The sequence below is a fragment of the Turicibacter sanguinis genome, assembly GCF_013046825.1.
GTDB classification, from domain to species: domain Bacteria; phylum Bacillota_I; class Bacilli_A; order MOL361; family Turicibacteraceae; genus Turicibacter; species Turicibacter sanguinis.
Window position 1 is genome coordinate 115,343 of record NZ_CP053187.1, and the last position, 57,671, is coordinate 173,013.

The 57,671-nt window shown below is 34.4% G+C and carries 58 protein-coding genes and 4 other annotated features (1 of these 62 cut by a window edge); of the genes, 6 read left to right on the forward strand and 52 right to left on the reverse strand.

Annotation, left to right across the window (positions count from 1 at the left end):
• Positions 1-961, forward strand: partial view of an MFS transporter gene (locus tag HLK68_RS00750; protein WP_006785774.1) — the 3' portion only. The gene continues 221 nt to the left of window position 1, outside the view; only the last 961 of its 1,182 coding nucleotides appear in the window; its start codon lies off the left edge, out of view; the stop codon is at positions 959-961.
• Between the two features lie 16 nt (positions 962-977).
• On the opposite strand, the gene HLK68_RS00755 is transcribed toward HLK68_RS00750, so the two are convergent.
• On the reverse strand, positions 978-1,346 hold the full coding sequence (locus HLK68_RS00755; protein WP_006785775.1) for a hypothetical protein: 369 nt from the start codon (positions 1,344-1,346) through the stop codon (positions 978-980).
• Positions 1,347-1,426: 80 nt separating this feature from the next.
• Positions 1,427-1,903 carry a dual specificity protein phosphatase family protein gene (locus HLK68_RS00760; RefSeq protein WP_006785776.1) on the reverse strand — a complete coding sequence of 159 codons (477 nt, stop codon included), beginning with the start codon at positions 1,901-1,903 and terminating at the stop codon, positions 1,427-1,429.
• Positions 1,904-2,078: 175 nt separating this feature from the next.
• Here HLK68_RS00760 and HLK68_RS00765 point away from each other — a divergent pair, with 175 nt between their 5' ends.
• The gene (locus HLK68_RS00765) at positions 2,079-3,023 is read left to right on the forward strand and encodes a pectinesterase family protein (RefSeq protein WP_132943025.1); all 945 of its coding nucleotides are present in this window, start codon (positions 2,079-2,081) and stop codon (positions 3,021-3,023) included.
• Between the two features lie 1,277 nt (positions 3,024-4,300).
• A complete protein-coding gene (locus HLK68_RS14775) occupies positions 4,301-4,507 on the forward strand; it encodes a helix-turn-helix domain-containing protein (RefSeq protein WP_132943024.1) in 207 nt (68 codons plus the stop codon).
• A 55-nt stretch (positions 4,508-4,562) separates the two neighbouring features.
• Here the strand turns inward: HLK68_RS14775 and HLK68_RS00775 are convergent, their stop codons facing one another.
• The 3 genes from HLK68_RS00775 to HLK68_RS00785 form a co-directional block, all read right to left on the reverse strand.
• A complete protein-coding gene (locus HLK68_RS00775; protein ID WP_055164393.1) occupies positions 4,563-5,507 on the reverse strand; it encodes an IS30 family transposase in 945 nt (314 codons plus the stop codon).
• 503 nt (positions 5,508-6,010) lie between these two features.
• Positions 6,011-6,382: a PH domain-containing protein gene (locus tag HLK68_RS00780; protein ID WP_132942790.1), complete on the reverse strand. Its 372-nt coding sequence runs from the start codon at positions 6,380-6,382 to the stop codon at positions 6,011-6,013.
• A 12-nt stretch (positions 6,383-6,394) separates the two neighbouring features.
• Complete coding sequence (locus tag HLK68_RS00785) at positions 6,395-7,234, reverse strand: hypothetical protein (RefSeq protein WP_132942791.1); 840 nt, start codon at positions 7,232-7,234, stop codon at positions 6,395-6,397.
• 380 nt (positions 7,235-7,614) lie between these two features.
• Between HLK68_RS00785 and HLK68_RS00790 the strand changes: the two genes are divergently transcribed.
• On the forward strand, positions 7,615-8,067 hold the full coding sequence (locus tag HLK68_RS00790) for a YhcH/YjgK/YiaL family protein (RefSeq protein WP_006785780.1): 453 nt from the start codon (positions 7,615-7,617) through the stop codon (positions 8,065-8,067).
• A gap of 28 nt (positions 8,068-8,095) precedes the next feature.
• Here HLK68_RS00790 and HLK68_RS00795 read toward each other — a convergent pair whose 3' ends face one another.
• The 25 genes from HLK68_RS00795 to HLK68_RS00915 all read right to left on the reverse strand — a co-directional run bounded on the left by HLK68_RS00795 (position 8,096) and on the right by HLK68_RS00915 (position 30,193).
• Complete coding sequence (locus tag HLK68_RS00795; protein WP_132942792.1) at positions 8,096-8,740, reverse strand: peptidylprolyl isomerase; 645 nt, start codon at positions 8,738-8,740, stop codon at positions 8,096-8,098.
• A gap of 14 nt (positions 8,741-8,754) precedes the next feature.
• Complete coding sequence (locus HLK68_RS00800; RefSeq protein WP_006785782.1) at positions 8,755-9,471, reverse strand: GntR family transcriptional regulator; 717 nt, start codon at positions 9,469-9,471, stop codon at positions 8,755-8,757.
• Between the two features lie 98 nt (positions 9,472-9,569).
• Complete coding sequence (locus HLK68_RS00805) at positions 9,570-10,268, reverse strand: N-acetylmannosamine-6-phosphate 2-epimerase (protein WP_006785783.1); 699 nt, start codon at positions 10,266-10,268, stop codon at positions 9,570-9,572.
• Between the two features lie 34 nt (positions 10,269-10,302).
• Positions 10,303-11,337, reverse strand: coding sequence for an ABC transporter ATP-binding protein (locus HLK68_RS00810; RefSeq protein ID WP_132942793.1), 1,035 nt, complete (start codon positions 11,335-11,337; stop codon positions 10,303-10,305).
• Entirely contained in the window at positions 11,327-12,334 is a 1,008-nt protein-coding gene (locus HLK68_RS00815; protein ID WP_009606273.1) for an ABC transporter ATP-binding protein, read from the reverse strand. Before HLK68_RS00815 ends, HLK68_RS00810 begins: the two co-directional genes overlap by 11 nt.
• 108 nt (positions 12,335-12,442) lie before the next feature.
• The gene (locus tag HLK68_RS00820) at positions 12,443-13,276 is read right to left on the reverse strand and encodes an ABC transporter permease (RefSeq protein ID WP_238843612.1); all 834 of its coding nucleotides are present in this window, start codon (positions 13,274-13,276) and stop codon (positions 12,443-12,445) included.
• 9 nt (positions 13,277-13,285) lie between these two features.
• The gene (locus HLK68_RS00825) at positions 13,286-14,245 is read right to left on the reverse strand and encodes an ABC transporter permease (protein WP_006785787.1); all 960 of its coding nucleotides are present in this window, start codon (positions 14,243-14,245) and stop codon (positions 13,286-13,288) included.
• 75 nt (positions 14,246-14,320) lie between these two features.
• On the reverse strand, positions 14,321-16,006 hold the full coding sequence (locus HLK68_RS00830; protein ID WP_006785788.1) for an ABC transporter substrate-binding protein: 1,686 nt from the start codon (positions 16,004-16,006) through the stop codon (positions 14,321-14,323).
• A gap of 235 nt (positions 16,007-16,241) precedes the next feature.
• Positions 16,242-17,018: a glucosamine-6-phosphate deaminase gene (gene nagB / locus HLK68_RS00835; RefSeq protein ID WP_006785489.1), complete on the reverse strand. Its 777-nt coding sequence runs from the start codon at positions 17,016-17,018 to the stop codon at positions 16,242-16,244.
• 129 nt (positions 17,019-17,147) lie between these two features.
• Positions 17,148-18,086 (reverse strand): ROK family protein, encoded by a 939-nt coding sequence (locus HLK68_RS00840; RefSeq protein WP_006785488.1) that lies wholly within the window; start codon positions 18,084-18,086, stop codon positions 17,148-17,150.
• Positions 18,083-19,051, reverse strand: a complete 969-nt coding sequence (locus tag HLK68_RS00845) for an acetylxylan esterase (RefSeq protein WP_006785487.1) — start codon at positions 19,049-19,051, stop codon at positions 18,083-18,085. The genes HLK68_RS00840 and HLK68_RS00845 overlap by 4 nt, the downstream gene beginning before the upstream one ends.
• A gap of 1 nt (position 19,052) precedes the next feature.
• The gene (locus tag HLK68_RS00850) at positions 19,053-20,018 is read right to left on the reverse strand and encodes an acetylxylan esterase (RefSeq protein WP_055165623.1); all 966 of its coding nucleotides are present in this window, start codon (positions 20,016-20,018) and stop codon (positions 19,053-19,055) included.
• A 100-nt stretch (positions 20,019-20,118) separates the two neighbouring features.
• Positions 20,119-21,048, reverse strand: coding sequence for a dihydrodipicolinate synthase family protein (locus HLK68_RS00855; protein WP_006785485.1), 930 nt, complete (start codon positions 21,046-21,048; stop codon positions 20,119-20,121).
• A gap of 269 nt (positions 21,049-21,317) precedes the next feature.
• Positions 21,318-22,253, reverse strand: coding sequence for a LysM peptidoglycan-binding domain-containing protein (locus HLK68_RS00860; RefSeq protein ID WP_006785484.1), 936 nt, complete (start codon positions 22,251-22,253; stop codon positions 21,318-21,320).
• A gap of 538 nt (positions 22,254-22,791) precedes the next feature.
• Positions 22,792-24,075: a GTPase ObgE gene (gene obgE / locus HLK68_RS00865; RefSeq protein ID WP_006785483.1), complete on the reverse strand. Its 1,284-nt coding sequence runs from the start codon at positions 24,073-24,075 to the stop codon at positions 22,792-22,794.
• A gap of 148 nt (positions 24,076-24,223) precedes the next feature.
• Positions 24,224-24,508, reverse strand: coding sequence for a 50S ribosomal protein L27 (gene rpmA, locus HLK68_RS00870; protein WP_006785482.1), 285 nt, complete (start codon positions 24,506-24,508; stop codon positions 24,224-24,226).
• A gap of 11 nt (positions 24,509-24,519) precedes the next feature.
• The gene (locus HLK68_RS00875; RefSeq protein WP_006785481.1) at positions 24,520-24,831 is read right to left on the reverse strand and encodes a ribosomal-processing cysteine protease Prp; all 312 of its coding nucleotides are present in this window, start codon (positions 24,829-24,831) and stop codon (positions 24,520-24,522) included.
• An 11-nt stretch (positions 24,832-24,842) separates the two neighbouring features.
• Positions 24,843-25,151 (reverse strand): 50S ribosomal protein L21, encoded by a 309-nt coding sequence (rplU, locus tag HLK68_RS00880; protein ID WP_006785480.1) that lies wholly within the window; start codon positions 25,149-25,151, stop codon positions 24,843-24,845.
• 18 nt (positions 25,152-25,169) lie between these two features.
• Positions 25,170-25,245, reverse strand: a sequence feature (ribosomal protein L21 leader region).
• A 188-nt stretch (positions 25,246-25,433) separates the two neighbouring features.
• Positions 25,434-25,805, reverse strand: coding sequence for a response regulator (locus tag HLK68_RS00885; protein WP_132942794.1), 372 nt, complete (start codon positions 25,803-25,805; stop codon positions 25,434-25,436).
• 46 nt (positions 25,806-25,851) lie between these two features.
• Positions 25,852-26,670, reverse strand: a complete 819-nt coding sequence (locus tag HLK68_RS00890) for a site-2 protease family protein (protein WP_006785478.1) — start codon at positions 26,668-26,670, stop codon at positions 25,852-25,854.
• 20 nt (positions 26,671-26,690) lie between these two features.
• Positions 26,691-27,482: a M23 family metallopeptidase gene (locus HLK68_RS00895; protein WP_006785477.1), complete on the reverse strand. Its 792-nt coding sequence runs from the start codon at positions 27,480-27,482 to the stop codon at positions 26,691-26,693.
• Between the two features lie 201 nt (positions 27,483-27,683).
• Entirely contained in the window at positions 27,684-28,199 is a 516-nt protein-coding gene (gene mreD, locus HLK68_RS00900; RefSeq protein WP_006785476.1) for a rod shape-determining protein MreD, read from the reverse strand.
• Positions 28,192-29,043 (reverse strand): rod shape-determining protein MreC, encoded by an 852-nt coding sequence (gene mreC, locus HLK68_RS00905; protein WP_006785475.1) that lies wholly within the window; start codon positions 29,041-29,043, stop codon positions 28,192-28,194. The genes mreD and mreC overlap by 8 nt, the downstream gene beginning before the upstream one ends.
• 293 nt (positions 29,044-29,336) lie before the next feature.
• Complete coding sequence (locus tag HLK68_RS00910) at positions 29,337-29,939, reverse strand: GNAT family N-acetyltransferase (RefSeq protein ID WP_132942795.1); 603 nt, start codon at positions 29,937-29,939, stop codon at positions 29,337-29,339.
• 95 nt (positions 29,940-30,034) lie between these two features.
• Complete coding sequence (locus tag HLK68_RS00915) at positions 30,035-30,193, reverse strand: hypothetical protein (protein ID WP_170837655.1); 159 nt, start codon at positions 30,191-30,193, stop codon at positions 30,035-30,037.
• A 307-nt stretch (positions 30,194-30,500) separates the two neighbouring features.
• Between HLK68_RS00915 and HLK68_RS00920 the strand changes: the two genes are divergently transcribed.
• Positions 30,501-30,839, forward strand: coding sequence for a DUF1622 domain-containing protein (locus tag HLK68_RS00920; protein WP_006785472.1), 339 nt, complete (start codon positions 30,501-30,503; stop codon positions 30,837-30,839).
• A 31-nt stretch (positions 30,840-30,870) separates the two neighbouring features.
• On the opposite strand, the gene radC is transcribed toward HLK68_RS00920, so the two are convergent.
• The 19 genes from radC to HLK68_RS01015 form a co-directional block, all read right to left on the reverse strand.
• On the reverse strand, positions 30,871-31,542 hold the full coding sequence (gene radC / locus HLK68_RS00925) for a RadC family protein (protein WP_006785471.1): 672 nt from the start codon (positions 31,540-31,542) through the stop codon (positions 30,871-30,873).
• 34 nt (positions 31,543-31,576) lie between these two features.
• Positions 31,577-32,242, reverse strand: coding sequence for a sporulation protein (locus HLK68_RS00930; RefSeq protein WP_229059721.1), 666 nt, complete (start codon positions 32,240-32,242; stop codon positions 31,577-31,579).
• Between the two features lie 100 nt (positions 32,243-32,342).
• On the reverse strand, positions 32,343-33,623 hold the full coding sequence (locus HLK68_RS00935) for a bifunctional folylpolyglutamate synthase/dihydrofolate synthase (RefSeq protein ID WP_132942796.1): 1,281 nt from the start codon (positions 33,621-33,623) through the stop codon (positions 32,343-32,345).
• Between the two features lie 35 nt (positions 33,624-33,658).
• Positions 33,659-34,171, reverse strand: a complete 513-nt coding sequence (locus tag HLK68_RS00940) for a PASTA domain-containing protein (protein WP_132942797.1) — start codon at positions 34,169-34,171, stop codon at positions 33,659-33,661.
• Between the two features lie 270 nt (positions 34,172-34,441).
• On the reverse strand, positions 34,442-37,078 hold the full coding sequence (locus tag HLK68_RS00945; protein ID WP_006785467.1) for a valine--tRNA ligase: 2,637 nt from the start codon (positions 37,076-37,078) through the stop codon (positions 34,442-34,444).
• Between the two features lie 270 nt (positions 37,079-37,348).
• Positions 37,349-37,569 (reverse strand) — a binding site (T-box leader).
• 491 nt (positions 37,570-38,060) lie between these two features.
• Complete coding sequence (locus HLK68_RS00950; protein ID WP_006785466.1) at positions 38,061-39,044, reverse strand: hypothetical protein; 984 nt, start codon at positions 39,042-39,044, stop codon at positions 38,061-38,063.
• Positions 39,022-40,995, reverse strand: coding sequence for a hypothetical protein (locus HLK68_RS00955; RefSeq protein ID WP_006785465.1), 1,974 nt, complete (start codon positions 40,993-40,995; stop codon positions 39,022-39,024). The genes HLK68_RS00950 and HLK68_RS00955 overlap by 23 nt, the downstream gene beginning before the upstream one ends.
• 454 nt (positions 40,996-41,449) lie before the next feature.
• Positions 41,450-42,535, reverse strand: a complete 1,086-nt coding sequence (locus HLK68_RS00960; RefSeq protein WP_006785464.1) for a M42 family metallopeptidase — start codon at positions 42,533-42,535, stop codon at positions 41,450-41,452.
• Positions 42,536-42,677: 142 nt separating this feature from the next.
• On the reverse strand, positions 42,678-43,037 hold the full coding sequence (rplT, locus tag HLK68_RS00965) for a 50S ribosomal protein L20 (RefSeq protein ID WP_006785463.1): 360 nt from the start codon (positions 43,035-43,037) through the stop codon (positions 42,678-42,680).
• A 41-nt stretch (positions 43,038-43,078) separates the two neighbouring features.
• Entirely contained in the window at positions 43,079-43,276 is a 198-nt protein-coding gene (gene rpmI / locus HLK68_RS00970) for a 50S ribosomal protein L35 (protein ID WP_006785462.1), read from the reverse strand.
• A gap of 24 nt (positions 43,277-43,300) precedes the next feature.
• Entirely contained in the window at positions 43,301-43,837 is a 537-nt protein-coding gene (gene infC / locus HLK68_RS00975) for a translation initiation factor IF-3 (protein WP_170837685.1), read from the reverse strand.
• A 25-nt stretch (positions 43,838-43,862) separates the two neighbouring features.
• Positions 43,863-43,987 (reverse strand) — a sequence feature (ribosomal protein L20 leader region).
• Positions 43,988-44,030: 43 nt separating this feature from the next.
• Positions 44,031-45,047 (reverse strand): hypothetical protein, encoded by a 1,017-nt coding sequence (locus HLK68_RS00980; protein ID WP_132942798.1) that lies wholly within the window; start codon positions 45,045-45,047, stop codon positions 44,031-44,033.
• A gap of 163 nt (positions 45,048-45,210) precedes the next feature.
• Positions 45,211-47,148 carry a threonine--tRNA ligase gene (gene thrS, locus HLK68_RS00985; RefSeq protein WP_132942799.1) on the reverse strand — a complete coding sequence of 646 codons (1,938 nt, stop codon included), beginning with the start codon at positions 47,146-47,148 and terminating at the stop codon, positions 45,211-45,213.
• Positions 47,149-47,224: 76 nt separating this feature from the next.
• Positions 47,225-47,439, reverse strand: a binding site (T-box leader).
• A gap of 84 nt (positions 47,440-47,523) precedes the next feature.
• Positions 47,524-48,432, reverse strand: a complete 909-nt coding sequence (dnaI, locus tag HLK68_RS00990) for a primosomal protein DnaI (protein WP_006785458.1) — start codon at positions 48,430-48,432, stop codon at positions 47,524-47,526.
• Between the two features lie 5 nt (positions 48,433-48,437).
• A complete protein-coding gene (locus HLK68_RS00995; protein ID WP_006785457.1) occupies positions 48,438-49,805 on the reverse strand; it encodes a replication initiation and membrane attachment family protein in 1,368 nt (455 codons plus the stop codon).
• Positions 49,806-49,868: 63 nt separating this feature from the next.
• Positions 49,869-50,234: a hypothetical protein gene (locus HLK68_RS01000; RefSeq protein ID WP_006785456.1), complete on the reverse strand. Its 366-nt coding sequence runs from the start codon at positions 50,232-50,234 to the stop codon at positions 49,869-49,871.
• A gap of 39 nt (positions 50,235-50,273) precedes the next feature.
• Positions 50,274-50,888, reverse strand: coding sequence for a dephospho-CoA kinase (coaE, locus tag HLK68_RS01005; protein WP_006785455.1), 615 nt, complete (start codon positions 50,886-50,888; stop codon positions 50,274-50,276).
• Between the two features lie 14 nt (positions 50,889-50,902).
• Positions 50,903-51,736: a DNA-formamidopyrimidine glycosylase gene (gene mutM, locus HLK68_RS01010; protein ID WP_006785454.1), complete on the reverse strand. Its 834-nt coding sequence runs from the start codon at positions 51,734-51,736 to the stop codon at positions 50,903-50,905.
• Between the two features lie 40 nt (positions 51,737-51,776).
• Positions 51,777-53,207, reverse strand: a complete 1,431-nt coding sequence (locus HLK68_RS01015) for a hypothetical protein (protein WP_055165632.1) — start codon at positions 53,205-53,207, stop codon at positions 51,777-51,779.
• 245 nt (positions 53,208-53,452) lie between these two features.
• Between HLK68_RS01015 and HLK68_RS01020 the strand changes: the two genes are divergently transcribed.
• A complete protein-coding gene (locus HLK68_RS01020) occupies positions 53,453-53,923 on the forward strand; it encodes a GNAT family N-acetyltransferase (protein WP_055165635.1) in 471 nt (156 codons plus the stop codon).
• A gap of 43 nt (positions 53,924-53,966) precedes the next feature.
• On the opposite strand, the gene pepF is transcribed toward HLK68_RS01020, so the two are convergent.
• The 3 genes from pepF to srtB all read right to left on the reverse strand — a co-directional run bounded on the left by pepF (position 53,967) and on the right by srtB (position 57,660).
• Positions 53,967-55,766: an oligoendopeptidase F gene (gene pepF, locus HLK68_RS01025; RefSeq protein ID WP_132942800.1), complete on the reverse strand. Its 1,800-nt coding sequence runs from the start codon at positions 55,764-55,766 to the stop codon at positions 53,967-53,969.
• A 415-nt stretch (positions 55,767-56,181) separates the two neighbouring features.
• Entirely contained in the window at positions 56,182-56,706 is a 525-nt protein-coding gene (locus tag HLK68_RS01030; protein WP_006785450.1) for an NUDIX hydrolase, read from the reverse strand.
• A 183-nt stretch (positions 56,707-56,889) separates the two neighbouring features.
• Positions 56,890-57,660 (reverse strand): class B sortase, encoded by a 771-nt coding sequence (gene srtB / locus HLK68_RS01035; RefSeq protein WP_009606913.1) that lies wholly within the window; start codon positions 57,658-57,660, stop codon positions 56,890-56,892.
• Between the last annotated feature and the right edge of the window lie 11 nt (positions 57,661-57,671).

Genomic DNA, 57,671 nt, shown 5'->3' on the forward strand with positions numbered 1-57,671 from the left:
TGGTGTTTTAGGATATGGAACCGTACAACTTGGATTCGGACTTAGCCAAACAGCAGGTGTCATTTCAATCTTCAGGATTCTTGGGGGAATTTTAAGCGTTAGTTACGTCGCTGTTATAATGGCCTCTATTAGCGATCTTTCAACAAAAGAAAATCGTGCTAAATCACTGGCCTACTTAGCTGCCACAACAGCAATGGGAGCCGCTCTCGGGTCTAATATTGGAGGATGGATCGGAGCGTCAAATTATAAGTACACATTCATCGCCCAATTTATTGCCTGCATCTTATTAACGATTGCACTTGGTCTTTTCACAAAAGAAACCATTGAAACGAAAAAAGAAGGAAAAGCCTCTATTGCGACTAACCACTTAAAACTGAGCCAGAAATCGATTGATTTTAAATCAACACTTGGAAGCTTGATTATAACGGTTGCCTTTATGAACATTACCACAACGTCTTATAATTCAACAATCGGTTACTTTGTTGAATCAGATTTAAAACTTCCAACTCAATTAAATGGACTCGTTTTAAGTATCGCACCCATTTGTGCCATTTTAGTTAACTTCTTAATTAGTCCAAAACTGGCTGCTAAATACGATGAACTAAAAACATTAATGGTGGTCATCGCCTTAACTGCTTTCTCATTGTTTATGTGGGCCTTTAGTTCTAATCTGATAATTGTTGGATTATTCTTAATCATCTTCTTCATCGTCTTACCATTAGCACAACCGATTTATCAGAGTATGATTTCAAAACATGCAAAAGACAATGCTGGCGAAATCATGGGAATCCAGAATTCGGCCAGATCTCTTGGGATGATTGTCGGTTCTTTACTTGCTGGTTTCTTATATGACTATGGAAGTAAATTACCGTTTTTAGTCGGAAGTTTTACTGCATTTATTGCTTTAATCGTTCTGATTAAAGAATATAAAACAAAACAAAAAGACATCAGCAAATCATAGCTGATGTCTTTTTAGTTTAATACTTTTTAGGCTTAAATAATAACAAGGAACTAATGAGGCATAAAACGAACGATGGAATGCCATAAAAGGCACCAATTGCAAAAAATGAAAAAGTATGACCAATTGCTCCAATCACAGCTCCTTTCACTTTTTTTCCTTCTCGATTTAAGTAAGCCATTGTAATGAGGTTAAGAACAAGTAATCCTAGTGCGAAACAAGAGAACACTAATAGCATGAAACCAGAAAACCCTTTTGCTGGTTCCGATAGCCCACCTGTTAATTCAATTTGTGGAATTACGAGTTTTACTAACAAATAGACAACTCCTGCAATTAAGTTTAAAACAGCAGTCACAAGACTAAGGTTAAATCTTTTTTGCGCTTCCATAAACTCATCCCCATTCAGAAGTATTTCACCCTTATCTTAACATGTCACCCTATTTTTATCAACGCTTACAACAAATGGTTTTAGCTGACTTTTTCTAAGGTGATTAAGGCGTGCCGAGCATCAATTTCCTCTTCGGTTAAACCTAAGTTTAAAACCCGATTTAACTTTTCAACACAATACGAATTTGGTTTATAACAATTAGACGTCCAAATCCACATGTCATCCATTCCAAGTAAACGGCAAATAGCAAAAGCAATCGCAGCACCACGAGATACACCCGCTAAGCAATGAATGACGATACTTTCTACTTCTTCTGCATGATCTAAGACAAAATCTTTAATTTGATGACACTGCGCCTCAGACAGTAACGTTTGACTATCCGCTACCTCCGTAATATCATCAAAGGCTAATGATATTTTTTCAACAATTCTTGGGTTATGATAAAAGTTTGGGGGCTCTGTATTTGTTCCAACAATGGATACCAATAAAGCAACGCCCATCCATTGGTCATAGCTCCAATCCTGTGCTTCTTGTTGACTCATAATTTTGATTTCCATTTGATCACATCCTTTTCTTTAGCTCTTATACTATAGTTTATTGTAGATTTTTGAAATTTATCACCTTCTAATCAATGATTTTCTTTTTCCTTCCATCTAATGCTCATTTAACGATACATTTATAGAAAATTATTGATATAATTTTATTATAATTCTAATACCGGGGGGAAAAACGATGATACGTGTCGCATTAGATGGAACAGGAGATTTTTTTACGATTCAAGAAGCGGTTGATTCCATCTCAGATAGTAAACCTGAAACGATTTATATTAAAAAGGGAGTCTATGAAGAAAAATTGGTGATTGAAAAGCCCCATTTAACCTTTATTGGGGAAGAGGCAAAAGAAACAATCATTACCTTCTCTGATTATGCCAAAAAGCAATGGAATGAAGATGAAATTTATCAGACCTTTCGAACGTATACGGCTTTAATTGGAGCTAATCATTTATGCTTTTCTAACTTAACCTTTAAAAACGAAGCGGGAAAAGGAAGTGAGGTAGGACAAGCACTCGCATTATATGTAGATGGAGATTGTATTCAATTTCACGACTGCTATTTCCTGGCGCATCAAGATACGCTATTTACGGGACCTCTACCACCAGCACCTATTAAGCCTGGGTCTTTTGTCGGCCCAAGAGAACACGCTAAACGAGAAGTGGGACGCCAATACTTTAACAACTGCTACATTCAAGGAGATATTGATTTTATCTTTGGAAGCGCAACGGCTTACTTTGAAAAATGTACTCTTTTTTCAAATGCATTAAACGGACACAGTTATATTACAGCTGCCTCTACTCAAAAAGAAGAACCCTACGGCTACGTCTTTGAATCTTGCCAATTATTAAGTAATGCCACACCGCACACAGTTTTCCTTGGTCGTCCTTGGAGAGAATATGCACACGTTGCTTTTTTAAATTGTTATATGGGCCATCATATTCACCCTCTAGGATGGGATGATTGGGGAAAATTAAGCTCTCATGACACCGTACAATTTGTTGAATACAACAGTTATGGTCCCGGTGCAACACCCCATCAACGAGCTTCATATGCCAAAGTCATTGATCATCCAACTTATTATACTCGCGAACGTGTGTTAAAAGGTTGGAATCCGAAATGTTAAGGGAATACCGTAAAATTAAAATCAATATTTCATTGAAACAAATTAGTGATTAAACAAGATGAATAGTAATTTTCAAAATAACTAAAAATAATGATTTTATAAAATATTGAACCTACTATTTACTGTATTTATAGTTCATAATTATACTATAAATACAATTATAAATGCTTAAAAAGGTCTATGCTAAGCATAGACCTTTTGTAGTAATTAGAGCCTTTTTTTGAAGCTATCTCGTTATAGCTCTTTTTTATATAATATTCACAACACTTTTTTAATAGTATATAAAAATAAAATACAGGATTAATGATTTATCCTGACTATAAATAATCTCTATTAATAAAATAAAAAAGTTTACTATTCAAAATAAATATCAAGAAAAAAATTTATTTTCAACTATCGAAACTTCATCGCTTTTTTGTCGAAAAAAACGTTGTATATGTTGATATGATCCGCTATAATTGCGTATGTCTAGCAAAAAAAACGTCAAATATTGTCGAAAAATTAAAACATTAAAATTATTGTATATTTTGTCATTTGTTGTTATAATTCATGTGTCTAGTTATAAAATACTTTTTTTAACATTCTATTTCTCTAATATAAATCTTTACCACACAACTATATACCTTTTTTAAAAAAACTAAATCATTAGAACAATCTTCATCTTATTATAACTAGACTTGGATTGTTTTTTTAAACCATTAAGTAATTATATCTCACGAGTATGATTTTATTACTGTAAATACCTATCAATATTGAAGGGTCCTAGACCCGCTTTTTTATTTATTTTATGAATGAATAACTAATAACCTAATAAAGGAGGTTGAAAATGATCTCACCTAATCATTTAAACAATATCTTACTCATTATAGATGAAGTAAAGCTAATCCACTTCCATAAAACCTCTTTACTTCATCAATCCTTGATTTCTAATACCGAAAAAAATAAAACATATAGACTAATCACAGATATAACAAAGCTTGAATTACTAATTAACCAATTAGAAGTGGTTATAAAATCATTAGAAAAAATCTAATTTTCAAAAGCATCATCATAATAATTTGATAAATCTTCTAAATTTATTTTTTATCCCTTGAAACATAAATATACCACAAAAGTGTAGTATTGTCATTCAAAATATACTATAATTTCTCAAAAAATTCTTAAATTATAGAGAAAATAACAAAATATACCACAATAGTGTAGTATTGTCATTTAAAATACACCACAAACTTTAATAAATATCCATTACATCTAATCATACGAAAGGAGCATTCTATTTGTCCTTTAATTCCTTTTTATCGAAGTATAAAATAACTGGGTATGCACTATCAAGAATGACTGGTTTAAGCCAATCCACTATTGCAGCTTGGACTAGCGGTGTAAGAGATCCGATGGGAATGTCGTTAAAGAATGCGCTAAAAATTTGTAAAGCTCTAAATATTGACCTTAATACGCTTCACAAAGAATTGAATCAGAAAAATTAAAATTAATTATCATCAAACTTACTATAACTATCTAATTTTTATTTATGACGAATTGTCAATACAAATGCGACAGTTTCTCATGAAATAGCTCGAATGAAGTTTTCCACCCTAAACATTTTCGTGGTCGATGATTAATGAGGCAGAGTGCCTCATTAATCTCTTCGTCACTGACTCGTGCTAAATCTGTCTTCTTCGGGAAAAACTCTCGAAGAAGACCATTGGCATTTTCATTACTTCCTCTTTGCCAAGACGAATAGGCATCTGCGAAGTAAACAGGAACCTTTAAATCAGCTTCTACTTTGGAATAACAAGCAAACTCTTTTCCTCGATCAACCGTATAAGTTTTAAAGGTGTCTTTAGGAAAGAGTTTATATAACTCACTAATCGCTCGGTACATTTCTGTTGCTGAGCGATTTTCTATTTTAATGGCCACATAAAAACGTGTTTGACGTTCAACAAAGGTCGCCAAGCAACCTTTACTCTTTCCACGACTTGAAACAACCGTATCTAATTCCCAGTGCCCAAACGTTTCACGTCTTTTTACTTCTTTGGGACGTTGATGAATCGACGTTCCAATGTTAAATCGTCCGCGTGTTTCTCGTGGTTTTCGTCGCTTTCCTTTTTGTCTTAAACAACTTAAATCTCCTAACAAAATGGTTTCATCATAAATCCAACGATAAATGGTTTTAAATGAAAGAACACCCTTTAAAACGGTATTAGAAATTTGTTCAGGCGACCAGGTTAACTTTAAATAATGTTGGATGGTCTGAATGACTTGTTCAGATTTCTTCTCTGGACAACGACAACTTAATCGACGTTGTCCAGCTAATTCTTCTGCTAACTCAGCCTGATACGTCTTTTGAGTATTTCGTTTCAGTTCACGAGCAATCGTTGAATGATGGCGATTTAGTTGTTGAGCGATTTGTCTCGTTGAATAGCCCATTTTTGAAAGAACTTCTATACGTGTGCGCTCAAATGTGTTAAGATGTTTATAACTCATAAATAGATCTCCTTGTTAAGAATTTTGTGTGGTAACTTCATTCTATAACAAAGATCCTATTTATGAGTTTTTTTTTGTGTCGCACTTAATATTACAATCTATCTTATAGAATATACCCCATTTATAGAATATATTAAATAATTTATGACTACACATTAATTTTTATTTTATGTGGTAGGGATGATCTGTATTTCTAAATTTATTTTCTTCCTATAAAAACTATTAAATTTAATGTACATCTTCTAAAACTAATGTGTGACCTTTAAATAAGAGGAACTATCGGATAATAGATAATTAGCTTTATCTGCGAACCATAGCTCCTTTTTTTATTCTTATTGGTGAAAAAATTTTCATTTATTTTCAAACTAATATACGAAGTCATCTTTTATATACACTAAAGGAATGGCAGTTTAAGCTGATAATTTATAGAATACTAAGCATAGTGTTTACTATATTTATCTTTCATCATTATAAAAGCTACTTCCTTATATCCCCTTTTCTTATTAACAAATATAAGCCGCTAAAATTTTGCTTACTTCTGTGACATTAACACCCCTTGCAATGGTTTTTTCAATAACGCCATATCCTGATACCAAGATCTTAAAATCAACATCTAAATCCACTGTTCCAGCTGCCTCCAAACTAAAACACGAAATTTTATGATAGGGAATATTTACATACTCAACCTTACTTCCCGTCACACCCTGGACATCTGATAGAATTAATCGTTTATTTGTCAACACAATATAGTCTCGAAATGATTTAAAAGCAAACTTAATCTCCTCATCTGAAGTTAAAATTCGTTTAAACTTCTCATCCACCTTATCAGGATGAATCTCTACCGAATTACCCGATAAGTTTTGCATGAATGACATGCCATCCCCTCCTTAAAAATTATCCACATATATTCCACGAGTTTCTTGTTCAAAATACAACGATCCCACCGTTTGAACACGTCCATCTGGATGATGATAATAAATAAAACGCTCTTCTCCCTCGTAAAAGGCATCGACATTAAAAACAATCCCAAATTTCTGACTTTTAGGCACAATCTCACTGTAAGCCCCTAAGTAATGAATATGATTAACATCAGAATCTAGATAAACATCCTCAGGAATACTAATCGTCGGATAATCGGAATTTAATCGAAAATTATTTAAATTAATCAGAGCTCCCAAATCCGTCGCTTCCGTGACTTCAAGTACGACGACAACCGTCCAAGTCGGTCCATTTTCATAGTATCCCCAATCCCACTCATCAGTTGACTTAAATTTTCCAAGGTTTAACGTGAAGTGATTCGCCAAATAAAATAATTCAGAATTTAAATCGGATGAAATAACATCTGAGATGAGATTTTCAGTTCCTTGAATTGAGGTCTGTTTTGTAAAGTACATTTGCTCAACCACTACTATTCCAAGCATGATTAAAACTGCTACTCCTACTATCATGCCAATTTTAATTTCTTTAACCAAATGATTCGAAGCACCAGAGAGACTCGGATAGATACGATCCATTTCTTCCGCTCTTTCATCTAATTCGTCTAATCGGCATTCCATAATACAGTCATAAGCTTCCTCCCATTCCTGTAGCTTCTGCCTGTAATACATATTACACTTAGCCTCTTTTTTATATTTCAAAACGAGCTCATCATAAATCGCTTCAATTTCTTCAAGCGACATCGAAGCATTCACTCCTAATACTTGATAGGCACGATTTAAATCATCCATTTCTTTCCCCCTACTCCCTTTCCATCCATTCACTCACAGTATTTCATTTCATTTTATGAATAAAAATCAAAATAAATGTCATTTCATCAGTAAAAGCCAAAAAACGGGTAGAGTTAGCCCCTACTCGTTTTTTATCACCCACGTCATAACTTTCATACTTTATAATCGATCTATCCCTGCTCCTAATTTCTAGTTCCTATCCTCTTCATATGTAAAGTATTTTTAATTTTATTTTCTGTTTTTTTCAATTTTCCAAACCTTCAATTTGCTTAAAAATTAGAATGACTTAATTCATTCAAAATTCATCTTCAACTCTTATATGTAACCTCTTACCTAAAGGATGGAATGTGGTATAATATGGATGTTGAGGGGGAATAACAATGATAATCGGAAAACTAAAAGACTTACCACGTTACAAAGGATTAAACCAAAACTTAGATACAGCTATTGATTTTATTTCAAATCATGATTTATCGACTTTACCACTAGGCAAAACTGAAATTGATGGAAATGATGTCTTTATTAATCGATTTGATTACTATGGAGAAGAACTTTCTAATTGCTTACTTGAGGGGCATCAAAATTATTTAGATATCCATCTCGTGTTATCAGGATGCGAATACTTAGGATATGCAGATGTTAGTGATTTAAATATCAAAACAACTTATGACGAGAAAACTGATTTCATTGAATTTGAGGGAACTCCGTTGATTAACTGTCCATGTTATCCTGAAACATTCGTCATCGTGTTTCCAGAAGATATTCACATGCCAAAATTAAAAATCAATCACGAACTCGTTCAAAAAGCAGTTTGTAAAGTTAAATTATCATAAACAAAAAGAGGCCCTTGGCCTCTTTTTCCTATTCTGAAATTACTTCTGGTTCAGGATAATCAATCCCAAACGTATTCACCGTCATAAACTCAATGATGACTTCTTTATCAACGGGTCTTCCATCAGGCGCAACCGTTAATGATTCTAAAGCATGCGCTACATCCATTCCACTAATCACTTTTCCAAAAGCTGCATAAGAACCATCTAAATGAGGAAATTCACCCAGCATAATAAAGAATTGACTTCCGGCACTGTCCATATCATTTGAACGTGCCATCGATAATACACCTTCTGTATGTTTTAAATCATTTCCAATCCCATTCGCTGCAAATTCTCCAACAATTTGATAACCAGGTCCACCACTTCCAATTCCTGTCGGATCCCCACCTTGTAAAACAAATCCTTTATCCACTCGATGAATCGTTAATCCATCATAAAACCCTTTTTCGATTAATGAAATAAAATTATACACGGTATTCGGTGCGATCTGCGGATACAATTGGGCTTCAATGGTTCCATAATCTTTAATAACCATCGTCACAATCGGTAATTGTTCAGGTGTTTCAACTTCTGGATAAATAATTTCATCTGGTAATTCAACTTTACTGCATCCCATTACGATTAAAGTCATGGCACACATGATGATTCCGGCTAAATATTTTATTTTTTTCATTTTTTAAATCCCCCTTAAATTCCTTTTCGATAAGCTGGCTGAATAAATTTATAGCGATCGGCTCGGTAATATGATTCCACGTATTCAAAAATTTGACCACTTTTTAAGTAAGACTGTAAACAAATGAGTAAACAAGGTGCTCCCGCTTCTACTTCTAAATAAGTACTAATCGGGGCTTCTAGTGAAATAGCTTCAATTTCTTGAATCGAATAATCAATTAAAAGTCCTAACTCTTTTTCAATGTAATCATATAATGAAATAGCGCCGATATCATCAGGTAATGACTTAATAATTTGAACCGGTAAATAAACAATTTCTACTGCCATTGGTTCTTCATCAGCCATGCGAACACGTTTTAATTCAATCACTTCTTGACCTTCTTTAATTTGAAGTTTACTTGCAACGATTTCATTGGCGAGCCTCACGGTCTGACTAATTAATCGACTACTCGGTTTGAATCCTTTTTGAATCATATCTTCGCTAAAACTTGTCAGTCCATGAATGCTTTTTTCATACTTTTGATGATTAACAAACGTTCCTTTCCCTTTTACGCGATACAAAACACCTTCGTACACTAATTCATTAATCGCTTGACGTGCTGTCATCCGACTCACATCATAAAGTTTCGCTAATTCCGGTTCTGAAGGAATCGTTTGATGCTCTTTATAATGTCCCACTTGTATTTGCTCTTTTAATTCTCGTGCAATTTCACGATATCTTGGTAACGACACGCCTCATCCATCCTTTATATTATATTAATTTGATTTTACCAAAAGAAAAACCAGGTGTCTATGTAATCTGACACCTGGTTCTTTTTGTTTTATTGTTTCTAATCTTGATGCAAAGCATCAACAAATCGTTTTGTGATTTCTAAAGGCCTTGTAATAGCCCCTCCCACAACAACGGAAAAAGCCCCAATTTCAAGCATTTTAGCCGCTTGTTCTGGATAATGAATTTTACCTTCTGCAATAACAGGCACCTTAATTGTTTGAGCTAACTTTTCTACTAACTCATAATCAGGTCCCCCACTTGGCATTGAATAACTGGTATACCCACTTAAAGTCGTTCCAACAAAGTCAACCCCACTTTCATAGGCATAAACGCCTTCTTCATATGTTGAAATATCAGCCATTAATAACAACTCTGGATATTTGTCCTTAATAGCCTGAATAAATTCTTTAACACTGCGTCCATCTACTCGATCTCTTAACGTACAATCAAGCGCCACAATATCTGCACCAGCCCCAACTAATTGATCCACTTCATCCATTGTCACTGTAATATATTGCTCAAACCCTTCGTATTGTTTTTTAATAATCCCGATAATCGGTAAATTTGTTTCTTCTTTAATCAAGGCAACATCACGAACACTATTCGTTCGAATCGCACAAGCTCCCCCACGTTTTGCAGCTCGTGCCATCAAAGGCATGACACTATAATCCTCTTGATATAATGGTTCACCCTCTAAAGCCTGGCAGGACACAATTAAATTCCCTTTTAATTTTTCAAGTATAAAATCTTTTGTCACGTTTCCCCTCTCCTTTTATAACCGACATCAACCCTTAAATAACTTCTTCGACATCTTGACTCATTTTATCTGCAACAAGGTGACAAGCCACAAAATGTTCTTCTCCGTCAATCAAGTAACGTTTTAATTCTGGTATGACTGTTTTACATTTTTCCATACAATCTTTACAACGTCCATGAAAATGACAACCACTCGGCGGATTAACTGGACTTGGAACATCGCCCTCAAGAACAATACGTTCGGTCTTTTTATCTAAATTAGCTACCGGAATAGCCGATAAAAGAGCTTGTGTATATGGGTGAAGCGTATGCGAGAAAATCTGATCTGTTTTAGCAAGTTCAACAATTTTTCCAAGATACATCACCGCAATTCGATCACTAATATATTCAACAACACTTAAATCGTGTGTAATAAAAATATATGTTAAATTTCGTTCTTTTTTGAGTTGTTTTAATAAGTTTAACACTTGAGCTTGAATAGAAACGTCTAAAGCACTAACGGATTCATCACAAACGATTAACTCAGGATTAATACTTAATGCTCTCGCAATCCCAATTCGTTGTCGTTGACCACCCGAAAATTCATTAGGATAACGATCCATATAATCGCGTCGCATATTAACTGCCTCTAATAAATCACCAATAATTTGTCGTCTCTCTTTTTTGGATTTAACGCCAAATTTTTTCAAAGGATCTGATAAAGATTGATAAATAGTAAACGCAGGATTCAACGAAGAATGAGGATCTTGAAACACAATCTGCATCTTTTGTCGGGCCAAATCCATTTCCTCTGCTGTCAGTTTTCTTAAATCTTTTTGACCTTCTTCTTGAAATTGATACAGCATTTCTCCAGCAGTTGGTCTAACTAATTGTAAGATTGATTTTCCAAGCGTTGTTTTCCCACATCCTGACTCTCCCACTAATCCAATCGTTTCGCCACGATAAATGGTTAAGTCAATTCCATTAACAGCTTGAACATACTGTTCCTTTTTCTTAAACAATCCCGATTTAATTGGAAAATAAGTCTTAACCCCTTTTAATTCTAATAAAACTTCCTGATTATTTTCCACTATTCATCACCTCTTTATATTTAAAACAGCGAACCATATGCGTGCCATCAACCATGGTTTCCCCTGGCATTTGATTACATTTTTCACACGAAAACTCACAACGTGGTGCAAATTGACATCCAGTCGGACGATCAAATGGATCAGGTGTTGAACCTTTGATTGGTTGAAGATCTTGATGACTTCCTTTTCCTAGAATCGGAATAGATTTCAGTAAAGCTTTTGTATATGGGTGCGCAGGGGTTCTTAGTATTTCGTCAACACTTCCACACTCAATAATATTTCCCATATACATCACTGCAACATCATCTGCTAGCTCACTCACCACTCCCATATCATGAGTAATCAATAAAATAGCCGTTTCATGATCTTTCTTTAATTGATTCATTAACTCAAAAATTTGTGCCTGAATCGTTACATCGAGTGCAGTCGTCGGTTCATCCGCAATTAAAACTTTAGGATTGCAACTCATCGCCATCGCAATCATTGCACGTTGACGCATTCCACCTGAAAACTGATGTGGATACTCATCAATTCGCTTTTCTGGAAATGGGATTCCCATCTTTTTTAATAATTGTAATGTTCGTTCTCGAGCCTCTTTTTTACTTATTTTTTCATGCGCTAAAATGTTTTCCATGATTTGAAATCCAACTGTATACACCGGATTTAAAGCCGTCATCGGATCTTGAAAAATCATTGAGATCTCCTGCCCACGTAAGGCTCGCATTTCTTTTCCATTGCGCTTTAATTGATCAATTCGAATATCTCCTTGATGCGAATGATAAATAATTTCTCCCGCTTCAATGCGAGCTAACTTCGGTAACAATTGCATAATAGAAGATGAGGTTACACTTTTTCCACATCCTGATTCTCCAACAATACATAATGTTTTTCCTTTTTTTATTTCAAACGAAACGCCATTAATGACTTTATTACAACGTTGATTCGTATAAAAATACGTATTTAAATTATTAACGGTCACTACTGCTTCATTTTGCACACTCTCACACCCCTATCCTTGTTGTGTTGGGTCGGTACTATCTCTTAGTCCATCTCCAATAAAGTTAATACTCATCACAAATAATGAAATAACAACCCCAACGGGTAACTACAACCACCAGCTATTTTGTAACGTAAACATATCCTGTGCGGCATTTAAAATATTTCCCCAAGTCGCGATTTGTAATGGAACTCCCAGTCCTAGAAAACTCAAAGATGCTTCTTCTAAAATAAACATCGCTGTACTTAAAGTAATATTAACTAAAATAGGACCAATCGCATTCGGTAACATGTGTTTATAACAAATCACAAATGAATTTAATCCAAAGGCTCTTAATGATTGAACATATTCCTCCTCTCGAATGGATAATATTTGAGCGCGTGTTAAACGATAAACACTCCCCCATCCAGTTAAAATAAAAATAATGATTAAATTCATTAAACTTTGTCCAAGAATAGTCACCAATAATAAGACAAGTACTAATTGGGGAAATGACATAAAGACTTCAGAAATACGTAGGATTAAAGCATCAAACCAACCACCACGATATCCTCCATAACAACCCAGTAATACTCCAATACTTGCACATCCTAATGCACTTCCAAGTCCAATTAAGATTGAAATTCTCCCTCCATATAAGACCCTGGCAAAGACATCACGCCCGACCTTATCTGTCCCAAACCAATGAGTGGCTGATGGAGCTTTTAAAACACTACTCATATCAATGGCTAGTGGATCATACAGCGTTAAAAGTGGCGCAAAAATCGCCGATAACAAAATAACTCCAAAAATAATAACGCCAATAACGGCTAACCGATTATTTAATAACTTTCTTAAAGAACGATTCATCTTTTTGTGACCGAGTTGCCCTTTTTCCTCTGCTTCTCTTAATTTATCAAGTCTTCGATCAAATCGACTTCTCTTCATTACACTCGCACTCATAAGAACCTCCTATTTTAATTTAACTCGTGGATCAAGTAAGGCTGTCACCACATCAACTAAGAAACTAGCAGTTAAAACAGCTAAGACAGAAAATAAAGCAATCATCATAACTAATGGATAATTTTGCGCACGCACAGCGGTTGCAAAGGCATTTCCAACACCCGGCCATCTAAAAATCGTTTCAATCACAACGGCTCCCCCGATGAGTGTTGGTAACCTAAATCCAATTAAAACAACAACCGGTGTCAATGCCACCCTAAATCCATGAACTAAATTAACCCGCCACTCAGGTAACCCTTTGCTACGTGCTGTTCTAATGTACTCTTTGTTCATCGTATCTAACATACTTGAGCGTGCATAACGCATAACCCCTGCTGTTAGGGCAATTCCAAGAACTAACGCAGGTAAAATTAAATATTCGATTCGATCAAAAAAGGCTGTTTGTCCAGGCATCGAACGTCCGCCAACGGGTAACCATTCTAAATTTAATGAGAACATTAAAATACATAACATTCCGAAGAAAAATTGTGGAATCGAAACTCCAATCATACCAGCTACTGTTAATAACCCTTCTGTAAAAGTCCCACGACGAATCGCACTGAATAATCCAAGGATACTTCCAAGAACAGTTGAAATAAATAAAGCGGCTGCTGATAACTCAAGCGTTGCTGGAATTAACTCTTTTAAGATTTGGCTAATCGGAACACCACTTGAAACACTATATCCAAAATTTCCTTGTAACAGTTCAACGACCCAACGGAAATAACGAACTAAGAATGGATCATTTAAACCATATAACTGGCGTAACTCTTCAAGCTTTGCTGGATCGGCATTGGCTAATAATTCTGGACTAATTAAATGTGATACGGCGTCACCTGGCGTTAATTCTAATCCTAAATAAATTAAAAACGTAATAATGAACACCATCGGAATCATTCCGAGTAATCTTTTAACAATAAAATTAAACATGTGGCCCTCCCCCATATTTTAAAATAAGGAGTGGATTTAAGTTCCACTCCTTAAATCATGACACTAAGAATTAAATTATTCCGCTAATTCCCAGTTTTGAATTTCCCAGTTGTAGTTATACTGTGGGTTCCCGATTGCATCAGCCCCTTTAACAATTTTTTGACTTTGCACTAAGAAAACTGGCTGGTAATATAATGCCATTGTAAATAATGTTTCATTTTCGTATTTTTGTAATTCATAGAATGCATCTTGTTGAACTTTAGCATCCATTGATGAGTTTGTTGCATCAATTAAAGTATTTAACGTCTCATCTGATGGAGTATGTGAGTTAGAAGCTGAGCCTGTACGGTAGCGGTCATAATATTCATGCATTGATAAAGCAGCATTTGCTCCATATGCCATATCCCAATCAACAGCTGATGGTCCGTTGACTTGATCTTCTGGTGCTGACCATAAAATCGTTGCTAAATCTCCCTCAACTAATCTAAAATTCATCTGTATACCGATTTGGCTTAAGTAAGCTTGAATAGTTGTCATTAAATCAACAGTTAATTGGTCTGTGTAGTAGTAAACAACATCTAACACATAATTTGGATCCCAATTTGCCTCAGCTAATAATTCTTTTGCTTTTTCTGGATTATATTCATAATCATTTAAACCAGAAACTTTGCTTGATCCATTTGGCGTTAAGCTATTAGCAGGAACAGCTGAACCATTGAATAAGTTATCACAAATTGCTTGCATATCGATTCCATAACGAATCGCTTGACGAATGCGTGCATCAGCTAATGGTGAAACAGATCCATCTTTTTTATTAAATTTATTTACATACAATAAACGAGTATAACGAACATCCACTTGATTAATAGTTAATCCCTCAACCCCTTGTAAAGCTTTCACATCATCAACATTTTTCGTATACCCATAGTCAAGTAATCCAGCTTTTGCGTTATTAACAAAGTTTGAATCACTTTCACCACTTGGTGTTAAATGAATTTTAAAATTTGCCACACCATCATAGTATTGATCAAATGGAACTAATACGGTATAGTCGTTCATTTTTACTTCTTCAATTTTATATGGACCTGACCCAATTGGGTTTTGGAAGAATTTTGCTTGTTGAATTTGAAGCGGGTCAACATCTGTGAAATACTTTTGTGGTAATGGAGCAAATTGTGTAAAAGTTAACAACGCATCTGGTGCTACTTTTTCAAACGTAATCATCACATTATTTCCATCAATCACGATTCCTTCAAGTTCTTCTGTATCTCCTGCTAAATAAGCATCAGCTCCTAAAATAGCATGGAAAGTTGACGTGAAGACTGGATTTAACACAGCGGTTCTCATTGAGTATTCGATGCTCCATTTAATATCTTCAGGTGTAATCTTTTCTCCATCATGCCAATAGATATTATCTCTTAAAACAAAAGTTAATTGTGTTCCATCTTCACTTAAGGAATAGTCTGAAGCAAGTCCTCCCTCTACTGGATTTAAGTTTTCATCTGCTTCAATTAAGTGCTCATATAATACTTTGTTATACATAAATAATCCTGGGTTTAACCATGGTGTTTCAAAAAACTCAACAGCCCCCCCATTTGAATACAGAACTTTTTCTTCATTAGATGTTGCTGGTTGCTCTGCAACTGTTCCTCCATTTGAACTATCGTTAGTTTCATTTTTTGCCTCATTTCCTCCATTACCACAAGCCACTAAAGATACACACGCTAGTGTTGCAATCATCCCAGTAAATAACTTCTTCATCCACTTTTCCTCCATCTCAATTTGATGTGAAAAAAATATTCATCATCTAAATTTTTTTTGAATATTTATTTCATTTACAAACTCATCATATCATCGCCCACACCCTGTGTAAACGTTTTTAAAAAATGAGAAAAAATAGTCCTAATGAGAAACAAATTTGTCCATATCATCACTTTTTTAGGGTTCAATATAAAAAAACAGATGGTTTGATGACCATCTGTTTTTTTGACTTTTTTTATTCTGCAACAGCTGTTGAAGCCAATTGAATATTTAACTTTTTTGTATCCAACTTAACTTCAGATAAAGCTTCCTCATCTGCAATTAAAATGACATTGGGATGCACTTGTAAGATTGAAGCTGGACAATCCGTTGTCACACTTCCCCCTACCATATGTGCAACTGCTTTCGCTTTATTTTTTCCAAGTGCGATTAACACAATTTGATTCGCTTGTAAAATGGAGCGAATCCCCATCGTCACTGCATATTTTGGTACCTCATCTAATGACTCAAAAAATCTCGCATTATCAAGACGAGTTTGCTCATCTAATGTTACAACATGAGTCGTTGCATTAAATGGTGTTCCAGGCTCATTAAATCCAATATGCCCATTTGAACCAATACCTAAAATTTGAAGATCTACTTTATTTTGACGAATCACTTCATCATATCGTAAACATTCATCCTGCGGATTCAAACAATCTCCTGATGGAATATTAACATTATTTAAATCAATATCAATATGATTAAATAATTGTTCTTTCATAAATGTCGCATAACTTTGAGAATGTGTTGCATCAATCCCAACATATTCGTCTAAATTAATCGTTTTAACATGTTGATACGACGTCTTATTTTTTTTATGATCTTCAATCATCGCCTGATATAATCCAATCGGGCTACTTCCAGTTGCTAAACCTAAAACAGGATTTTCTTTTGTTTTTACAACCTTTAAGACTTCCGAAAGAGCAGCCTGTCCCATTGCTTCTACAGATTTAACTTTAATAATTTTCATCCTTATTCCTCCTTAATCAAAATCTTCTCAAATTCTTGATTATCTTCCTTACCTACATTATACCTGTCTATACAAGTCCTGTCTATACAAGTTTTTGATTTTTTTTAAAAAGGCCTAACTGGCCTTTCATTAAATATGATGAATATGATAATAAACTGCACCAACTAAACCGGCATTATTAAAAAGCATGGCCGATTCAACTTTCAATTCTTTTTTGAACTGTTCCATTGCATGAGATAAGACATACTCTCTAATAGGCTTAATAAATCGCTCTTCTTGCGTGCAAACACCGCCACCAATCACAATAATTTCAGGATTAAATAAATGAACCAAACTCACAAGTCCTTTTGCAATCATAAGAATCCATTCTTCTACCATATCAGCTACTTTTTCATTCCCCGCTTCTAACGCCTCAAAAATAACACGTCCATTTACCTCATCCCTTGAAACAGGTAAATCTAACTCATCATACCCCTCTAAAACTTTGTTAACTAACGCCGTCATCGATGCATAATTTTCATAGCACCCTATATTTCCACAACGACATTTCACACCATGAGAATCAATCGAAAAATGCCCTAACTCACCCCCAATTCCAGTAGTCCCTTGCAAAATCTCGCCATTCACTAGGATTCCACCTCCAACTCCTGTTCCAATGGTTATTCCGATGACATGCTCGTAACCTTTCGCACGCCCTAACCACTTCTCACCGATAATCATACAGTTCGCATCATTTAAAACGGTCGTTTTCAATCCATATTTAAGCTCTAATTCCTCTTTAATATTTGTATGACACCAATTTTTAATATTTCCCCCAACACCAATGACACACCCACTTCGATAATCGATTTGTCCTGTTGCTGATACTCCAATCCCTAAAAAATCTGCCAACTCTACCTGCTCTTTTTCAAAAAACTCATCAATTGCTACCTTAACTGTTTCAATAATAGGGGTCTCATAAGCATCAAATGCAACACCTTTACTATACGTTGAAATAATCTCTCCCGTTTTATCAACAATCCCTAACTTAACAGCCGTCCCACCAATATCAACGCCTAAATATTTCATACACACCCCTCCTCAAATTGAATAAATCTTAAAACTTCATCTTCAAATCGATTGCAAAGTTCATGATCAAACTTTGCAAATACTAAGTGCATCTTATTACACATTGCCTGATTGAAAATAGCATACTGCGTACTTGGTGGACAAGATGAATCAAGCAAACCTGTTCCAAGTAAAAATTTACAGTTTAATTGCTTCGCAAAATGGACCACATCTAAATACCCAAGTCTTGAAAACACCTCATCCTCACGCTCATGAAGTGGATCAAACCATCTAAAATAATAACGAAGTCCTTCATACATTAATGAATCTAAATCCATTTCCCATACTCGTTTAAAGTCAGCTAAAAAAGGATCTTTAGCCACACATTTGTTAATTTCTTTATTCATTGCGGCCACAACAATCGCAAGTGCTCCACCTTGTCCTTGTCCATAAGAGACTATTTTTTTGGTATCAATTTGAGGTAATTGTGATCCAATTTTTGATAATAAATAGGCATCTAAATAAACTTTTCGATAATACATTTGATCCAGTTCATCATCAATGCCTATCATTAAATGACCACAGACAGTTGTTCCTAAAACACCTCCCAAATCTTCACTCATTCCGCCTTGTCCTCGACAATCCATTGCTAACACGGCATAACCAATGCCAATATAGCGCGTTAGATGATACCAACTCTTACTACTTTGCTTATAATCATGAAATTGAAGGATAAGCGGTACATTTTGGCGATTCTTTGGACAAATATATTTCGCATGAATTCTTGCGCCATCAATTCCCTTAAAATATAACTCATAATAGTCAGCACACTCATTTAAGAACTCTTTTTTTACCAATTCATACTCTAAGTCTCTCTCATTTAGTCGCGCTATTTGTCGATTCCAATAGTCAATAAAATCCGAGGGATAATTTCCTTTTCCTAAATAACAATTAAGTTCCTGTATAGGCATATCCATCATTGGCATCTTAATCACTCCCCTCTAGAAAAAAATCAATTAACAAATTATCAAAAATTCCAATTTCTTCATGTTTATAATCAGGAAAGATGACGTGTTTTTTCGGTCCATTCAAATGATTAAAAACAGCAAACTGCGTACTAGGCGGACATATCTGATCCATCAATCCTGTTCCTAATAACACAGGTACCTGAATTCGATGAGCGAAATGCTGAGCATCAATATATCCGAGTTTTGTAAATATTTCTTCTTTTCGTTCATGTAATGGATCGAACCACTTAAAGTAATAGCGAAGTCCCTCATAGGCTATCTGATCCAAATCCATTTCCCACACACGTTCATAGTCAGATAAGAATGGATACAGTGCAGCACATCGTTTTATCATTGGATTTAATGCCGTACAAATAAGAGCTAATCCACCTCCTTGACTGGCTCCATTAGCAAAAATTCGTGTGTGATCAATCCCTTCTAACTGTTCAACAATGCGACAAAGAAGACAGATATCCTGAGCTAACTCAACATAATACATTTGTTTAGGATCCCCATCTAATCCTGCTACAATATGACCAGATACCGTCGTTCCAATTCGTTTGGATAAATCCTCACTTTTACCTCCTTGACCCGGACAATCCATTGCAATTACGGCGCATCCTATCCCAACGAAAGAGGTTTGCTCAAACCAACTTCGACTCGCTCCAGGATAGCCATGAAACTGAAGAATGAGTGGAACATTTTTGGACGATTTGGGCTTTATATATTTCGCATATCTTTTACCCCCACGTATTCCGATAAACGATATCTCATAATATTCACAAGTCTCAAACTGATAAATTTCATATGGATTCATTTCATAGTTTAACGAAACATTTAATACTTCTAAAATTCTTTCATTCCAAAAATCATCAAAATCTTGTGGAATCGGATTCGTTCCGTCGTAGATTTCAAGCTGCTTTAAAGGCATATCAACCATTGGCATCCGCGTCTCTCCTTTTAAACTAGGATTTATTTTAAAATAACACCCGCTACTTTGACGGGTGTTATCTTTATTTAAATTTGTGTGCAGATCAATTTATCTCTTAAAGATGCTTTAAAAATTCAACATCATGAATTTCGTATTTTTCTTTTAATACCTTGAATCCTTCTTTATAAATGGCTTCATTTTCAGGTGTTACATTTTCAAATGGACGACGGCAGTACCCTGCATTAATTCCCATCCATTTAAGCATCACTTTCATTAAAGCATAGAACGATGGATAACTTAAAGCATACATAATAATTTCGACTGCTTCTTTTTGTAGACGCTTTGCCTCGTCCAATTCCTTATTCTGGACCGCATTGTAAATATTAATAAATAATTCTGGCATCACATTGTAAAATGATCCAACAATTCCATCTGCTCCAGCTAATAGTCCAGCCATGGCCATTTCATCTGCTCCGGAGTAAACCAAGAAATCTTCTCCAATTTCATCTTTTATTTGAGTAATTTCATATAAAGATAAGGCTGTGTATTTAATTCCTTTAACATTTTCAATTTGAGCTAATCGTTTAATAGCATTCATCCCAAGTAATCCAACAAGCGGTACGTTATAAACAATCATTGGAAGAGAGGTTGCATTGGCAATATCTTCATAGTATTTTACAATTTGATCCTCATTAAATCGCCAATAAAATGGTGGGACACTTGAAATTCCATCTGCTCCAGCTCTTTCAGCATGTTGTGCCAATTCAATTGATAATTTAGTTCCAATAGCTCCAACATGAACAACGACTGGAACGCGCCCTGCTACCTCATCCATGACAATTTCAACAACACGCATTCTCTCAATAGATGACATGGTAAATCCTTCACCTGTTGAACCAGTTAAATATAATCCATTTACCCCTTTATCAAGTAAAAAGGAAACTAACTGCCTCATTCCCATCTCGTCAATATTTTCGTCTTTGTCAAATACCGTTAATAATGCTGGTACAACCCCTTTAAAGTCTTGAATACTAAATTTACTCATCTTTTTAAGTCCCCTCCGCCTAAGTAGCTTTTGAATCGATTATAAAAATATTTTTCAAACACTTCTTTTAAAATGGAGTTTTCCTCCAATTTCATTGTTATCTTAACACTAAAACTACTATTAGTAAACGCTTACCGGCGGGATAAAGTAGAGTTCAAAAAAAAGTGAATATGAAGTGTGACTTTATCCATATCGTTTTAATATAGATTAAAAAGGAGTCTATCTCTTTTGAAATAGACTCCTTTTTAGGAAATGGGATTAACTTAGTTTTAATAGTAAGGATAAGATGAGCCACAAGATGGTGCTCTGTGTCCATATCCCCATCCGTAATTAGGACGGCCCCATCCATAACCGCCATAATATGGATACCCCCATCCATATCCTCCGTAAAATGGATAGCCTCCCCATCCAAAACCTCCGTAAAATGGATAACCAAATCCACCCATAAAAAAGCGTTCATCTTCTGGTCCTCTTGTCATTCCACATACTGGTGGATAAGGAATCGAATAAGGACTTGGCATTGGTGGATATGGAACACCTGCATATGGGAAGGTCATCTGAGGAACATTAGGAACTTGATAATTTGTTGTCGTATAAGACGGAGCACCTTGATAATATGATTTATTCATATTAACTAGATATTCCTCCATTGTTTGTTGAGTACTTGCAATTTTTACACCCTCATTAGGCGCTTTTACTGCCTCGGTTTTGGTTTGAACCTGTTTAAGTGGAATAGTTACGGCTTCTTCGGTTTTGGTTTGAACAAGTGGGACAGTAGTCATTTCTTGATGGGTACTCACTGTGACTGGCGTCTCTGTCACTAAAGAAGTCATATTTTCAACTGGTTTTTGGGTTACCGTTTGCGTAGTCGTTGTCGTCGTTGTCGGTGTTTCAGAAAGCATATGACTCTCTGTTACTGTTACTTTTTTTGTTGGGGTTGTGTTGACAACAACAGGCTCTGTAGTTGTTGCAGTTTGTAAATTAATACTCTCCTTATCTAAATTAGGATAATACTTTTGAATGTTTTGTGCTACATTTGGCTCATCTTTTCTGACTGGTGATGGCACTTTAACTTTTAATCCGGGTACGAGTGGAGTTAAATGATTAATATGTGTATTCATCCCTATCAAATCCTGGACACTAACATTGTATTTTTCTGCAATAGAATCAAATGTGTCATTTCGTTGCACGATATGGATTTTCATAAGTCCGATTCTCCTCTCTACAATTTTCTCTTTACAATATATGTTAACCATTTCTTGAATATAACTTCGTATTTCATGAGAAAAAGATTCTATTATCTAAAGATAAAGATTTTTAAATGATGTAATTCTTCTCAAGGGTTAGGTCTTTTAGAAGCTAGACCTATTTTTAAAAATAAAATCTATCTTCGATTACTCTAGAAAATATCCTGCAAGAAAGACTGGCCTATCAAGAAGAAAAATCTCTGCGTTGCTAGAGTCATTTAATAACAGTTTCACACCATTACAAATCTAGACGTATAGTCAATGCTAATCCATTACAAATAAAAATTTTTTTATTTAATCTGGCGCTCTTTAAACCAATACCGTCCCATTTTGATTATGAATTTAGAGTAAATATTTTATTTATTATTGTTAATTTAAAAACAATAAAAGAATGAGATGAATTGACATATTCATGCTGTACCATGTTGGCTTTAAAGTAACGCATAAAACAAAAAAAACCATATTACGACATGTAACATGGTTTTTTGAAATAGGATTAGTCTTTGAATTCAAATTCAAAGTTAAGAATACGAACAAGATCTCCATCTTGTACCCCAAGATCACGTAATGCTTGATCAACTCCAGCATGACGTAATTGACGTGCAAATCGCATAACAGATGCTTCACGATTAAAGTCTGTTTGATGGAAGATTTTTTCAATATGGGCTCCAGTTACCACATAAACTCCATCATCTCCACGAGTGATATGGAATTTAGCTTCTTCAGGAGCAAACTTATACATAACTGATTGTTCCACTTCTTCTTCATCATATAATGGGAATTGTGGAGTTGTTTCTAATAAATCAGCTGTTTTGTATAATAATTGGTCAATTCCTTGACGTGTTGCAGCAGAAATCTCAACGATTGTAACATCGTCTCCTACTTTCTCTTTAAAGATACGTAAGTTTTCTTCTGCATCCGGATTATCCATTTTATTCGCCACAATAATTTGTGGGCGTTCAAGAAGTTTATAACGATATTGTCCTAATTCGTTATTAATCGTTACATAATCTTCATAAGGATCTCGGCCTTCCATTCCTGACATATCAATAACATGTAAAATAACACGTGTACGTTCAATATGTCGTAAGAATTGATGACCAAGTCCAGCTCCACTTGCCGCTCCCTCAATTAATCCCGGTAAATCAGCCATAACGAATGAACGACCATCCGGAACTCCAACAACACCTAAATTTGGCACTAATGTTGTGAAGTGATAAGCAGCGATTTTTGGTTTACAAGCTGAAACAACAGAAATTAAAGTTGATTTTCCGACACTCGGGAATCCAACTAATCCAACATCAGCTAAAACTTTTAATTCAACACGAATTTCGCGTTTTTGTCCTAACTCACCATTTTCAGCAAGTTCTGGCGCTGTATTTCTTGGTGTAGCAAAATGAATATTTCCACGTCCTCCGCGTCCACCTTTTGCAATAACAGCACGTTGTCCATTTTCAGTTAAATCAGCAATAATTAAATTTGTGCTCGTATCATAAACGATTGTTCCAACAGGAACTTTAACAATTAAATCGTCTGAATTTTTACCATGGCAACTTTTTGCCATTCCATTTTCACCATTCTTAGCGGCTAAAACTCGGTTATAGCGAAGATCGAGTAACGTTGATAATCCTTCATCTGCGACGAAAACGACACTTCCACCGTTTCCTCCATCTCCACCTGCAGGTCCACCATTGGCGATATATTTTTCGCGACGGAAGGCAACAGCACCATTTCCTCCATCACCTGCCGTCACTTTAATTTTGACTTGATCTATAAACAAGGCAATCCCTCAATTCTATTTTGCGAAGCAAAAGCTTCATCAATTTGATTATCTATTTATATTATCAATTGATTTAGTCTTTCTCATACAAAGAAATCTACATAAAAATAAACCCCTAATCTGATGATTAGGGGAATTATTCAATCAATTAGTTAGCTGCTGGGTAAACAGAAACTTGTTTTTTGTCGCGTCCTAAACGCTCGAATTTAACAACACCATCGATTTTGCAGAATAAAGTGTGATCTACACCCATACCTACGTTTACACCTGGATAAATACGAGTTCCACGTTGACGGTAGATGATTGATCCTGCAGTAGCAAATTGTCCATCAGCTAATTTAGCTCCTAAACGTTTTGACTCAGAGTCACGACCATTCTTTGTAGAACCAACACCTTTTTTAGATGCGAATAATTGTAAATTTAATTTTAACATGTTTCCACCTCCTATTTGTTTTCTATTACTGTTAAATATTTAAAATGATCTTCTTCAATCGTATTCAAAGAAGTCAACATTCCAAACATCAGCGTTTGAGCCGCATCAGTTGATGGAATATTTTCAACGAATAAATAACCATCTTCCATTTTAATTGTAAGTTCTGATTCATCTAAGCTGATAATGGAATTGGTTAAGCCAATCGAAACAGCACTCACCGCAGCGCAGACTAAGTCTTCACCTGGTTCACCTGCAAAGGCATGGCCGCTAATCTCAAATGACTCTACTTTATTGTTTTTATAGTTAAAATTGGCTGTAATCATGTGTCAACTAATTAAGCGTTGATTGCTTCGATAACAACTTTAGTGTATGGTTGACGGTGACCTTGTTTCTTTTTGTAACCTTTTTTTGGTTTGTATTTGAACACGATAATTTTTTCACCTTTACCATGTTTCTCAACCTTAGCAGTTACAGTTGCACCTTCTACTAAAGGAGCACCAACTTTTGTGTTTTCTCCTCCAACGAATAATACCTCGTCGAAAGTTACAACTTCACCTTCAGCAACATTTAATTTTTCAATGTAGATTGCTTGACCTACTTCAACTTTTAATTGTTTACCACCAGTTTTAATAATAGCGTACATTTACCTGCACCTCCTTAAAATTTAACTAAGACTCGCCATCAAAGGCATATGAAGTTTCATATTTGAAACCTTGTCCGAGCGGTTGTAGTACCCTAAGGTGCTAACAACATGATTCATTATATCAAAGTGAATCCTATTCGTCAACGATTTATAAGTGGTTATGTCTACCTTTTTTTACGTTTATCTATTCAATTTGACATTCACTGAACTAATCTATGAGATAATCTATTCATTTTATTTTGGTTTATTTTTCACTTTTAAAACAAAAAGCCTTATGTTTTTTTACGCACATAAGACTTTTTTAATTAAATTCAAATCAACAGGTTTTAATAAAATATCATCCATCTCAGCTTCCAAAAATTTCGGATCATCTTTTGATAAACCATTGGCCGTTAATGCAATAATGCGACCTGAATACCCGAGCTGACGAATTCTTTTTGAGGCTTCATAGCCGTCAATTACTGGCATACAAATATCCATGACCACGACATCGTAATTAGGATTTTGTTTTATTTCATCAATGGCTCCTTCACCACTGTCAATCGTTTTAACATGCTTCACATCTATTACCTCTAAAATATCTTCCATTAGCATGAGATTAATTTCATTATCATCTACTACTAAAACGGAAAAATCATGTTCCATCATTTCCATTTAAACTCCGCCTCCATAGTTACTTAAAAAAGTGACAGTTATCATTTTAATCACTTTTAATTTTAACGTCAATAATTACCTTATTATTTTCCCTAAATTTCAACTGTAACCAAGTTAGCTCGTCATGAAACCTTTCATTAAACTGAAACATGTTTAAATACCCTCGATAAATTTTATCCTCCCAGGAATCATCACAAAGAATCGTGATTTTTCTTGGTAAATCAACATTTCTATACATTTTCTTATGTAGTAAAAATCGTTGAAATAAATACTGAGCATTTTGATTAAACTTTACAGTCGAATAAAACAAAAAACCTAGGATTAAATAGAATTGTCGAAAATCGTATAAAATTGTAAGTAATACAATAAAACTGATAAACACAATATTAAAGTAACAAATTATTCTTAAAGAGTATCGATACGGAAAAAAACATGACAAGATATCTCCAAGTATTCGACTTCCATCAAGTGGCGGTAATGGAATTAGATTAAATACGATAATAAAACATTGCGCCCATATAAATGAGTTTATCCATTTTAATTGAATTCCACTCACCTCTAGTTGTGCAAAATAAAGAAAAATGGATAGTAACATGAGATTAACCATGACGCCTGCACTACTGATCAATAAATCTTCTTTATTCGCCTTATTCAACTCTCCCTTAAATCGCATCTGTCCACCAAATGCAAAAAACTTTAGCTCATCTAATTCCCATTTGAAAAAAGAGGCCATCAGGAGATGACCACATTCATGCAACAAAATACTAATTGCAAACACAATATATTGATTAAAATATCCAGTTAAGATAGCTAGTAACGTCACGATATAATAAGATGGCTCAAACTTAATCTTATTCTTATGCAACCTTAAGCCCTCCATTTCATCTAGTTCATTAGGCTATTTAAAAAATCACTAACATCTAAGTACTCCCCATCTTTTTCTAATTGCAAATAGAAATAAGCATAATCCCCTAACTCTGTTCCAGGTTCTCCAATCACTGAACCAACACCTAATGACTCTCCTTGTTTAACATGTTCATACAAACTCACACTTCGTTTTTCTAAAAAACCAACGGTTAAAATCATATCATTATCTAATTCAATACTCATATAATTACTGATATCTGGATCAATCCCGACATGAATCACAATTCCAGGCACTAAATTTGGAATACTTTCTCCGATTTCAGTTTTGACAATGACACCGTGATGGAAATCACGTAACACCATGTTTTCATTAATCTTAGTTAAGTACTCCGCCACATCAATCATTTGTTCTGTCCCTTCAGATTCAACTCCCACGTCACTCTCCGTTGTTCCAATAATTCCACTAACTGTTGTGGTGTCATTCTCTTGAGTTGGTAAATTAAATTCAAATGGAAACATATTAGTTAAAAACTTCTCGTATTGATTTTTATACTTCAAAAAAGGCATCTCACTCAGTAAAATCGTCTTTACACTTTGATAAGCCGGAGTTTGTGGTAACTTTTGAAGAATTAAAACCCCCATCAAAATACATAAGCAAACTGTTGCCTGCATGCTAAAACGCCCCACCATCTGGCTAGTCTCATCTTGCTGTTTTTTATTTCGATACTTTGCATAATAATTTGAATGTGTTGGTCGATATCCTTGATAATTAGACCGGTATGTGCTTTTTCTCTTTCTAGGATCAGCCACGATTTATTCCCCCTAACAACATCATTTACAACTCATAGCCTGATATTTCACTTTCATCATATGAAGGAAATTAAGCATTTAGACCATTTGAGGAGAAATTCAAAACTTATTTTAAATAAAAATTATTTAGATTATCTCAATGCATTTATAAATGTGTCATCTTTACTTTATAAAACAAAAAGCATCTCTTAAGAGATGCTTTTACATATGTTCAAGTTGTTTTTGATATCTTCCAAACTGACTTTTCAAAATGGGATACAAGACTAAAACAACAAGTGAGTTAAATAATAAGGTTGGAAATAAAATTAATTTTACGAAGGCATAACCACTAACATTCGTTACCATCATCGTATTAACTAAAAAATAAACCGCCCATTCTTCAATCACAATGACAATTGAGAATAAAGCAAGCATCGATAAAATATTGACTGGCATACTATTTGAAACAAAGCGTTGAAGTAAGAACGTAATAATCGGGAACAAACACGTATAGATTCCAAACAAATCCGCATAACAAATATCATATAAAATACCGAAAATAATCGCAAATACTAATGCCTTATTTCCACGATCATAAAACGTAAAGAAGCATAAACACATTAAAAACACATTAGGAATTGCACTATAAGAACCAAACATCGGTTGAATTGGTAAAAAACTAACTAACAAATTATCCATAACAAAGCAGGTAATAAATAAAACAATGACTCTAACCATTATTCGGAACCACCGCCTCACGTTTTACAACAATGACATAATCCATATTATTATAGTTTTTCTCCCCTTTTAAATAAAGCGTCTGTGTCAAGCCATCTTTACTAACTTCAGCACGATCCACATAGCCAATTAATAAAGCACGCGGATAAACACCTCCAAGTCCACTTGTAATGACCACATCCCCAGGCTCTACCAATACATCTTTTGAAACCTGTGTCATCACTAACTCATCATTCATGTAATCATAACCTTCAACCGTTCCGATTGAATTTTCTTTCCCATCAATTAAAGCTGACACCTTACTACCGAAATCTTGATTTTTAATTAATTTAACTTTTGATGAAACTTCGTTGACTGTAATCACTTTACCGATTAAGAACCCCTCTTTTGATAAAACAGCCATATCCGTCTCAATTCCATCTTTTTTCCCTTTATTAATCACCATAAAGTCATGCCATTGATCAACATTCCGCATCACGGTTGTGGCATTAATCGTATCATAGCTGGTCAGTGACAACCCTGTCTCTAATGTTTCCTCTAAAGAAGCCAACTGCTCTTCTAACTGATTCGTATAAACGTTTAAAGACTCATAATTATAAAGCTGCTGTTTTAATAACTTATTTTCCTCATACGTATGAAATAAATCATTCACATTCGTCACAAACCGCTTAAAGCCTTCCACAATCCCTGTATACCCAGTCTGAACCACTGACATTCCATCTTTAATCACACGTTCAGGAAGTGGATTAAGCGTTTCATTATGCATCGTATACCCCACCGTGATTAAGGTCATAAAAATTAAAACGATAATTCCAAAAACTTTTAAATGGTTAACACCCTTCATTCGAACACATCCTAAACTTAAACAATAATATATACTGCTAATTATATAGAATTGATATGTTATACACAACCCCATTTGAACAGATAGATTTAACTGTGGAAAGTTTACACACTTTTTACACTATCTAAAAGAAAAAGAGTTACAATATTCCAAAAAGAACAGTATTTTTTTCCTATCTGACATGAAATATTCTTATTTAGTTTAACTCAAATTTCGTCATCTCATCCTTAATTCGAATCCGATCATCTCAATAACACTGAATGACCAGACAAAAACACATAAAAAGTGGAATCTTACATTCCACCTTTTATATTTGATTGAAAGGACTTAAAAAACTCCTCTTTCTGAATTTGATAAACCTTACAATCAATCCATTGTCGTCTACTATTTTGACAGGCGTTTTTCAACAAACGATCATATGTCATACCAAGCTTTTGCATCACGCGGCCTGATGCCACATTTAACACATCGTGACGAGCCTTCACTCTCGTAAACCCGACTACTTCAAAAGCAAAAGCTAAAATCGCACAAGAGGCCTCCGTCGTAATTCCTTGATTCCAATACTTTCGACTTAAACAATAACCAAACTCACAAACAGCCCCTTCTTTTTGATGTAAGTTGACTATATTAAATAAAGAAATCGACCCAATCACATCCTGTGTTTCTTTTAAAACTATTGCCCATTGATAAGTCGTTAGATGTTGATAAGCCATCTCCCATCCTATCAATACTTTAGTAGTTTCCCCGATATGATGATGTATAGGCCAAGCCACATAGCGTGTCACTTCCCCATCACTTGCCCAATTATTAAAAACCATTACTGCATCATCCCGTTTGAATTTTCTTAAAATCAGCCGTTTCGTTTCTAACTCACACGTTCCTACATGCTTGACCATTCATACATTCCTCATCTCATTCTATTACATTTTTATTAGTTACATTATAACATCTAACCCTTTGACTTAGACATCCTTTCAACTATCTCTTACATTTATTTTCCACTATCACCGTAATTACTTAAAAATCGAGCAATCGGATCCAAAACCTGACATCCTTCCCTTGCTTGATTCAACATCCAATAATCAATCTCAACCCCATAGACTTTTACACTGCAAACAACTAAACTGCCATTTAACTCAAAAGGTTGCATCTCCGAATCTTCAACTCTTATAGTCGATAAATAATAAAACTCTCACATCCCCACACGATTTTCAATCATACATCAATCAGGTCCTCGATACGAAATCTAGACAACACTTCCTTCAAACTCTTCTGTTTTTAAATCATTACACCATAAATCCACACATACCTCCTAGCCCCCCACTTTATTAAAGTTTTCTAAACTATATATCTAGAAACGTCTAACAAATAACAAATTTTTCTGATTTTTTGAAAAGTTGTATATCTTTGTCATTATTCCGAATAATAAAAATAATCTTATAAAAAAGAGGGACTTTATGGTTGAATCAATAATTGATACTATATTACCTATCATTATTAGTATTTTAGAAATGATGGGAATCTTAATTATAACCATTGGATCATTTAGGGCTTTTTATCATTATGTTAGAGCACTTCTCACAAAAGATGCCTACCCTGTTAAACATCAATTTGCTAATTCCATGGCAACAGGGCTAGAATTTAAATTAGCAGCTGAAATATTAAAAACTGTTCTCATCCAAAGTTTAAATGAACTTATTATCCTCGGTTCCATCTTTTTATTGAGAGTTTTAATGACGATTGTCATCCAATGGGAAATGAAAGAAGATGCTAAAACCAACGTTAAAACAGAATAAAAGCTCGCTGTAATAGCGAGCTTTTATAATTTTATAAATAACCTTTTTCTTTAAGACTTACAAATTGATCATCACCGATAATTAAATGATCCAGCACTTTAATACCAATTAATTCGCCTGCCTCATACAAACGATGAGTCAAGCCAATATCTTGTTCAGACGGTGTAGGATCGCCACTCGGATGATTATGTGCACAAATCACCGAAGCCGCAGAACGTTTAATGGCTTCTTTAAAGACTTCTCTTGGATGAACAATCGCTTTATTTAATGATCCAATAAAAATTGTTTTTTTCGAGATGATATAATTTTTAGTATCTAAGAATAAAACAACAAAATGTTCTTGTGTCAAATGTTTCATTTCAACTGCTAAATAATCGACACAATCACTAGGTGATAAAATAGCATCAACTTTTTGATATTTCGCTTTAGAAATACGTTTCCCAAGTTCAATACTTGCAAGCAATTGAATCGCTTTGCTTTTGCCTACTCCCTTTACATTCATAAGCTCTTCAATGGTCATCTCATTTAAAAACTTCAATCCTTGTGTTTGCTTTAAAATAAGCTGTGCCATTTGAAGAGCTGATTGATTCTTTGTCCCCGTTCTTAATAAAATGGCTAAAAGTTCAGCATTTGATAAAAACTCTGCCCCCTCAGTTAATAAACGTTCTCGTGGCCGCTCATCAAACGGTAAATCACGAATCATAAAGGACTCCATTTAAAATCAATCACTTCCAATCTTATTGAGTTAACCATTGATAGATTTCAAGTAACATTTTTTGACGCTCATTGGCAAGCGTCTCAAAGGAAGCATTTGATAAGGTCATATAATAACCAAAGATGTGCATCTCATCATCTGTAAACGTCTGTATAAACTCACTTGTCATTTCAAATGGATTTTGTTTGACAGCTTGTAAAAAATAATCCCAACGTAAATCTCCACTTTCAATTTCTAATCGTTTAATGAAATACGTTAAATTTTGGCTTTTTAAAGCTTGTTCAACACTTTCTAATGATTCTTTCGTTCCTGAGATATGGGAAAATACAGAATACTTTCCATCCGTTCTAGTAACACCATAGTTATACCCTAGTTTTTGTAAATCTCCAGCTAACGTTAGAAGATTATCATAGGTTTCAAAAACACCTAACTGCATAATATAAATGGCATTTTCATCATTTACTGCCACCTCTATCGAGGTCTTTTCTTCAGTTGTTTCATCTGATTCGCCCGTTGCTTTAGTCTCTTCAGGTGTCTCAACTGAGACAGTTGGTTGATCCTCACTTGAATTTGGCAATAAAATCCCATCTAATATTTTACCAAACGAAAACCCTAAAACAGTAAATATCAACGTCAACAACAAAAAAGCTCGAATCATCTTAGGATCCATTTTATTTTTTTTAACCATAATCCCCCATCCAATCGTACAAATCATCCCATGATTAGTTTTACTAATTAGTTTATGAGTCTCATGATATCAAAATCATCTTAAGAAAATTGTTGAAATCTCATTTCATTAAATATTTTCGAACTTCTGAAATGAAATATAAAGATCCCGTAATAATTAGGCACTTCTCATCCGTTAAGTGATCTAATAACTTCTCAAGTAATTGTTCATAATCTTCGTCATAATCTGCATTCAGACCGCTATAACTCTCAAACTGATTTTTTCCCGATTGTGCCCGTGGATAATCAAAGGTTGTAAAATGAACCTCATCCGCTACTACTTTTAAATACTTAAACATCTCGCTATACTCTTTATCCTTTAAAACACTCACCATAAATACATGGCGTTTGGTTGGATAAAGCTCTTGTACTGTTTCACATAGGTTCTTCATTCCCTCAGGATTATGAGCACCATCTAAAATAATGGCTGGCTCATCATGAATCAATTCAAAGCGACCTTTCCAAAAAGCTTCTTTCATTCCCCTATATATATTTACTTCAGAAATGCTAAAAATCCTTTTTTCTTTTAAATACTTTAAGATAGAATAGGCTAAAGTCGCATTTTTAACCTGATAAAGTCCTTTCATATTTAACTTAACATTCGGTAAATCAACCCAATCAAATTGAATCCCTTCATGTCGATTCTTAATATTTGTTGGAGCATAAGTACTTAAGGCATTTAAATATGGGCAATTTTTCCCTTCACAGGTAACTTTAAAAATTTCTAACACATCGTCATCATCCTCTGTTGTAAACAAAGGAACACCATGTTTTACAATCCCCAGTTTTTCAACTGCAATTTTTTGTAAAGTATCACCTAAAATCGCTTCATGATCATGGCCGATATTCGTAATCCCACATGCCAGTGGTTGGATCATATTTGTTGCATCCAAACGACCTCCTAATCCCACTTCATAAATCACGACATCAACAGGCTGATTTTTAAAATAAACAAATGAAATAAGTGTGATTAATTCAAATTCTGTAAAAGGTCCAATATCAGTTTTATTAATTTCTTCAACGATCGGTTTCACGACATTCGCACACCACGCTAAATCATCATCACTAATCGGAACACCATTTAATGTAATACGTTCATTAAATGATTCAATATAGGGAGACGTAAAGGTTCCTACAAGATACCCTGCATCCTGTAATACCGAACGAAGATACGTAACTGTTGATCCTTTTCCATTCGTTCCTGCAATATGAATAGTTCTTATTTTTAAATGGGGATTCCCAAGACGTGCTAAAGCAGCTTCCATTCGTTCAAGTCCTGGTTTTATTCCAAATCGTAATTGTTGATTTACCCATTCAATGACATCATTTCCATTTCTAAACATTTCAACACCACCTAATTACATCAAAATCAGCTGTTTTAATTTAGCGTCACTTGGATTTTTTCACCTTTCTTAAGTGTCCCTCCCATTAAAACAGACTGAGAAATATCCTGATTACCACTTCTTTTTTCCACTTCATCTGATCCTTCAGTCGACACTACAATTAAATCATGTTCATTTGCAAACTCCATTAACTTTGACACGCTTTTCCCCGTAAAATCATCCATTACAGGGGCCCCTTTAGAAACGGTTACTGTTAAGACCAATGGATCTTTTCCAATGACAGTTCTTGGTTTAATGGATTGTTCCATGACCCTATTTTGTAAAATATCATAGGAATAAACTAATTCATAAATCACTGTTATATTTTCGTGTTCTTTGTCATATGCCATCACTTCTTCGGCTGACCACCCATGAAAATTAGGAAGTGTATTTGATTGAATTGAATATTTAACATTAAAAATTAATGTGCCAATAATCCCAAAAAGAAAAATCCAACAATAAAACTTAGCATTTAAACGATATTTTTTTCTTTTCTTTGACTCATTCATGTTGATACCACCCTTTCCCCATCCAATAATAGATTATTTTTCCCATTTTATCTAAATTTATAACTCTCTTTTGATTTAAGCATCATTTGATATCATATTTTTTGTAATACTATCATAATTCTACCAACTAATATTCGTTTTTGAAAGAAAAAACCGTCCCTCATAACTTGTATTTTTTGTCACATTTACTAAAAAATATAATTACTTACAAAATTCATCATCTTAGTCGATAAAAAAAACTGCCCTAAAACTAAGGCAGTTTAAAAATAATTATTTTTGAAGTTGTGCTAAACGTTCTTTAACCGTTTCAAATTTTTCTTTGTAATCAGCTAATTTATTACGTTCTTCTTCAACTAAGTGAGCAGGTGCTTTTGAAACGAATTTTTCATTTGCAAGCTTAGATTCTCCACGTTTAACTTCACCTTCTAATTTTTTAAGTTCGGCTGTTAAACGATTAATTTCTGCACTTACATCAATTAATCCTTCAGTTGGTAAGAAGATATCAGCTCCTGTTACAACAGCTGTCATTGTTTCTTCTGATACTGTTAAATCTTTTTCAATCACTAATTCACTTGGATTACAGAAACGAGCTAAGTAAGCTTGGTTTGCTGTTAAGTTGACTAATGCCTCTTCTGATTTAGCGTTGATAAAAATACGGATTTTTTTGCTCATTGGCGCATCTACTTCAGCACGGATGTTACGAACTGAACGGATAATATCCATTAATAATGTGAAATCAGCCATTGTTTTCGCATCATTGAATTCTGGTTTAACAACTGGCCATGCTGCTACTGCACATGCCGTATTTTCACGTGTAATCATTTGATAAATTTCTTCTGTTACGAATGGCATAAATGGATGTAATAATTTCACGATAGATTCTAATACATAAGTTAAAACCATACGAGTTGAACGTTTTGCTTCTTCGTCTTCACCTTGTAATGGTAACTTAGCCATTTCAATATACCAGTTACAGAAATCTTCCCAGATAAAGTTGTATAAGTGACGTCCTACCTCACCAAATTCAAATTTATCTGCATTATAGTTGATTGCTTCAATTGTTTCATTTAAACGACCTAAAATCCATTTATCTGCAACGTTTAATGTAGCAGCCTGTAAACATACATCTTCTACTGTCATCCCTTCCAAATTCATGATGACGAAACGAGAAGCATTCCAAATTTTATTAATGAAATTCCATGTAGACTCTACTTTTTCTTCAATATAACGTAAATCTTGACCTGGTGCTGAATTTGTTGTTAAGAAGTAACGTAAGCTATCTGCCCCGTATTTCTCAATAACATCCATTGGGTCAACCCCATTACCTAATGATTTACTCATCTTACGTCCTTCAGCATCACGTACTAATCCATGGATTAAGACATTTTTAAATGGACGCTCATCTGTAAACTCTAAACTTTGGAAAATCATACGAGATACCCAGAAGAAGATAATATCATATCCTGTTACTAATGTATCTGTTGGGAAGTAAGCTTTAAAGTCCTCACATTCAACATCTGGCCAACCTAAAGTTGTAAATGGCCATAAAGCAGACGAGAACCATGTATCTAATACGTCTTCATCTTGGTTCCAGTTTTCAATATCTGCTGGGGCCTCTTCTCCGACATACATTTCTCCAGTTTCTTTATGATACCAAGCTGGAATTTGATGTCCCCACCATAATTGGCGTGAAATACACCAATCATGAATGTTTTCCATCCAACGTAAGAATGTATTTTCAAAACGCTCTGGAACGAAGTTTACTTTATTATCAGTTCCTTGATTTGTAACTGAACGAGCAGCTAATTCTTCCATTTTAACGAACCATTGTGTTGATAAATAAGGTTCAACGACTGCATCTGTACGCTCAGAGTGCCCAACTGCATGAACATGTTTTTCAATTTTAACAACTAATCCCGCTGCTTCTAAATCAGCCACTAATTGTTTACGTGCATCTGCACGATCCATTCCATTATATTTACCTGCTAATTCATTCATTGAACCATCTAAGTTCATACAGATTGGACGAGCTAAGTTATGACGATTTCCAACTTCAAAATCGTTAGGGTCATGAGCTGGCGTAATTTTAACAGCCCCTGTTCCAAAATCCATTTCAACATATTCATCAGCAATGACTGGGATTGGTTTAGCATTTCCTGGAATCAGAACATTTTTACCAAGTAAATGTTTATAACGTTCGTCTTCAGGGTGAACCGCAACGGCAACGTCTCCAAACATTGTTTCAGGACGAGTTGTTGCAACTTCTAAGAATTCATCTGTTCCTTCAATCATGTATTTGAAATGATAGAAAGCTCCTTCGATTTCTTTATGAATAACCTCGATATCAGATAAAGCTGTACGAGCTGCTGGATCCCAGTTAATAATGCGTTCACCGCGATAAATTAATCCTTTTTCGTATAATTGAACGAATACACGGCGAACTGCTTTTGATAATCCTTCATCTAATGTGAAACGTTCACGAGAATAATCTAATGATAACCCCATTTTTTCCCATTGCTGACGGATAAAGCCTGCATATTCTTCTTTCCATTCCCACGCTTTTTCTAAAAATGCTTCACGTCCAATATCGTAACGAGATAATCCTTGTTCTTTTAAACGTGCATCAACTTTTGCTTGAGTTGCAATTCCAGCATGATCCATTCCTGGTAACCATAAAGCATCATAACCTTGCATACGTTTCATACGAATAATGATATCTTGTAACGATGTATCCCAAGCATGTCCTAAGTGTAATTTTCCTGTCACGTTTGGTGGCGGAATAACGATTGTATATTTTGGTTTATTTGATTGTGGTTCTGCTTTAAAACAATCTTGTTCATACCAGAACGCATATTTACCTTGTTCAACATCTAAATGATTATACTTAGGTGCTAAGTTCTTAGTCATTTTAATGCCCTCCTTCAATTCAAATTCACGATAAGGTCCCGTTTAATCATCAGAAAATAAGCTAGCAAAAGTGTGCATGTACATCTTGAAATTTTATTCTTTCATCTCAAGACCAAACAATTGATAGACGACATCGAATTAGTGATATCCACCACAGGCGTATAGACGTTCTAGCTCTTAATTCATTTAAGAAGAACATCTAACATAGTTAAACTAAGTCCGTATCAGTAAACCGACAAGCTCGACTAACAAAAAAAGCACTCCGTCCTATAAAAGGACGAAATGCTTAAAATTCCGCGGTACCACCTTAATTGTAAGTTTATACTTACCACTTATGCTTTAACGCAGCAAACGGAATTTCTTACTAACTTCTCTATTCAGAAACTCAACTCGCAGGCTACCTTCAAAGTCTTCACATAGAGTTCTTTCAGCACATGAACTCCTCTCTAAAATGTAAAAATACTTTTACTCCTCCTGGTCACGGTTATTACCTATCATGCTATATATGTTAGTATTCTACAACATCAAACAAATTTATTCAATAGCTGAATAAGAATTTCAAATTAATTCTAATACCTTATAAAAGATATTAAGTGAATGGAACAAAAAAACATCTAACTTAAAAATTTGCTAGATGTTTTATATATAATGATTAATAACCTAGATCGTGAAAGTCAGTCTTGGTTATTCAAATGCTCGATTATCAAGTCTGAATACACATTCTCTCCCCTCGAAAAGCCGCCCTTCATTACTAGATAATGAGATAAAATTTTCTTTCTGTAGAAAATTAATCAGGGCTTATATATTATATCCCTTATCTCATGCATAAACTATATTAAGGGGGTGGATATGATGTATCCAAAAAATAATCCAAGAAGAGGTGGATGGCGAGCTTATCTAAGCTCTTTAAAATCAATTATTTGTCTTTTATTTTTTTATCAATTATTCCTCATCATTTTTTCTTTTTCACAGTTTGACTTTGTCATGTTGATGATCCTTGGGGGCTTGTTGGCGTTGTTGTGGTGGGTGTGTTAAACTCATTATAAACTTGAAAAGCTAATAAATGAGGAGCTAATGTTTCATTTAATACTGCAATATTAATCAACGAGTGGTCTTGTAAAGACTCACCGAGCTCTGATAAGTCAACTAATAATGATTTAAAGAAAAAATAGTGCCGCAAAATTGCGGCTTTTTCATTTTTAACATAATCTAAAATAATTGATTTCATTCCAGGAACCTGATAATAAACCTCAACCAAATAATACATATCCAATGAAGATAAAGAAAACAGGCTTTTTTCAAAATTAATCAGATATGTATCCTTTTCGCTTATTAAAACATTAGCCACATTCACATCACCGTGAATTAAACTAATCGGCATCTTATGATCCCTTTTTAATAAATCGTAAAACTTTTTCAACTCCTCATGAGCCTGCTGTAACATCCGATAAATCATCGGATAAACCATCATAAAATACCACTCATAAGGCGAGCGATCCTTCTTAAGTTCGCACGCCTCCATAATTTTTTGTAACTTCGAATAACTCGTCTCAAGTCGTTTATACTCTTTATTATAAATTTTAGAAATTTCTTCATCGCTTATATCCGTCATTAAACGCGTTTTCTCATGCAAGTCATTTAACAATTCAACATAATAGTATAACTGCTTTTCAAGTGGAACAGCAATAATTTGAACATAATCTGTCAGATAAAAAAATTGACCTCGACAAGGAACTAAATGTTGTCGATCTCTCGTTCTATAAATGGGTAAAATATTTTTAGGTAATGACTTATAAGCAAATAATTGCTTCATAATAAATTCATCATTACCCTCTGCTAGCTTTAAAACATATTCGTGTTGTGCTGTCGAAACTTTCAAAGATTTAGAGGTAATGTTTGAAACCTTTTCAACACTCAGATTATAATTTGTTTCAATTAAAATTTTAATTTCTTCTAAATTGTCCATAATTTATCATCACATGATCGCCTGGACAAAGAGGAGACTGAACATTTGCACAATTATAAATATGATCTTGGGTTACATTATATTTTGTACAAATATCATCAATGGTTGTTTCTTCCTCTTGAACAAACACGATTTTAATAATACTTTCCCCATCTGAGAATTGACTTGCAATCGAATCATCACTTGATGATGACATATTGACGGCTACCTTACTTTCCTTTACCTCTTCTTCAACAGGTTGTACAGCAACTAATGATTGTTCCACTTGAACCGGTTGTGTTATTTGTTGTGTTACTTGAACTGGTTGTGTCATTTGTTGTGTTACTTGAACTTTTTGAATAACAGGTTGTGAGACAGTTTGAATTGATGTCGAAACTGGCGTTTCAGATACAGTTTCTTGACTTTCCACCGTCGCCACTTCCTCCTCTTGATCTAATCCATATAACATATCAAACAAGTTAGACTTTTCTTTCACAACAGGCTCTTCAAAAGTTACTTCTTTAATATTTTGTTTTAATGGATACGGTAAAATTTCTTCCTCTTCTATCATTTCTTTTGGTTCTGTCACTTCTTCTTGCACCACTGGAATTGGCATCACTGGATGATATTTAGTCGGCATCGTTTGTTCTGAAATAACTTCTTCCCATCCTGTTGATTGTGAGATTGGTTGTTGAATCGTTTGCTCAATCGTAGCCACTTGCTCAACAACTTTTTGTTCAACGGGTACTTGAATTTCCTCAACTTCTTTAACGACTTCCTCTTTAACCGGTACGACTTCTTCAACCACCTCAGTAGCAGGAGTAGTTGGAACAGGTTCTGATTTTTTTTCTACAACAACCGGTTCTTTATTTAAAATTTGCTTAATTTTATCTGTTAATGTTTCTTTTCGAGATGCCTGCTCAACAAATGCACCTGAATCAGATAATTGTTCAACCACTGGCTCTAGCTCTTCTACTACTTCTGCTTCAATCACTGGCTCTAACTCTTCTACTACCTCGGCTTCAACCACTGGCTCTAACTCTTCTACTACTTCTGCTTCAACCACTGGCTCTAACTCTTCTACTACTTCTGCTTCAACCACTGGCTCTAACTCTTCTACTACCTCTACTTCAATCACTGGATCTCGGTCTTCCACCACCTCTACTCCAATCGCTGGTTCTAGCTCTTCTACTACCTCGGCTTCAATCACTGGTTCTAGCTCCTCCACTACCTCACCTTCAATTACTAAATCTGGCTCTTCTCCTACTTCCTCAATCGGTGCAACTGCCTCAACATCCCCCCCAACCACAGGAACAAATTCATCATTTGATTCAGTAAAGATTTCTGTTTCTCCTTCTTCCTCTCCATCATTTTGAACTTGGTTAACTGCTATTTCTTTTCGAGCCACCTCTGATAAAAATGGTTTAGGAAGTGCAGCATCTTTTTTAACTGGTTCCTCATCAACTAATTCCACCGCTTCCTGGTGAGATGGCATCGCAACGTCATCAAAATCTAAATAGTCAAGATCCTCATCATCATTCGACGCAACTGATTTAGGAGAAAAAATAGCTTCCTTAGTAAAAATAACAGGCGGTTGTTCCTGCCCTTCATCCTCTTCATCAGGTTCAATTAATGTTGGTGTACTATCTAAATTATATCCTGCAATGCATAATCTAATATTTAAACATAACCTATTTCCATCTTCAATCGTATAATCAAAATTCTCTACATCAATTTTAATATTCGTCGTACGATCGTTATTAGGTAGCGTGATATCTAAAGGAATACACTCATTAAATAAAAATTGCTCTTTAGTCGATGAAACATATTCTCCATCAATACACACTTGCCCGCGAAGTGATAAATAATCCCCTTCATCATAAACGTTTGTCTCAGGTACAATATTAATCGATACAATATCTTCTATGTTTTTGATTGGTAGTGTACAATCCCAATTAAATGAATAACTCATTTTTTACCCTCCTATTTTTCTTTGTCATTTCATTATATTCCTAAGTCTTTAAAATATGTAAAAACTTGCGAGGATGACTAAGACTTCATCATTTTTTTAAACATAGAATCTTTTATCGCTTAACAAACATTTTAAACCGAAATGTTCTTTACCATTTTTCTACATTTTTTTGTTATTTCGACTATTTTTTTTACCATAAATTATGATATAATTACTTCATCCAAGAAATTGGATAGCATAACACTACCCTAATTGATACGGTTTACCCCATCATGCCGTATCAGTATATTATTCTCTTTCCATTCCAATGTTTTATAATTACCCTTTTTTTGAGGTAGAATGGACCTCAAACTTTCTTAGAAAAGAGTCTGTTTAAACTTTTTTTAAATAGACTCTTTTTTTATGTTAAAACTTCATTAAAAAAGACTATCTCACTTTAGAGATAGTCTTTTTTTTATTCAAATGTAATTTTGTTGACAGTTTCCTGATCTAAACGACGAACAACTTCTGTCATTAATTTAACTGTATTTTCATAATCATCACGATGAATCATTGAAGTATGTGAGTGAATATAACGTGATGCAATTCCAACTGACATCGCAGGGGCCCCATCATGTGCTAAATGCATTTTGGCTGCATCAGTTGCTCCTCCTGGCGTAATATCAAATTGATATGGAATATTTAATTCATCCGCTACGCTCACAACAAAATCACGTAATCCTTTATGACCAACTAATCCACCATCAATTAAAGTAATGATTGGCCCTTTCCCCATTTTTGCTTGGATTTGATTCGTAACCCCTGGCACATCTCCAGCTAGTCCTACATCTAAAGCGAAAACGATGGATGGGTTAATCATTTGGCTTGTTGTCACTGCTCCACGGCATCCAACTTCTTCTTGAACTGTTCCCACACCGTAGACGATGTTTGGATGAGATTCACCTTTTAAATTATTTAACACTTCAACAGCTACGGCACAACCGATACGATTATCCCATGCCTTAGCTAATAAGTATTTATCATTCGCCATCGTACGGAACTCAATATAAGGAGTAATCATATCACCTGGTCGAATACCAAGCTTTTCTACCTCTTCTTTACTCTCAACACCTAGGTCAATATACATTTCTTTAATATCAACCGGTTTTTGACGTGCCTCAGGTGTCAAAATATGAGGTGGTGTTGACCCAATAACCCCATGATACGTTTTCCCACTATTTGTTGTGATAGTGACTTGTTGTGCAAGCATCACTTGTCCCCACCATCCACCTAGTGTCACGAATTTAATAAATCCATTATCATCAATACGTTGAACCATAAATCCAACTTCATCCATATGACCTGCAATCAAGATTTTCGGTCCATCTTTTTCCCCTACTTTTTCAGCAATTAATGATCCGATATTATCTTGATAAATTTTATCTGCTGAGTCACCAATATATTTTTTCATCACTTCACGTGCTTGACGTTCTTGACCCGGTACAGCATTTGCATCTGTAATTTCTTTTAAGAACGTTAGAGTTTGATCTAACTTAGTCATTATGTTTCCTCCTATTATCCATAATTTTCTATAAGTAGTATCATATCATTTTATCTCATTGATGAAAATAATTTTAAAAATATTTTCTTTAAAAATATCAAAAAAACACTACCTTAAGGTAGTGTTTGAAGTTTATAAAAAATTATTTATTCATTGCAGCTTTTGCAGTTTCTGCTAAAGCTGTGAATGCAGCAGCATCAGCTACAGCTAAATCAGCTAACATTTTACGGTTAACTTCGATTCCAGCTAATTTTAATCCGTGCATTAATTTGCTGTATGATAATCCATTCATACGAGCAGCAGCGTTGATACGAGTGATCCATAATTTACGGAAATCACGTTTTTTCTGACGACGGTCACGGTATGAATATTGTAATGATTTCATTACTTGTTCATTTGCAGTTTTATATAATGTGTGTTTTGATCCAAAGTAACCTTTTGCTAATTTTAAAACGCGTTTACGACGTTTACGTGATACAACTCCACCTTTTACACGTGGCATATTGAGTTCCTCCTTTTGTAGTACAAAAAATATTTAAATGATTATAAGCTATATAACATATCTTTGATACGTTTGTAATCGCTATTTGAAACAACAGCAGCTTTAGCTAAGTGTTTCTTTTGTTTAGTTGTTTTATTGTGAGCTAAGTGGCTTGTATAAGCGTGAGAACGTTTTAATTTTCCTGATCCTGTACGTTTAAAGCGTTTAGCAGCTCCACGATGAGATTTCATTTTTGGCATGGTAGAGTTCCTCCTTTATCTTTTCTACTTTTTCTTTGGTGCTAAAACGAGAAACATTGAACGTCCGTCAAGTTTTGGATTTGATTCAAGGTCTGCGATTTCAGCACACCCTTCAGCAAAGCGAGTTAAAACATTGCGACCGAATTCTGTATGAGCAATTTCACGCCCTTTGAAACGTACGCTAACTTTAACTTTATCACCTTTACTAAGGAATTTTTGAGCATTTTTTAATTTAGTATTAAAATCATGCTGATCAATGTTAGGACTTAAACGAACTTCTTTAAGACTTACAACCACTTGGTTTTTTCTCGCTTCGCGAGCATGTCTTTGTTGTTCGTAACGGTATTTACCGTAATCCATAATACGACAAACAATCGGATTAGCTTGTGGTGCTACACATACTAAATCTAAATTTTGTTCAGAAGCAGCACGTAAAGCATCTTTGCGTTGCATTAAACCAAGTTGTTCGCGGTTAGGACCAATGACTAACATCTCCTTAGCGCGGATATCCTCGTTGACTAAGCTCTCGTTTTTTACATTCTTCTTGCTAATGATGAGCACCTCCAATTTTATAGAACATTCATGGAAAAAAAGAAAAACGTAGGCATTCAAGCGCCCACGTTTAAAATCACAGTTAAAAAAAACTATGCGACTTTTAAACCTATCGACTTAAGCCAATCAGGTGAGAAGTGGGTACTTCTTCTTTCCACATGATATTCACATTTATTAATTATAACACCTTGATTAGTATATGTCAATCAAGCGCTATATATTCTTTAATTTTTTTAAGATTTGTATCATTTAGGAATCCACTCTCAACCAATGCGGTTAAAGCATCATCATTAATGACCTCATCTTTAACTAGTCTATCATAAGTTTTGTTTTTAATCAACTCTTCATAGTAAGAATTAAAAATTTCCAGTGTTATGGTTTGATTGTTCAGATATTCCTGAGTATTTGCTAAATATTCTTTCATTTCATTAATTCCAATCTTATTATTTGAAAAATTAGCTAAATAACCAGAAGTTGTTGCAATATACGGGATTAAATATTCATAGGCATCTTGCAACGAATTTTTACGACTTGGGTCTTTTTGAATCATTTCTTCCATCACTTTAAGATTAACTGTCGTCCCATCAAAAATGAGATGTGCCTCTTCTTTGTAAGTTTGTAATACCTGAGTAAGTGTTTCATAGGGGGCATAAAACTCTTCAATATCCTTTGAAATAAAAGGAACTGTTTTTAATAAAAAAGAGGAGAATGTATGGGGGCCTACTAAATTAAACAAAGGAAATCCAACAATCATTAAAACAATGATTAAATACGTATACGTATTTAAAATGGTACACCCAGAACTTAGAATCCTTCCAAACGTTGAATTTAACTTAATTTTTCTGAATAAATACCTTTCCCATTCATAGTTTCTTCCGAATACATATAGAATGCTCTTTATAATAATAAATATAAATATATAAATAATAACAAACATAATAAGTGGAATAATCATTTCTTCGTGAGGTTGCACTAAATAAAATAACTCATCAGGAATCATTAATCCTATATTCGCATTTTCTGGAATCGTCTGAATCGCTTTATTAGTTAAAAAAATAGAAATAAAATAAGTCGCTATCATTGAAATCAGTTGCAAAATAAGTTGAAGAAAACTGAAACGAAACGTATCTTTATAACCCAGATAAGCAGCGATTAAAAAAACAAGAAGGGCTATTACATCTACACTCGACTGTCTTAACACGACCATAGTTTCAATCATTTTTATCACTCCCTACTTTACAATACCTACTTATTCTTTCCTTTTAACTGATAAAAACACAATCATCAACTAAATTCATTATTGTAATTCTCTATCATTCTATTCATAAAATTCCAAAAATCTATAAAAAAATGAGAAGCTACAAGCTTCTCATTTTGACTTATTATTCAGGTTTATAGTTTTTACGCTCTGCAATTTCTTCAACTAAGAAATGAACGAATTCTTTTAATGGTAAAGTCTGAGTTTTTTGCTCACCGAAACGGCGGAATGTGACTTCATTATTAGCAACTTCTTTATCCCCTAATACAATAGACATTGGGATTTTCTTAGTTTGTGATTCACGGATTTTATAACCCATTTTTTCTTCACGCTCATCGATTTCTAAACGAACACGGTATTTACGTAATTCTTTAGCAACTTCTTTTGCGTACTCTAAATGATATTGATTATTAACTGGAATCACTGTTACTTGTGTTGGAGCTAACCATAGTGGGAATGCTCCTTTGTAAGTTTCAATTAAATAAGCCATGAAACGCTCATATGTTCCGATTAAACCACGGTGCATAACAACTGGACGTACTTTTTCACCAGTTTCAGATACATAAGTTAAATCGAAACGTTCTGGTAATAAGAAGTCTAATTGAATAGTTGACATTGTAATATCATGTCCTAAAGCTGTTTTGATTTGGATATCTAATTTAGGACCATAGAAGGCCGCTTCTCCTTCAGCTTCAATGAATGGAATATTATTTTCGATTAATGTCTCGCGTAACATTGACTCTGCATTTTCCCACATTTGATCATCATCGAAATATTTTTCTTTGTTTTCTGGATCACGAAGCGATAAACGATAGTAGTTAATTTCAACTCCGAAGTCTTTAATCACACGGTGAATTAATTCTAAACAACGAGAGAACTCTTCTTTAATTTGATCTGGACGAACAAAAAGATGAGAATCTGTTAAAGTCATCGCACGTACACGCTCAAGACCAGTTAAAGCACCTGAGGCTTCAAAACGGTGTTGAATAACTTGCTCTGCATAACGAATTGGTAAATCACGGTATGAACGTAATTTTGTTTTATATACCATCATATGGTGAGGACAAGACATCGGACGTAATACTAATTCTTCATTATCCATTTCCATTGGAACGAACATATCTTCTTGATAATGTGCCCAGTGTCCTGAAGTACGATATAAATCAACAGATCCCATAACTGGAGTTGCTACGTGTTGGTATCCGTAATCTTCTTCTAATTCAGTAATATATCGTTCGATTTGTTGACGAACTTTCATACCATTTGGTAACCAGATTGGTAATCCTTGACCTACTAATGGACTGAATGTGAATAATTCTAATTCACGTCCTAATTTTTTATGATCACGTTCCTTACGCTCTTCTAAAATACGTAAGTGATCAGCTAAAGCATCTTTAGATAAAGCAGCTGCCCCGTAAATACGAGTTAACATTTTATTGTCGCTATCTCCTCGCCAGTAAGCTCCTGCTACACTTAATAATTTAAAGAACTTAACATCTTTTGTATTTGGAACATGTACTCCGCTACAAAGATCTGTAAAATCACCTTCTGAATAAGTTGTGATGATTTCACCTTCTTTAATCGCATCAATTAATTCTAATTTATATTCATCAGCTGCAAATAATTCTTTTGCTTCTTCACGGCTTAATTCTTGACGAATAATCGGTAAAGCTTCTGAAGAAATTTTTTGCATCATTTTTTCAATAGCTGGTAAATCAGCTTCTGAAATTTTTGATTCTGTATCAATATCATAATAGAATCCATCTTCAATCGCAGGTCCTACTCCAAATTTTGCATCTGGATAAAGACGTTTAATAGCGGCAGCCATTAAGTGAGCAGCCGAATGGTTAATAATTTCCCACGCTTCTGGACGATCATTTGTAATTAATTCAATTTTTGCATCTGCTTCAATTGGACGACTTAAATCATATAAATGTCCGTTAATTTTAGCAGCCACACATTTTTTACGTAATCCTGGTGAAATAGAGTGCGCAATCGCATCTGCAGTAACTCCATTTTCAAATTGTTTCACATTCCCATCTGGGAAAGTAATGTTAATCATGGTATTTCCTCCTTTTATTTTTCGTTTACCTCGGAGCGAAATTTTTGAGTATAAAAAAAATCGCTCCTAAAATTTAATTAGGAACGATTATAATCGCGGTACCATCCTATTTCCAACAAAGAAAAGACTCTTCGTTAGCAACTCAATTTAACGTTAACGCAGTCAGCGGGAAACTTTTTCAAGTCCAGTTCAAAGGGAGTAATTCAAACATCGTACTTAGAAATCTTTCAGCCATGGATTCCCTCTCTAGAAAGTCGTATGAATAAATCATATCCTTATCAAAACCTTTGATATATCAGTCTACTCATTAGTATATGTATGAATCATATTATAATGTATGATTTTTTTGAAATCAAGCAAAAAGTGATAAGAATTTTAGCGATTTTGACGATAATTTGTTCCAGTAATAGCGACAGGAACACTTAAAGCTTTGATACGTTCTAAAATACGTGCCCCCTTAATTTCCTCAACTTCTCCTTTTTGAGTATAAGAATAATGATGACGTAATTGTTCATAATCCAAGTTCGAAGTGAAAAAAGTTGGAAGCCCCTGATGCATTCGATAATTTAAAATACGGCCAAGCACTTCATCCCGCATCCAGCTCGTCATCGATTCACTTCCAATATCATCTAGCATCAAGACATCGATTTGCTTTAATTGTTCAATTTTATCATATCCACTATTATTGTCACTATTAAATCCTGATTTAATTTCAGCAACCAATTCAGGAAAGTAAACTAAGCCACAAACAATTCCACGTTGAGATAAGATATTTGCAATGGCGCTTAACATATATGTTTTCCCTGTGCCAAAAGGCCCATATAAATAAAGACCGCGACCTTTTTTATTTGTCATGTATTCATTAATAAATAAAGTTGCTTTTTCATAAAACTCGACACGCTCAGGATCCATGATAAATCGTTCAAAATTCGCATTTACAATATCACCCGGCATATGAAAACTTTTAATATTCGCTAAATGTTTTTGATTTAACTCATAATGACAAGGCGTATATGCAATCTTAAGTTGCTTATACCTTGGTTCAAGTTCTGGTCGATGTCCTTTAACGGGTTGCTTACAATAATCTAATCCTAGACAACCCTCACATTTGGATTTATTTCGTGAATACTCATCTAAATCGGATATAAAGCTCGACAGACGTGACATATCCACCTCAGACTCATGACATTTTAATGCCTGTGCAATCTCTGGTTCATTTAATAACTCTTGATATGCCTGCTCAGCTCCAAACGTTTTCGGTATTAAATCACCTAATCGTTTCATCTAATTCACCCTTTCCCATTTAGAATCTGACTCTGTAATTGTTTCATGCGTTCAATCTTTTGTAAATCTTCTTCACTCAATGTTTTTTTATTCGATTCTTGCGTTTGCGGTGCTTTCAGCCAATCAGGAACTTGCTCTTGACGAACTACTCTCGCTGATTTTTGATAAGATGGTTTACTTGCTGCTGGCATCGTTTTTTCATTTTCACGTTTTTGCTTCGCTTTAAGCGTTGACTTAACTTGAGCAATTGCTTTTTCAGTATTATCAATCTCTTTACGCTGCCATTCACCCGCAATTTTTTCAACCAATTGCTTTGGCAATCGCCCATCTGAAATATTTAACACATAATCAATCAACACATTCACAACACCGGATGGCATTTGTTGATCCACCACTAACCACTCAACTAATTGACGATCGGCTGGAACAGGTTCTTTTTGATGTTGCTTAAACTTCAAGAAACTAAGTGGATGTTGTGACAGATGAATCAATAATTGTTTTTCCTTTGCACTTGCCGCATTCGCTTCACTAATCATGGTCTCTTGATTAACCTGCGAAACTTCCACCACCTCGATTGGCTTTCCTTTATTTAGAAATTGAAAATATTGTTTCGCTTGTTTTCTAAATACCTCTAAGTTGACGAAGCCATCACTATCTAAAGCATCAAAAATAAGACGAGCTAATTCACTTTCATCTAATTTATATAAAAAGGCAATCTTATTAATTTGATCGAGAAGTTTATCCGATAAAATTTGATCATCGAGTCCAAACTGCTTGAGTAAAGCAAATAGTAACTCTTCATTAAAGGCTTTCTCTAGCTCTACTCCCTCACGCTTCATCTCACTAACCGGCAGTGGACTAGCTTGTAGGGTTTGAGAGTTACGAAGTAACACCGTCGTATCAAATACTTCATTAAATGGTTTTGAGACATTTTTTCCTTCTGCTTTAAAAGCATCTTCAATAAAAAATTGCTTTAATGCTTGATAATCTACATTCCCAACTTTTAAATTTAAAAAGACATTAATAATTCCATCGCTAAAAAAGGCACGAGCTTTCATCGGTCTTTTTAAAACATACGTTATATGATGAGATTCTTCGGTGATATACACAGAAACTAATCCAACGGCTTCTAATTTATAACGCCACTCTAAAAACTCCTCAATATTCGTATTGAGTAACTGTAATAACAAATGATGCGTTAAAGATTGTTCCTGTTTTTTTAGTGCTAACGTATTTAAAGTCGTAAATAAACTCACGGCTTGCGGACCAATAATGGGTTGATACAGCAACGTCAAAACTTGTATTTCTTCCGAAGTCATCATTTGAATGGGACTTAAGTCGAATGTTGTATTCGGTTTAAGAGATACTCCCATTATTCAAACACTCCTTCTTTTAAAATGTTAAATCCCTATTAAAAATAGGGATTAATCAATCTATTATCGGTTTAAAGCTAATCCTTTAAACATAATTTTTTTATCTAATTCTTTATAGAATTCTTGAATCAGTTTTTTACCTTTTCCAAATGTAATGAGACCAGGCGTATTAATCGTAAAATCAACCGCTGATTCAATCGGCGTAATTTTAACAATCGTCACAATCACTTCAGCATCTTTACGCTTAAGCATTAATTCTTGACGATCATCATCTTCAAATTTTACCTCAAAGTTTAATGATTTAGCAACCTCAATAATCGCTGCTTTCGTTGGTTGATACTTTGCTTTATAGTAATGAGTCATTAACGCCTCATCCGTCGTTTTTTCACCTGATTCGTAGTGTGTTTTAAATAAGTCCATAAATCCCATTTCTAGTTCCTCCCTTAATTCCTATACTTTTCCACTATATTAATTATGACTATGTTTAAGACAGCAGCATAACTGATGATACAGTGTCTCAAACTGAGTTCGTAACTCACTGACTTTACCTTCGTTAACTAAAACGAAGTTCGCAAGATCACGTTTTTTATCCAGTGACATCTGAGAATTAATCTTGGCGAGCGCATAGGCCTCCTCGATTTGGTCTCTTGCCATCAGTCGTTTAATTTGCGTTTCCTGACTGACATAAACGACAATCGTCACATCCGTCAGTGATTCAAACTCAAACTCATATAAAAGTGGCATATCGAGAACCACCATCGATTCATTAGCTTTTTTCGCGAGTTCAATCCCTTCTACTAACTTTTCACGGATTAAGGGTTTCATAATTTCATCTAATTTTGCTTTTGCAGCCTTATCTTGAAAAATTAAACGCCCTAGCCCCCCGCGGTCTAGGTTCCCATCCGCTAAAATAATATCCTGTCCAAATACATCTGCTAATCTTTTTAGAAGTACCGTATTTGGTTGTTGCATCTGTCTGACAATTAAATCAGCATCTAAAACCGTCACACCCTTGTCTAAAAACAACTGAGTGACCGTACTTTTTCCTGATGAAATTCCACCCGTTAATCCAACTACTAACATGGATACAATCCCCCTTAAGACTTAATTATTTGGCATGTTGGACAAAAGTAAGTTCCACGTCCACCAACCTTAATTTTCTCAATAGGGGTTTCACAGATTTTACACACTTCACCCAATCGTTGATGAACTAACAACTCTTCTTGAAACGTTCCTGATACACCATGTGTGGATGTAAAGGTTCGAATGGTTGTCCCACCTAATGAGATGGCTTTTGCTAACACCTCTACTGTATATTTTACCACATTTTCAATCTCGTTGTCGGATAATTCATAGCTTGGGGTTAAAGGATGAATCTTTGCCCTAAATAACACCTCATCTACATAAATATTACCCAGTCCACAAACTACACTTTGATCTAGTAATAATGACTTAATCGGTTTCTTTTTCCCTTTTATTTTTCCTTTAACATACGCTGGGGTAAACTCATCTGAAAAAGGTTCCACCCCAAGCACTTTAAAAGCAGAGGTTTCTTCTAAATCTTGACCTTTTTCATATAAATGAAACGTCCCAAATTTACGCGTATCTTGATAAAGTAACTGACGTCCATTATCGAGTTTAAAGATAGCATGAATATGCTTGTTTAATTCAAAATCATCTGCCTCATAAAAGTACTTACCTTCCATACGAAGATGCGAAAGGAGTTGATAATCTTGAAAATGAAAAACTAAATACTTCCCGCGACGACTAATCTCTTCTATCACTTGATTCGTTAGCTTTTCTTTAAAAACATCTGCACTCATATTTTTAACCATCGGTTCGTATCGTAACTCAATCTCTTTTATTCTTAAGCCTTTAATCTGGCTATTTAACACATTTTTAACTGTTTCAACTTCTGGTAATTCTGGCATAGCAATTAGTCCATCCTTTTTCATGTCATTTTCATGTTGTTTACTTCACAATGGATTGGTAAATCTCAAACATCATGATTAACAAGTCACGCTCAAGCGTTGAAATCGGTGCTTGATAATCTAAGTATTTGCCTTTAAAAACAATCTCTAAATCCGATGTCTGTAAAATCAATTGTTGCACCTGCTCGACTTCCTCTTGACTTAATTCAATCGTAATCCATTCGGTAACTTCATCTTCAATCCAAACTTGACGCTTTTCAGACGGATCCATTTCAAACGAAACGATTGCCTCTCCATTTTGACGAAGCTCAATCAAATCAAAATCATTCATCGTCTGACCATAATATCCAAATACAACAGGCATCGTCGCACTTGTAATATCACTATTTGCCACGATATAAGGCATCACATTAATATTTTGTTCAACCATTGACTTATCTACACCCTCAGCCGTTCCTTTTTTTATATTTGTAAAAGCATAAGTGGCTAAGTTAACGGGATTAAAAGCGGTCGATGATTGAAGTGCCAGCTGATTATAGGTAATCACTTGCTGATTACTTTCTGTATTCACTAAGACTTGAATTTTCCCCGCATATTTACCGAGTGCCTTATCTCGTCGTTGAGCTCGCTGAAGTGTTACTTCAGATAACTTCAAATGAAGTGTCTCTTCATAACTACTTCCTAAATACGGCTCAATCTCTTGTAAAAAGTTAATAACAAATCCCAGTTGATTATTCTCAATCAATTCCTCGATTTCCTTCATGACCTCTAAATAAAACTCCGATTGATAATACCATCTTAGCGACGTGATACCCTCGTCATTTTCATTATCAATCAAATAATTCAATCGTTTAATTGCCTCAACATAATTTTTTTGTTCATAAAATTCATTTGCTTCCGTCAAATATTGTTCTTTAATCAATTGAACACATTGCATGATTCTACCTTTAGCCAATTCATAATAAGACTGATCATTAAACATCACTTGACCATAAGCTTCAATCGCCTCTTCAATGAATCCCTGTTGTTGCAAATTCACACCTTTAATATAAGCTCTTTGTGATTGATAATACTTCGATACTTCATCAATTGTTTCAATTACTTTAGAACTCGAGAAAAATAACGGTTCAATAATTTGCTCATACTGCAAATACTCTTCGTACTCAATTTTTCGAAGCATATATAAATTCGCATAATATTGATAACGACTAATCAAAGAATCTCCTAAATCCTTTTTAATTCGTTGTCCATAGTCACTATCTAAATTAATAAATCGCTGATAAACCGAAGTCACATCATCTGGCGATACTTCATCATAAATATAATTAACTAAGATATTCAACTGTTTTTCATACAGGATAACATGTCGATTATAAATCATGGCCCCCCATATAATCAATGCTACAACCATAACAATAACAATTTTTAATGAAAAGAACCAATAATTTTTTAACTGCTTTAATACCCCCATAACGTCCACCCCAACGAAACTTGCTTTTATTACCATTTTAACACAGAAAGCGCCTATCACCTATCATTTATTCGAATTTTTCACAAAGAAAAACGCTGACTAAAAAAAGATTTTCACAACCTCTAACGCCTAAAAGAAACTCAATTTTAAGGCGCTAAAGAAATATCTCCATCATCAACTATCACGCTTCCCTAAATGAGTAAAATAGATTAAAATAAATCTACTATCAAAAACGGGGGGATTTTATGATTCGCAAGGCTTCTTTAAATGACTACAATCAAATCTCAAAACTAGTTTCAGAAGTTCATCAACTTCACGTCCTAAATCGACCAGATGTCTATTTGGATCTAAAACAACCATTTTCATACGATTCTTTTCTTCAGTTACTTGAAGAACCAACCTCAAATCTTTTCGTCATCGAAAATTCTAATCAAAACCTCATCGGATACGGTATCATCAACTTCCTTAAAACACGTTCACTCACCATCATGAAGCCATCAACAATCGCCTACATTGATGATTTTTGTATCTCATTTTCTTACCAACATCAAGGCTATGGTGCACAACTTTTTGATTACTTAAAAGAATATGCCAAAGAACAAGGTGCTACCTCTTTACAACTGACGGTTTGGGAGTTTAATGAACCAGCTATAGCTTTTTATGAAAAAATGGGCATGAGTACGAGAAACAGACGATTAGAATTGCCGTTAAAATAAGTAAAAAGGAGAACGAAAACTTCTGTTTTCATTCTCCTTTTTTTTAGATTAATTCTTCTAACATATCAAGTAATTCATTGAAGCGTTCAATCGTTGCCTCTAATGGCATTGAGGTCGTCATGTCAACCCCTGCATTTTTTAGAGTATCGATTGGATATAAAGAACCACCTGCTTTTAAGAATCCTTTATATTTCTCAACAGCAACTTCACCATTTTCTAAAATCGATTTAGCGAAAGCCGATGCCGCTGCGTACCCTGTAGCATATTGGTAAACATAGAAATCACTATAGAAGTGTGGAATTCGTGCCCACTCAATTTTAATTTCATCATCCACGACCATCTCAGGTCCGAAATATTTTTTATTTAAATCATACCAAATATTATCTAAATCATCTGACGTTAATGAACCACCGTTTTCTAACGTTTCATGCGTGATTAACTCAAACTCTGCAAACATTAATTGACGGTACACGGTCGCTCTAATTTGCTCTAACTCCTGATTAATGAGATATAATTTTTTATTTTTGTCCTGCTCTTTATGAATTAAGTCATTAATTAAAAGAATTTCATTCGTTGTAGACGCCACTTCCGCACAGAATAACGTGTAATTTCCGTAAACGTATGGTTGTTCTTTTCTTGTATAGTAAGAATGGATGGAATGTCCCATTTCATGAGCCAGTGTTGAAACATCGTTTAACTCATAGTTATAATTTAATAACACATAAGGCATCGTATCATAGCTTCCCCATGAGTAAGCCCCACTTTTTTTACCTTTATTTTCGTAAACGTCAACCCATCCGTCTTTGATTCCTTCATCAAAGATGTCTAAATATTCTTGACCCAGTGGTTTTAATCCTTCTTTCACCATTTCAATGGCATCGCTATACTCGATATGTTGTTTTGGGATATCGATGACAGACACATATAAATCGTACATATGAATTTCATCTAATCCTAATAACTTTTTCTTTAAACCAACATAGCGGTGAAGAGATTTTAAGTTGTTATTGATGGTTTGAATCGCATTTTTATAAACTTCAACTGGAATATCATTTGGTTTTAATGAAGCTTCTAATGAAGACGCATATTTTCTTGTTTTCGCATAGAAAATAAATGTTTTTAATGAGCTTGTTAAGCTTGTTGCAATTGTATTTTCATATTTTTTATACGTGCTAAATAATAATTTAAACGCCTCTTCTCTGACACGACGATCTTTACTTTTGATTAATGAACTATAGTTTCCTTCTGTTAATTCAATGTCCTGACCATTTTCACCTTTAATCGTTCCAAACGTCATATCCGCATTCGTTAGCATCGTATAAATACTTTCAGAAGCCCCTAAGCAATCTGATGCTGATGCTAATAATTCTTCCATTTCCTTCGATAAGATATGTGGTTTTTCTTTTAATAACACTTTGAAGAACGTGTCATACACATTTAATTCGTCATCGCTTTCTAACATCTTTTCAATTGTTCCATCTTCAAGTGATAAAATCTCCGGCGTAAAGAACGCATTGTAACTTGAAAACTGTGCCATAAACGGATCGATTTTATTCACTAATGTTTGAAACTCTGAGTTTGAGGTATCTTCATGACTCTTCATATGCGCGAACACATATAATTTTTCTAATACACGTGATAACTCTTCTTCTACCTTTAAGTATTCCTTTAAATCAGTGATATTTCCAAGACGTCCTTGGAATTCTTTTAATTTCGGCGCTTTTTCTTTTACTGCTTGAAAGTCTTTTTCCCAAGCCTCTGTACTTGCATAAACTTTGTCAATTTTCCACTTCGATTCTTCTTCAATTTCATTTCGTGATTTTAAACCCATTGTCTGACTCATAAATGTCTCCTTTTTATCAATATCAATTCATCATACTTTCATTTTACTACATTTAACCACTGATAATTCATCATCCGGTTATTTTTTTTATGCGGTGACTGTCTCAGGGAATCGAAGCAAGTATCCATTTTACTAAGAGGGGATAACCCTCTAAATTCTTAAATATCATGCTTCTCTAAACGTGAAATTAATTCCTCGTCCGTAACCTAATTTAAATCATTACACATCCAAAGAAAAAGGTTTAGATTGTTGAATATTTGAGATAGATTGTTCAGAGACTAAAAACTTCATTCTATAACCTACCTAAACAATCATAGGTTAACTTTTTTAATAATCCCTCCTTTGATAATCCCGCTTCTGTCATCGCATGGATATCATAGATTTTTAAAATTTGATAGCATTAATGACCAATGCTTTACCTCGTATGAGCTCCTTTTTTATCTCTCATAAAAAATAGTAAGTCAATTAACGATGGCTGATACGGAATAAAAATTTCTTCCTGAATCATCTTTAAGATTTCATCCCTTGACGCCCATTTAACGCTCTGAACTTCCTCGTATTGCAGTTTTAGTGCATCAATTTCTAAATCTTGTTGAATCAAATAAAAATCATCAAATCCATCATCAAAATTAATCGTTAGAGCAGGTCTAATCCCATCAAGTGATAACCGATATCCAATCTCTTCATAAACTTCACGTTCTGCTGCTGATTGACTCGTATCACCAGAAATAGCACTGCCCCCAACTGTCACATCCCACCTATTTGACCAACCACTTTTAAAAGGCTGTCTTTGTTGAATCAACATTTCACCTTGAGAATTAAAAATACAGACATGGACGACTAATCGATAAAGTCCTGGAATGATTTTTTGACCTCTGATCATCGTTTTATCCGTTTTAATTCTATCTTGCGTATATAAATCCCAAATCTCTATAATCACCATCTCCTTTTAAGAACCAATGTCTCTTGACCCTCTACTGTATAATAAATCTTCGATAGATATGCTCATCATAATATAGATTGGGATTTTATTCCATTAAAAAATAACCTTCGCTGCTCACAATCTTATCTCATCTCTCTCAATACAACGATATCGTTTTAGATAAAATATAACCCCTATCCTTTATTCCTTAGATATTAATTTACTATGAACGATTGTACGAGCATTTTCAAACTCATAACTACAAGTATACAGCGTCATAATCTGATCATTCGCGTTTAATTCAATCTGTTTTTGATATAACGATCGATCTTTTATATAGTTTAGATACGCTTGTTTATCTTTTTCATCTTCAAAATGAATTTTCAGATAATCCCCATGATAAAAATCTGCTACATAGGCCGAAAAAACTTCATAAATATAGGTCATCCCTTTATATTCAACTCTAATCAGGTTATTTTCATTAAAAAAATCTTCCTTTTTAAAATTAGCGACTTCTCCAAACATTGATTTATTTTTCATATCATGACCATATAGAATAATACTGTGATCTTCTTCAAATTTATTTCGATAATCCATAAATATACTACCGGAAGCTAGATAATTTTTATTAAAATCATGTTTTAGATAATATTGATTATCTTGACTCTGAACCACCGGGTAATCAATATTAGTGTTGTCGACGTGTAACCAAAATCTATAGTCCGAATTGATAGAAGAAAGTTTATCATATTTATCATCTACAATCGACTGATCTACTTCTTTATTCTCTTCATTAGCTTCAGTCTCTTCAATAGGGGGCGTATCTGTCGTCGCTTTAGTCATTTCTCTAATATTTTCATATACATTATCTGCTTTTTTGTACGCCGTTAATTTAATTAAAATAGCAGAAGAAGAGAAGCATAACATCCAAATCAGAATTAACTTAACAACTACCCTTATATTTTTTTTCAAAACAATCCCCC

Bases quoted from the DNA above. Each gene is read 5' to 3' on its own strand.
- HLK68_RS00995 (WP_006785457.1), bottom strand. From the start codon at position 49,805: ATGGGAGTATCTCTTAAACCGAATACAACATTCGACTTAAGTCCCATT.
- HLK68_RS00850 (WP_055165623.1), bottom strand. From the start codon at position 20,018: ATGCCAATGGTTGATATGCCTTTAAAGCAGCTTGAAATCTACGACGGA.
- HLK68_RS00855 (WP_006785485.1), bottom strand. From the start codon at position 21,048: ATGAGTAAATTTAGTATTCAAGACTTTAAAGGGGTTGTACCAGCATTA.
- rpmA (WP_006785482.1), bottom strand. From the start codon at position 24,508: ATGTTAAAATTAAATTTACAATTATTCGCATCTAAAAAAGGTGTTGGT.
- HLK68_RS00840 (WP_006785488.1), bottom strand. From the start codon at position 18,086: ATGAAATATTTAGGCGTTGATATTGGTGGGACGGCTGTTAAGTTAGGG.
- rplT (WP_006785463.1), bottom strand. From the start codon at position 43,037: ATGCCACGTGTAAAAGGTGGAGTTGTATCACGTAAACGTCGTAAACGC.
- HLK68_RS00915 (WP_170837655.1), bottom strand. From the start codon at position 30,193: ATGCAACCTTTTGAGTTAAATGGCAGTTTAGTTGTTTGCAGTGTAAAA.
- HLK68_RS01015 (WP_055165632.1), bottom strand. From the start codon at position 53,207: ATGGGGGTATTAAAGCAGTTAAAAAATTATTGGTTCTTTTCATTAAAA.
- HLK68_RS00955 (WP_006785465.1), bottom strand. From the start codon at position 40,995: ATGAGTTATTCATTTAATTGGGATTGTACACTACCAATCAAAAACATA.
- thrS (WP_132942799.1), bottom strand. From the start codon at position 47,148: ATGATTAACATTACTTTCCCAGATGGGAATGTGAAACAATTTGAAAAT.
- HLK68_RS00950 (WP_006785466.1), bottom strand. From the start codon at position 39,044: ATGGACAATTTAGAAGAAATTAAAATTTTAATTGAAACAAATTATAAT.
- HLK68_RS00935 (WP_132942796.1), bottom strand. From the start codon at position 33,623: ATGTTTAGAAATGGAAATGATGTCATTGAATGGGTAAATCAACAATTA.
- HLK68_RS00825 (WP_006785787.1), bottom strand. From the start codon at position 14,245: ATGTTTAATTTTATTGTTAAAAGATTACTCGGAATGATTCCGATGGTG.
- coaE (WP_006785455.1), bottom strand. From the start codon at position 50,888: ATGTTAGTAGTTGGATTAACGGGTGGAATTTCATCAGGAAAAAGTACG.
- HLK68_RS00780 (WP_132942790.1), bottom strand. From the start codon at position 6,382: ATGTCATTCATGCAAAACTTATCGGGTAATTCGGTAGAGATTCATCCT.
- HLK68_RS00960 (WP_006785464.1), bottom strand. From the start codon at position 42,535: ATGACTAAGTTAGATCAAACTCTAACGTTCTTAAAAGAAATTACAGAT.
- mreC (WP_006785475.1), bottom strand. From the start codon at position 29,043: ATGAAGGGTGTTAACCATTTAAAAGTTTTTGGAATTATCGTTTTAATT.
- HLK68_RS00945 (WP_006785467.1), bottom strand. From the start codon at position 37,078: ATGACTAAGAACTTAGCACCTAAGTATAATCATTTAGATGTTGAACAA.
- HLK68_RS00755 (WP_006785775.1), bottom strand. From the start codon at position 1,346: ATGGAAGCGCAAAAAAGATTTAACCTTAGTCTTGTGACTGCTGTTTTA.
- HLK68_RS00785 (WP_132942791.1), bottom strand. From the start codon at position 7,234: ATGGATGATTTAAATCGTGCCTATCAAGTATTAGGAGTGAATGCTTCG.
- mutM (WP_006785454.1), bottom strand. From the start codon at position 51,736: ATGCCAGAATTACCAGAAGTTGAAACAGTTAAAAATGTGTTAAATAGC.
- dnaI (WP_006785458.1), bottom strand. From the start codon at position 48,432: ATGAAACGATTAGGTGATTTAATACCGAAAACGTTTGGAGCTGAGCAG.
- HLK68_RS01020 (WP_055165635.1), top strand. From the start codon at position 53,453: ATGATTCGCAAGGCTTCTTTAAATGACTACAATCAAATCTCAAAACTA.
- HLK68_RS00930 (WP_229059721.1), bottom strand. From the start codon at position 32,242: ATGGTTAAAAAAAATAAAATGGATCCTAAGATGATTCGAGCTTTTTTG.
- HLK68_RS00980 (WP_132942798.1), bottom strand. From the start codon at position 45,047: ATGATTGAAACTATGGTCGTGTTAAGACAGTCGAGTGTAGATGTAATA.
- HLK68_RS00790 (WP_006785780.1), top strand. From the start codon at position 7,615: ATGATAATCGGAAAACTAAAAGACTTACCACGTTACAAAGGATTAAAC.
- HLK68_RS00775 (WP_055164393.1), bottom strand. From the start codon at position 5,507: ATGAGTTATAAACATCTTAACACATTTGAGCGCACACGTATAGAAGTT.
- HLK68_RS00845 (WP_006785487.1), bottom strand. From the start codon at position 19,051: ATGCCAATGATGGATATGCCTATACAGGAACTTAATTGTTATTTAGGA.
- HLK68_RS00940 (WP_132942797.1), bottom strand. From the start codon at position 34,171: ATGAATGAGTCAAAGAAAAGAAAAAAATATCGTTTAAATGCTAAGTTT.
- HLK68_RS00760 (WP_006785776.1), bottom strand. From the start codon at position 1,903: ATGGAAATCAAAATTATGAGTCAACAAGAAGCACAGGATTGGAGCTAT.
- radC (WP_006785471.1), bottom strand. From the start codon at position 31,542: ATGATTCGTGATTTACCGTTTGATGAGCGGCCACGAGAACGTTTATTA.
- HLK68_RS00830 (WP_006785788.1), bottom strand. From the start codon at position 16,006: ATGAAGAAGTTATTTACTGGGATGATTGCAACACTAGCGTGTGTATCT.
- HLK68_RS00885 (WP_132942794.1), bottom strand. From the start codon at position 25,805: ATGGAAATGATGGAACATGATTTTTCCGTTTTAGTAGTAGATGATAAT.
- mreD (WP_006785476.1), bottom strand. From the start codon at position 28,199: ATGGTTAGAGTCATTGTTTTATTTATTACCTGCTTTGTTATGGATAAT.
- pepF (WP_132942800.1), bottom strand. From the start codon at position 55,766: ATGAGTCAGACAATGGGTTTAAAATCACGAAATGAAATTGAAGAAGAA.
- HLK68_RS00765 (WP_132943025.1), top strand. From the start codon at position 2,079: ATGATACGTGTCGCATTAGATGGAACAGGAGATTTTTTTACGATTCAA.
- HLK68_RS00910 (WP_132942795.1), bottom strand. From the start codon at position 29,939: ATGGTCAAGCATGTAGGAACGTGTGAGTTAGAAACGAAACGGCTGATT.
- HLK68_RS01000 (WP_006785456.1), bottom strand. From the start codon at position 50,234: ATGGGATTTATGGACTTATTTAAAACACACTACGAATCAGGTGAAAAA.
- nagB (WP_006785489.1), bottom strand. From the start codon at position 17,018: ATGAAAATTATTAAAGTTAAATCTGTAGAAGCAATGGGACAGGCTGCT.
- HLK68_RS00820 (WP_238843612.1), bottom strand. From the start codon at position 13,276: ATGAGTGCGAGTGTAATGAAGAGAAGTCGATTTGATCGAAGACTTGAT.
- rpmI (WP_006785462.1), bottom strand. From the start codon at position 43,276: ATGCCAAAAATGAAATCTCATCGTGGAGCTGCTAAACGCTTTAAACGT.
- HLK68_RS00920 (WP_006785472.1), top strand. From the start codon at position 30,501: ATGGTTGAATCAATAATTGATACTATATTACCTATCATTATTAGTATT.
- HLK68_RS00875 (WP_006785481.1), bottom strand. From the start codon at position 24,831: ATGATTACAGCCAATTTTAACTATAAAAACAATAAAGTAGAGTCATTT.
- rplU (WP_006785480.1), bottom strand. From the start codon at position 25,151: ATGTACGCTATTATTAAAACTGGTGGTAAACAATTAAAAGTTGAAGTA.
- HLK68_RS00860 (WP_006785484.1), bottom strand. From the start codon at position 22,253: ATGAAAATCCATATCGTGCAACGAAATGACACATTTGATTCTATTGCA.
- HLK68_RS00795 (WP_132942792.1), bottom strand. From the start codon at position 8,740: ATGAAAAAAATAAAATATTTAGCCGGAATCATCATGTGTGCCATGACT.